The sequence below is a fragment of the Turneriella parva DSM 21527 genome, assembly GCF_000266885.1.
GTDB classification, from domain to species: Bacteria; Spirochaetota; Leptospiria; order Turneriellales; family Turneriellaceae; genus Turneriella; species Turneriella parva.
The window spans coordinates 1,656,785-1,712,271 of sequence record NC_018020.1 but is presented as its reverse complement, the minus strand read 5'-3'; the positions used below and the strand labels follow the sequence as shown (position 1 = coordinate 1,712,271).

Genomic DNA, 55,487 nt, shown 5'->3' with positions numbered 1-55,487 from the left:
TCAGCACGGGTGCCCGGTTCTATTTGCGGCTCGCCAGCCCCTTTGCAGAGAAGCCAGTGATTGCCAACACGGCCAATGCAGTGAGCGCCCTCGTCGGCAAGTCAGCGAAAAACCTGCCAGAGCCAGAGAAGTGGTTTGGCTTCTTGATGACTGTGAGCCGCGTCGCCGAAACGAACGGTTACTTTCTGAGCCCGCTGGCGATGCTCGCGCTCGAGCTGGGCGATGAGGCTTACCGGCGCCGAGATTTTACCAGGGCGCTGCAATATTTCAGCGGCGCTCTCGACATGAACCGCGCCACATTGGCGGCGCGCGACGGTTTTCTGCACGACGAGCTGCGCATCAGACAGATTGCCGCAACGTGGCGCAAAGAGAACCCGCAGGCGAAAGGCCGCACGCTGCGCACCGCGTTAATGCTGTTGGTGCCCGAAACTCGCTTAAATCTGCCGGCAAACGCTGCAGAAGCCGATCGCTTCAAGGCTGGCGACGCAGCAGCCGCGTCGTTCGTCGCGAACAAGAAGATTCTTTCGATCGCAATACCTGAGAACCAGAAAAACTTCCAGTATTTTTCTGACAGCATTCTGGCGCTAACCGGGGGCGAAGTCGAATGGAAACTGAAAACCATACCCCTCGTCGGGTCTCGCGTCACCGCTGTGGAATTCCATACTGACCCGCGCTACAACCGCTGGATAGCGCAGGCTAAGCCGCAGTTTATCGAGCCGGCGCTCAAACCTTCGGTTGTGAAGCAGGCCCTCGCCGCCGACGCCACGATTCTCATGTGGCCGGGCACGGCGAAACCCGAACAGGTGATGATTACCAACGGCGGTGTTACCGAGCATCCATGGGTTAGCGGCGACGAGTCAACTCACCGGGCGCTGTGGGTCAGCGAAGGCGACAACATGCTGCGTGACGGCGGCTCGGCCCTCTTCTACCACCACGAGTTTTTTCATTTGGTCGAATGGGGTTATTACGACCGGCCTTTTCCGAAAGAAGACCACCAGGGCCAAAACCGCAGCACCTGGCCGCGCGATTACACCGGCACTACAGAATTCGATTTTTACGAGCAGAGCTACCTCAAGCACGTGCTGCCCGTCGACAACCTCGCCCGAATGGAGTGGAAAAGCAGCAAGACCTGGCTCTACAAGAAAAAGCTCGATAAACGCTGACAGCGGCCCGCCCGAATTCAGCGATGCGAAAATATAACCGGTTATGCTGCACCAGAAACCCTCTAACACGCCACTCTGCATCTTCGTTCTTGCGATCACATTGGCGCTGCCTGCGTTCGCCGCTCGCGCAAAGAAACCGCGCATGACCACAAACAGCTGCCTCAAGACCTGGCACATTGAACGCCACACAAGCCCGTGGAGCGGCCTCACGGGCGATGCAGCCGCCGAAGAGGCGACCTTTACTGTGCGCGCAGTCAGGCAGCGCCCTGCCGACCCAAACCTCATTGCTCAACCATCGGGCATCGCTGCGAATGACTTTCTGCTTTTTCGTTCTGAAAAGACGAGAGCGGTCGTCGTCAACGCGCAGTATTTCAGCGATCTCACGCGCCAAGATGCCACTGGCAAACCGCTGCGCAACGGGGGATTCATCGGCGCAGCGACACCGGCTGCTCTTAAGCGCTGGCAGGGCGCAGAACTGCTGGGGCTGCTACTCGAGCAACAGATTATTCTTACGTATGCGCATCTCGAATCGAAGGTGTGCCTCGTTTCCGCGACAGAAGAAGGCGGTGTCTACCGGGCAGAACTCACGGGTGAGCACGTGTATTATACAAATGCGCGCAACGTATCTGGGTTCAGGTTTTTATTCGAGGCCGACAGTCAAACCGGGAAAATGCGGGTCAGGTGAGCGCTCTGCTCTGAATAATGCCCGACTCAATTAGCCATGCTACTGCTCAATACAATAGAGCGAAGCACCGCTGTTGCAAGACAGCACTGCGCCGGTATCAATCGTCGCCGGCGGCATAGAGTTCGCCTGCCCTCGCGCGCCACTCACCCCGCCGCTCGCGCTCGTCCAGTTGCTACAGTTATTTCCCTGAAACACCCAATCTTGATTGAAGCCTGTCCATACGTCTGCCGCGACGGTCGAAACCGTGGCGCTGAGCATTGTCTGAAAAATTGCGCGCTCACTCGTTGACCCGATAAACGTACCATCGGGACGCCGATACGATGCGAGCGGCCTTAAGACCCAGTTGATGTTCTCGCCGATGCCGCCCGTGCCACAGCCATTGGTCGTGCAGGCCTGCCGTTCAGCGCCTGCGCTGAGCATCGCCTTCCACCGGCCACGGCCGGGGCCACTGGGATTTGACGGGTCGTTTAAGCAGAGCTGATCGGCCCCTGCGGCCCCACCCAGAGCGCCTGAATGTTGGTTTTGCGTCACGAAAAACCGACAATTGGTGCCGCAGGTTTTGCCGGCTTCACCGCCGGGTGTTTCGAGCTGCTCAAGCAGGCCGATGTTGGTGCATGCCGAAAACTGGGCTACCATGGCGAGGGCTGTGACTTTCCGCAACATATGAGCCGGGGATATTAGGCCTTTAACCGGTCAATTTCAATCTGCCGGGGCCACGCCCTGAGGGTTTTGAATTGACTCACGCTCCGGGTCTTTCTCTTATGCGGGGTGGTAACTTTATACTGCCCCGATTATCCGCATGGCGCGCCGTTCTTTGACCTCACGATTACGGGCGTTGTGCTTTGCGAGCAGATGAAAATGGCCATGGCAACACAGGTGGCAGATGAAATTTAGCATTCTCGACTACACAATCGTCGGCGCCTACTTTGCGCTGATACTGGGTGTCGGCCTCTGGGTATCTCGCCCAAAGCCGGGCGAAGACAAAACCGCGACGGACTATTTTCTCGCAGGCAACGGCCTCAGCTGGTGGGTGATTGGCGCATCGCTGATTGCATCAAATATTTCAGCCGAACAGTTCATCGGCATGTCGGGTTCGGGCTTTGCAATTGGCATGGGCATCGCAAGCTATGAATTCATGGGAGCGATTACCCTCATTGTAGTCGCCGTGTTTTTCATGCCTATCTTTCTCAAGATGCGCATCTACACCATGCCAGAATTTCTGGCGAAACGCTACGACAACCGAGTCAAAACGACGATGGCCGTTTTCTGGTTGCTCGTGTTTGTGTTTGTGAATCTCTCGTCGATTCTCTACCTCGGTGCCCTTACCATCAAGAACGTGATGTTTAGTGGTGAGGATATAGCACTCTTCGGGCGCGCCGTCGACCCGCTGATTCTCGGCATTCTTTTGCTCGGCGCTTTCTCTGCCGCGTATTCGGTCTACGGTGGCCTCAAGTCAGTCGCCGTGACCGATGTCATTCAGGTTGTTTTCCTCATCGGTGGCGGGCTCATCACCACGTACATTGCGCTGCAGTACACGAGCGATTCTGGCAGTGCAGCCGATGGCTTTTGGAAACTTCTGCGCAAAGCCCCTGAAAAGTTCGACATGATTCTTGACAAGAGCAATCCTCAATATGCGAATCTGCCGGGCATCAGTGTCATTGTCGGTGGCATGTGGATTGCCAATCTCTACTACTGGGGTTGTAACCAGTACATTATTCAGCGCGCACTCGCGGGTAAGAGCATTCGCGAGGCACAGACGGGGCTTGCGTTCGCAGGTGTGCTGAAACTTCTGTTGCCGCTGATTGTCGTGATACCCGGCATCGTCGCGTTTGTAATCACCACAGACCCGCAGAGCAAACATTACGGAGAAATTGCAAAACCCGACGCCGCGTACCCGTGGCTCTTGCACAACTTCTTGCCGAATGGAATCAAGGGCCTCGCCTTTGCGGCGCTCATCGCGGCAATCGTGAGTTCGCTCGCGTCGATGATGAATAGCATCTCAACCATTTTCACAATGGATATCTACCACGGGCATCTGAAGACAGCGGCGACGCAAAGCCATCTCGTGAAAGTCGGTCGCTTCACGTCTGTGGTTGCACTGGTGATTTCGATACCGGTCGCGATTGCATTGCAAAACCTCGACCAGGCATTTCAGTTCATTCAAGAGTTCACCGGGTTTGTCAGCCCGGGCGCCCTTGCGATATTTTTACTCGGCTTCTTCTGGAAACGCGCCACGGCGAAAGGCGCGCTGCTCGCAGCCATTGGCACGTTCATATTTTCTGCCGCGCTCAAGGCCACTTTGCCGCAAATACCCTTTCTCGACCGTATGCTGATAGTTTTTTTACTGTGTGCGGCTGTCATTGCGGTGAGTGCAATTATAGAAAAGCGGCGTCCAGATTCACAGACCCCCATTACCGAGCCGGGAATGTTTGCGACGAGCCTTGGGTTCAAACTGAAATCCGCCTTTATCGTTTTGGCGCTCGTGGTTATTTACAGTGTCTGGTGGTGAACGTGGTCGCGAACGAAATTCTGCACACGGCATTTTCTGAAAGCTTTGGCGGCCATGGGCAGCTCTATACGGCGCCGGGCCGGGTGAACCTGATCGGCGAGCACACAGATTACAATCTGGGCTTTGTGCTCCCGGGCGCAATCAACAAAGGTATCAGCGTTGCCATTCGCCTCAATGGCAAGAACACCTACCGCGTACAGTCGCTCGATTTCAAAGAAGAAGTCACATTCGCCGCGGACGGGCAAAAGCTGCCTGTCGCGTGGGCCAACTACATTCTGGGCGTTGTTATGGAATTCCATATCCGATGTTTTGCGGTACCGGGCTTCGATGCAGTCTTCGCAGGTGATGTGCCCGTCGGCGGCGGCATGTCGTCTTCTGCGGCGCTCGAGAGCGCGTTTGCTTTCGCGATCAATGACCTTTGCCAGTTCGGCATCTCGCGCCGCGAGCTCGCCGAAATCGGCCAGGCGGCAGAGCACAAGTACGCGGGCGTTCGCTGCGGCATCATGGACCAGTTTGCCTCGCTGCATGGCGAACGCGACAAGCTGATCAGACTCGATTGCCGCTCGCTCGATTACGAACTCGTGCCCTTTCGGCTAACGGGCTACCAGGTCGTGTTGCTCGACACGCGGGTAAAACACTCGCTCGCCTCGTCAGAATATAACACGCGGCGCGCCGAGTGCGAGGCAGGGGTGAAGTCTCTAAAGGCAATTTACCCTGAAGTACAAAGCCTGCGCGATGCGGATTTACCCATGCTCGAAGCCGTCAGATCACAGCTTCAGCCGGCGACCTTTACACGCTGCCAGTACGTCATTGAAGAAAATGCGCGCGTGTTGAATGCGATTACCCAACTCAAGACGGGCGACATTGCGGCATTTGGGCAAGAGATGTTCGCGAGCCATGAAGGTCTGTCAAAGAAGTACCGCGTGAGCTGCGCCGAGCTCGACCTGCTGGTCGATATTGCCAGAAAATGCGGCGTCACCGGTGCGCGCATGATGGGCGGCGGGTTCGGCGGTTGCACGATTAATGTGGTGGCAGAGTCAGCCCTCGCTGCCTTTTTGCAAGAGGCAGAAAGAAGTTTTAATGCGGCATTCGGGCGCGCTCCGCTGGTGTACGGGGTGAAGATCTCTGACGGTGCGAGGCGGGTCTAGCCCATTACGCACTCAATCTCTGGCGTATCGCGTCCGCTGAAAGCGGCGGCGAGAAGAAATAACCCTGCGCGTGGTGGCAGCCGAGGTTTTGCAGCATGCGCGCCTGCTGTAGCGTTTCGACGCCTTCGGCGATGACCCCGATGCCGAGCGCCTGCGCGAGCTCAATCACAGCTTTGCATATGCGTTCGCTTTCTTGTTTCACGCCAAGGCCCTTGACGAATGAGCGGTCGATCTTGAGCGCAGCGGGTTGGTACTCTTGCAGATACTGCAGACTCGAATAACCCGTGCCGAAGTCGTCGAGCAAGATACCGAAGCCGCGCGCGGCGCAGTCTTGAATCCAGCCTGAGACCATTTCAGATTGAAATAAATTGCGCTCGAGCATCTCGAGTTTAATGCTCGTGGGATCTATACCGCGAGACGAGACTGTTTCGCTCAAGAAGGGCAAAAACTCTGCGCTTTCCATTTGGCGGCGCGCGAGATTGAAACTTAACGTAAGGTGATCACCGGCGGCTTCGCGAAAATGCAGATAGTCTTTCAGGCCCGCATCGATTACCCAATTGCCTATCGGCACAACGAGCGAAGTCGCTTCGGCGAGCGGCATGAACGCTGCGGGCATAATGTCGCCGCGCGTCGGGCTTTTCCAGCGTATCAGCGCCTCGAGGCCGGCGATTTTTTGTGAGCGCAGGTCGTGTATCGGCTGATAGTGCAGACGAAATTCGTCGTTGCGCATAGCACTTCTGAGCTCCGCCTCGAGCTTGATCATTTCAATCGCTTCGGCAACCTTGCGTTCGTTAAAATCGTCGCGGGTTTCGGTCGCACGTGCATAAGGGCCATAGCCGTCGCGAGACCTGTCGACCTCAGAGCGAAAATGGCGCATGACAACAAAGAGCACCATGCGCAGAATCGGGTCGGCGTCGGCAAGACGCTCTTCGACCTGTTGCTGCGTCACAACTGTGAGCAAAGCGTCGGTCTTCGCCTCGGCAGATGCCGAGCGCGGTTGGCGATCGACGAGCGCAAGTTCGCCGAACAGCGCGCCGGCGCCTAAAATATTCAGCGTGCGCCTTTCGCCCTTGAAGTCAGTGAAAATTTCGACCTGGCCTTCTTCGACGATGAACGCAATATCTTGCTTTTCGCCTTCGTTGAAGATGCGGTCGCCGGCTTTGAATACGCGTTTGCTGCGGTGTGGCATTTCTGGTAACCTGCGCTGAGCCGTACGCTTACAGGCAGGCCGTGGAAATGTAAACCCGAAACGTGGCGCCGGTAAATACCGATTTACACGGCAGGGCGCAGCGGCTATGTTCACCGATTATGTCTGAGCTGGCAACAGACCCTGTTCAGCCCCGGCGCGTGCTGGTCGTCGACGACTCTGAAGTCGAGGGTCTCTACATACAGGCCCTGCTGCAGCCCGAGTTCACCGTAATCGTTGCCAACAACCTTATAGCCTTCTGGGCGCATATGGCCGAAGAGGCCCCCGATCTTATTCTGCTCGATGTCATGATGAAAGAGATCACGGGTTTTGAGCTCGCGCAGCAGCTGAAGCGCAACCACGAATACAAGGCAATACCCATAATATTTGTAACTTCACTCGATCAGGCGGGCGACATTGAGCGCGGCTTTGAGGTTGGCGGCCACGACTATGTCAAGAAACCTTTTCTGACGCAAGAGCTGCGCGCCCGCGTGCGTTCGGCGCTCAGGCTCAAGAATCTGGAGCATGACCTGCGCATGCGCTCTGTGACTGACTATCTGACGGGAGCATATAACCGCCGTTACTTCTTCGAGGCGGTGAACAGCAATCTGAGTTACGCGCAGCGCATGCGCCGCAACCTTTGCATCGCCGTACTCGATATTGACTTCTTCAAGAAGATTAACGATGAGTACGGGCACGAAGCGGGTGACGCAGTGCTCGTGCATTTCACCAACACCATACGCGACCAGATTCGCAAATACGATATTCTTGCGCGCTTCGGCGGCGAAGAATTTGTAATTCAGTTTTTTGACTGCACGATAGCGAAGTGCGTCGACATGCTGAACCGGGTGAAAAACAAATTGATCGAAACCCCGTGCATTACAGGGGGGCGTACCATAAACTACACATTTAGTGCAGGTTTGGCGTCACTCGAAGAAATTGCCCCCAAAGAACCGATTGAGCGCCTGATCGAGCAGGCCGACAGACGCCTATACCACGCGAAAGAAACCGGCAGAAATCGCTTTGTGACTGAAGCAAAACCTGAGCCTGCGTGATACCCGAGCGCGGTATCATGAAGATCTCGTGACATGAGCAAGAGTTTACCTTTGCACCCTGTCTCAGCACTCTGAAATTCCCCCACATGCGCGACATTATTCGCCTCGCTAAGGGCTCCATTATCTTTACTGTTGTCGTCACCGGCTTTACGGGAATGCTCATGGCCCGCCGCTCTGTACCCACCCTGTGGGAGACTCTGTGGGTGCTGATATCGCTGACGCTTTCATCAGGTTCATCGGCCATTATGAACAACCTGCTCGACTATGAAATGGATAAACACATGCGCCGCACAGAGTGGCGCTCAAAGGTGATCGACCGATTCGGCAAACGCAATCTCTGGGTGCTGGCGCTTCTGATGTCAGCGCTGTCGTTTGTGCCCCTGATTCATTATGGCCGACTTTATGCCGCAGTTTTCACCGCGCTCGCGATCGCTTCGTACGCTATCTGGTACACACTTTACCTCAAGCGCCGTGGCCCGTTTGGGGCAATCGTCGGCGGCCTGCCGGGCGCGCTGCCAGTTTTGATTGGTGCATACGCAATTTCAGATCGCTTTGCGCCCGATATTTGGTTGCTGTTTGCCTTTATGATGCTGTGGCAACCCGCGCACTTCTGGGCGTTGACGCTCAAGATTCAGGGCGAATACGAAAAGGGTGGAGTTCCCGTTTTGCCGCTGGTTTACGGCAATGAATACACTCAGCTCTACATTCTCATTTATGGGCTGTCGTTGCCACCACTCGCGCTCGCAATAGGGCTCGTGGCGGGTTATGGCTGGGTCTATCTCATAGGCAGCGGCATTGCCTCAATCTATTACGTGATCCGCACTGTGCGCGGCATCTACCGGCAAGAGCAATATGGCCGCGCCTTCTTTGCGTCGATTATCTATATGCTGGTGATTATGGTTCTTTTGAATATTGATATTTTTCTGCATTTGCCCATGAATGCATTCATGGGCAAATGAATTTTGCAACGATGACAGACTGGAAAGACCAGATTCTCAGTAAGCTCAACGAGCCGCAGCAGCAGGCGGTGCAGACCGTGCGCGGGCCGCTACTCATTCTCGCCGGTGCAGGCTCGGGCAAGACGCGCACGATCATTCACCGCATGGCATACATTATTCATGTCGAAAAAGTGCCGGCGCATTATCTTGCGGCTGTCACGTTTACCAACAAAGCGGCAGCTGAAATGCGCAGCCGGCTCTTGAACACCGCAGGCCCGATCGGTTCTGAATGCACCGTGCGCACATTCCATTCGCTGGGGCTCTACCTCTTGCGTCGCAATGCGCAATACCTCGAATACCCCGAAAACTTTTCCATTTGGGACGACAGCGACCAGCAACAGGCGATCTCGGCGATTCTTGAGAAGTTTCCGGGCAAGTTCAACAAGACGCAGTACCGCTACTTCGCCAACAGTATTTCTGCCTTCAAAGACAAGCTCGTCACCCCACAGAATCTGCCCGACCACATAGACCTGGACGAATATGAATTTAATGACATCTTGCAAGAAGTCTACCAACTTTATGAAGCGCGCAAGACAGCCTCGTTCGCCGTCGACTTTGCCGACCTTATCTCGCTGCCCTGCCATCTCTTTGAAAAGTTTCCAGAACTGTTGACGCGCTGGCAGAACCGCTACCCGTTCTGGCTGATCGACGAATACCAAGACACGAACTTTGCGCAGTACAAATTCGTGCAACACGTCGCCTCACGCGACAAAAATCTGTGTGTCGTCGGTGACGACGACCAGGCAATCTATGGCTGGCGTGGCGCGGATGTCAAAAACATACTCGATTTCGGCACCGACTTCAAAGATGCCACCGTCATTAAGCTCGAAGAGAACTACCGTTCGACAAAGGTAATTCTCGACATTGCCAACGGCGTGATTGAAAATAACTACGAGCGCATGGCCAAACACCTGTTCACGAGCCGCGAAGGCGGTGAGACACCGGTGCTGTTTACAGCCGCCGACGATGTGCAAGAGGCAGCCAAGGTCGTCTCGTTGGTGCGCCAATCTCTCACCGACACGCCCGCCTCAGAAATCGCCGTACTCTACCGCACCAACTCACAGTCGCGCCTTTTAGAAGAGGCGATGCTGAACGCTAAAATCAACTACCGGGTATATGGCGGTCTTTCGTTCTTTGCCCGTAAAGAGATCAAAGACATTCTCGCATACTTCAAATTAATTGTGAACGGCAAAGATGAGGCGGCATTTGCGCGCGTTATCAACACTCCGCCGCGCGGCATCGGCGACAAATCGGTCGAGAAAATACTGACCGCACGCATTGACTCGCGCATCGGCGACTTTACTGACCTGCTCGCGCAGGGAGACCAGAACGGCCTGTCGGGCAAGGCGCGTGACGCGGCAGCGAAACTGGCAGAACAACTGAAGGCTCTGCGCAAAAAGGCCGAAGCGCGTGCCGACCTTGGGTTCTTTCTCGATGAACTTCTCGAAATGACAGGGCTCGCTAAAGTCTATGAAGAAGAAGACCGCCTGCTCGGCAGCGGGCGCATGGAATACGTCGGCGAACTTCGCAACTCACTCTTGAACTACCAAAGGCAGACGAGCCAGGCGACGCTCGGCGATTACCTGCAGCAGATATCACTGATTACCACCACCGAAGACCATGAAGCCGAGAAGGCTTCTGTGAGCCTCATGACTGTGCATAATGCGAAGGGCCTCGAATTCGAAACGGTCATCATCGCGGGTTTTGAAAAAGATTTGTTTCCGCATTTTCTGGCCGAACGCGATGGTGATATCAGTGAGGAGCGTCGTCTGTTCTATGTAGCGGTTACCCGTGCCAAATCTCGCCTCTACCTCACACAGGCCGAACGCCGCATGCGGCAGGGCTTTTATGAACAGAGCAAGACTTCGCCTTTCTTAAATGAAATTCCGCACGGATTGCTCCGCGTTGAGAAGGGTTATTCTGTTGGTGGCAGTGCGCCGAAACCGTTTAAGCAGTCTTTTATTCCGCGCGCGCCTGCAGCAGCGAAGCCGACCGCAAGCAGCTCACCAGGTTTTGGCTCGGGGATAAATCCTCAAAACAAGGGTGGCAAGTTCTCAAGTGGCGACAAGATTCTGCACAGTAATTTCGGCAAAGGCCGTGTGCTGCGCCTCGAGGGCGACGGCGACTCGCAGCGCATTCACATTCTGTTCGACGACGGCAAGACGCGCAAGTTTATTCTGAAATTTACCGATTTGAAAATAATCTGATTGAGCGGCTGCGCGGCAGGTGTCAAATCTCAAACGTGGCTTTGAGGCCGTAGTGGTCTGAAGCCCAGCTCGAAATACCTTCGCCAAGGCTCGTGAGTGGCCGGTCAAAAAAGCGGCGCAGCCCCGATGGCACTAACTGCAAGTTACGAGAAGCCGGTCTGAAAAAAATGTAGTCGAGGCGCTGCGCATTGCCCTGCTTTTCGAATAGATGTGCTAACGGATTTCCCTCGGGATGCGGATGGTACGTGGGCAGGTCAGATTCAGCGCCCAAATCGGTGAAGCCGTCGAGCGCTGAGATGAGTTGCAGGTATTCACCACCATCACGCTCAGCGGCAAGGCCCTGAATATTGAAGTCGCCGCAGACGATAAATGGCCGATCTTTAGACCCCAGCTCAGTGACCCAGGCTTTAAGCTCTGCAAGTTGCGCGGTGCGTGCGCGGCGCGAAGCGATGGAATAACCTGCCTGCAGGTGCACCGTCATGAGATCGATGGTCTGGCCATCGAATTCGAGTTGCGTGTAGAGGCCGCCCTTGCGTGCGTAGCGATCCCAACTGACGCCGCGGCTCTTGAAAGGCAAGAAGCGCGCAGGTGTTGCTTTCTTTACTGCAACCACAGTTGCGTCTTTAACCGCTCGCGTACCGACCCCGAGCCCGCTCCCGCGCAATGAAAGAAAACCGAAACGGTTATGGTCGCGCACCGCAAACGGAAAATATTTGGTGACCAGGCCATCAAAAAAACGCTGTGAATCGCGTGATAAGAGTTCTTGAACACAGAGCACGTCGCTGTCTGCGCACTCTTGAATCACCTCAGGGCTTAAGAAGCGCCGACGAAATGGCGCGCGCAGGTGCGTGATGACGTCGAGCACGCTCTGGCCCATTCCGAAGCAGTTCCATGTGGCGACGCTGAATTTCATTGCAGTAAACCGAGAGCCACAGTGGTCTTATGGGCGTATGCCGAAAAGCCTCAATTGTGCCTCTGCTCATAGTATCGCCATATATCCTCATTTTCTTTGGCGATAAGGTTCGCTTTGCCCGCCTTGAGGCGGTATTCGCCGCGGCCTGTCTTCTGAAACCAGCCATAGTGGTTATCGTATAAAATGCGCGCCGCACGCTCTGAGCAGCCGAGCGCCACGAGTTCGGTGGTCTTGAGTTTTTTGTGTTTTTTGAGGCAGACGCCGATCTGCACCGCAGCCTCAAGGTATGCAGTCTGCAGTTTTGTGCCGGTGATGCCGCCGGTATTTTGCGCAATGCGGCGACCGTTAAACTCGCGCATCACCTTGCTGCGCTGCTTCGTGGCAATCTTGCCGGCAAACGGCGCGGGCTCGGCCACGACTATGACGTTGTCACCGTCGATGACTAAGAGACCAATGTGCAGGCGTCGGCAAAGGCTCTTCATCATCTGCCAATAAGACATCTTCTGCTTTGTCTTCGGCTTAAAGATGATGGCATAGACCTGATCGGTTATCGCGAGCCGCCGCACTGCCTGGTAGAGCAGCTTGATGTTGAACGTGATCTTGAGTTCGGCGACGACGATCTCATCGCCTTTGACGGCGACGAGGTCACAGCCGCAGACTTCACCCTTCACAGTAAACCCGCGCTCTTCAAAATAGCGCGCAGCAATGGGATAGAGGTCTGATTCGAATGCGTTTCTGGGCTTGGCTTTTTTGGCCCGAGGAGACATAAAACCGGATTCTGTAAAATCTCTGCGGCGTAAACTGAGGAAAGCACAGCACTGCGATTTTGCTTGCCAAAACGGAATTCGATGCACAGTTTAGCAGCATGAACGTCGACTGGCTTCAGTGCTCTGTGGTTGTCTCTGAACCCGGCGTTCTGAGCGGAGCATACCACTTTAAAGGCACGCGCGTACCTATCGAGGCTCTGTTTGCAAATCTGGCTGATGGCTCAACCATAGATGAATTCTTGACTTGGTTTCCCGGTGTTAGCAGGCAAGATGCAGAAGCGGTTCTGCGATTTGCCGCTGAGATACTGAAAGCCCCGCAGCTCGTGTGAGAATTTTATTTGATCAGGGAGTGCCGCTGCCCTTGCGTCATTGGATTTGGAGTGCTCTTACAATAGTAAAGCATGCTATCAAGCCATGCCCACTGGGCTTCTTTATTGATACTTTATTAACAATGAATTCGAACCGCCTGCATTAGTTGCCGTGGAGTTCACAGAGCCAAAAGTAAACATCGTGTTTCCGTTCTGAGCCCCGGCCGCATAGACATGCCCTGAAGTATCTGCGGCAAGTGCCTGAAAAGACGATTCATTTGCGCCAGCATTAACCGTGGTTGCAGAAAGTACAGTCCCAGTGGGACTATACTTGAGCAAGAGCGCGTTAGTCCCCGTATGAGGCGACGAGATATTCTGATTGCCATACGTAAACGTGCCAGTGCCCCTCTGCATGCCAGCTGCGTGAATATTTCCGGCGCTGTCGATGGTGACGCCGTAAAATGCTGAATCGCTTGAACCAGCCCCGACCGAACGCGCCCAAAGAGCATTACCTGAAGAATCATACTTCACTATTAACAAGTTAGCGTTAGTAGAAACACCATTAACGCTTTGACTACCAAAAGTAAACGTACCGGTTCCATAAATTGCGCCTACGGCATACGTATTGCCTGAGCTGTCTACGGCAACTGAATTAAATTGCGATATATTTGAGCCTGCACTAACAGTTCTTGCCCATTGAGCCACACCTGAACTATTATACTTTACGATGACGCAGTTGCTACTCGTGTGCGTTCCGGTTGCACTTTGAGTACCGTACGTATACGTGCCAGCTCCAGACTGTAGGCCAACTGCATAGACATTGCTCGATGCATCTATTGCAATCCCGGAAAAATATGAAGAGCTCGCGCCCGAAGCAACTGTCTGAGCCCAAAGCGCAGCACCAGAGCTATCGTACTTGACGAGCGTCGCATTGACCCCGACGCTCGCACCGGAGATACTCTGGCCACTGTAAGTGAACGCCCCCGTGCCTGTTTGACGACCCGCGGCGTAGATATTTGCTGAGCTATCAGTGGCGACAGAATGAAATCGCGCAACATTTGAACCAGCGCTTACCGTCCTAACCCAAAGCGCATTACCATTCGTATCATACTTAACCAACAACGGGTTAAATGACGTATGCGTAGCAGCAGCATTAATACTACCGTAAGTAAAGGTACCCGTATTTCGCTGGCTGCCAGCTGCGTATATATTTCCACTGCTATCGACTGTCACGCTCTCGAAAACCGAATCACTTGATCCCGCACTGACAGTGCGGGCCCATTGCGCAATGCCTGCAGCGCTGTATTTCACCAATGCAATATTATTTGTACCAGCTGTAACCGCCGTGCTCTGTGCGCCATATGTATACGTGCCGGTACCGGCCTGAAACCCACTTACGTAAATATTGCCACTGCTATCGACTGCCACCGAATCGAAACGAGAATTCGCTGCTCCGGCACTTACAGTTTGCGCCCAACTAGCGGTGGCTGAGACATTCGTTTGCGAACCAGAAGTTGCTTGAGAAACATTCCCTTCAGATTCAGAGGTTTTGCAGGCGCTAAGAGAAACAAAAGCAGCAAGAGCCATACTAAAACAAAGAATGTCGCGCTTTTTCTGAGTTGTGAACCGCAATACGTGCATTTCGCATACAGATACTGGCAAGACAAACCGGCAAGCCATTTTATGAACAGATATTGATGTTCGCTGATTAGCTGTCGGAATCCAGCCGCTTATAGCTGGAACCGTGACGGGAGAATCTCGTATAGATGTTCAGGACTTCACCGCATCGAATACCCTTGCCTTACGCGAAAAATCCGCAAGCTGTGCATATTAGTGATGCTCTGTCTACCCAATCATATGTCGAAAATCTACCAGCCTCAGAGCCTGCGGGAAAATCGAATAGCTGATTGCATTTGTGAACGATTCAAAGTCACCGCCAATCTGCAAGGGCGTTGATTTTTCATAAGTGATCTTGACTTTTTTGACAAGATAGTCGATTACACCTGTGCCGCGGTAGCTGCCGTTCCAGAATTGCTGCATTTGCGTGACCAGAGTCATCGGCTTGGCGCGCAGAATTCTGAGATTCATATATCCCTCTTTCATGCGTGCGAACGGAAACGCACGGATATTGTAGCCATAATAAGGTTCGGTCGCGACACCGACGATGGTCGACGGGCCTTCGTAGAGCAGCGTCTTCTCGGCAGCGACTGCCTCGTCGATACCGCGCGCATGCTTCACCAGAAATGCCTGGTCGGCGAGCTCTGCCTCAATGCGCACCTCGCCACGGTCGGGCTTCAAGAGCGATTCGGGCACAGTTTTGCCAAGCCCCGAGCAGAAATAGCCCATGAGCCCTGAAAAGTTTTTACGCGCCGCAGGCGACGGCAACGAGTTCATAAAGAGGCGATAGTCGCTGATGACGCGCGCGTCGAAACCGCTGCCTGCAAAATGGAACACGCGGTCGTTACTCTCGATCAGGTTCATTTCGAGAGTGCTGAGCGCCTTAGAATGCGAGGCGCGTTCGAGCAGTTTTGTGCCACCGCGCGAGCCGACGAAGGTTGAAATGCCATTGCCGGTGCCGAGCTTCAGAATGCCGAATTGCGGCAGCTCAAATTTATCGCCTTTGCCGGCGGCTTCAACCTCGAGGTTGCGCATACGCACGTAGTCGCGCGCCAGATTCAGCAGATGAATAAAGCTACCATCGCCACCACCCGAAAAAACCACCTGGTAGCGGTTGTCGATGATCTCTTTGACGCAGGCGTGCGCCTCTTCGGGGGTTTGGCTCAAGAACAGATTCGCGCTCGGCACGATTTTAGCGAGGTTGCGCCTGACTTTTTCCGTAACTAAGCGGGCATTGGCGTTCAGCAGAACGGCGATCGGCGTTGCAGCAGGTGATAGACTCGTCACGATTGCCGCCTGAATCTGTTTAGTGACAAGAGTGTCAATTTATTATGTCTTACGTGTCCGAGTGCACCTTCGGTGCACTCGGACACGTAAGTATTTTTGTTGACGATTCGTTCAGTTTTGCGTCAGAATCGATTATGGTAAACACAAGTTCATTAACAACCAACGCACCCAAGATTACCGTGCGCCGCATTCAATTCGGCCACGAGAACACATTGCAGCGCCACTGGTTTCGCAACAACCCCTTCATGACGCATTTCATGAACTCGCTGCACTCGGTTTTTCCGGCGGGCGAGCGCTATTTTATTCGCAGCGTCAAATGGTTCGATAAACAAATTCAAGACCCTGAGCTGAAAGAGCGCGTGAAAGCCTTCATCGGCCAAGAGGTTCAGCACGGCATGCAGCACGAAAAATTTCTGAAAACCCTCGACGCAATGGGTCTCGACGGTACCGCTTTCGAAGACTGGTATGCCAAGAATGCATACGCGAACGATGAAAAACCCAGCCACGAATCGGTCTGGTTTGGCCTGCTCGAAAAGGTCGTCGGCAAAGACAAGCAGCAGCGCATCGGCCTCGCGATCACCGCGGCGCTCGAACACTACACCGCTTCGATCGCCGAAACCGTGCTCAAGCACCGCGACATTTCTGCCGGCATGCCGCAAGACATGCAGCAGATGTTTCTCTGGCACGCCGCCGAAGAAATTGAACATAAATCGGTCGCGTTCGATGTATTCAAAGACGTCGCAGGCGGGAGCTACGACGAACGCATGATCGGCTTCGTATTTGGGTCGGCCTACCTGCTCTATTACATCGGCCTCGGCTGGGGTCATTACCTGCTCGCCGACAAAGAAATGAACAAAGTTTCGCTGCCACAGGCAATTGCCGAATCAGCCCCGACCTACTTCAAGCTCGTGGTCGAGACAGCTAAAAGCGTTCTGCCATACGTTTTGCCCAATTTTCACCCCGACGACTCTGACAACGATTTACTGGCAAAAGAGTTTTTTGCCGAATCAAATCTCTATATCGAAGCAAAGTCAGCCTGATTTTACTGCCCATGGCCGCACATAGGCGCGGCGATTGGTATGTACAGTATTCATCGCAGTTTTGCCGATAATTGTATGGCAGTGACAGCCCCGGTACGCAGCAAAGGCAGATTCACGATTGGCTGCGACATCATCGAAGCCGACAAGCTCAGCAACCGGCTGGTGGCACTCTTGCCCAAAACCCTCGATTTACGCGCAGCGAATGCGGTGCGGCTCGGCCTCAGGGAACTCTTGATCAATGCCGTCGAACATGGCTGCCTCGAAGTCGGTTTCGAGCTAAAGTCGAAAATTGCCGAAAGCGACGATTATCTGCAGTTTCTGCTCGAACGGCAAAAGCTGCCCGAATACCGCCTGCGCACGGTTCAGGTCGAATACGAAATTCGCCCGCAGCGCATAGTCTTTCGCATCACCGATGGCGGCAAAGGTTTTGACCACAAACACCGCACGCATAAGGCACGCGAAGATGACGCGCTGGCGCACCTCGCGCACGGCCGGGGCATCAAGATGAGCCTGCGCATCTTTGATCGCGTGCGCTACAATACAGCCGGCAACAGCGTCACTGTGCTGAAGAAACTGGCGTAATCAACCAATCGGCCCGGGCGAGAAACGCAGCAAAATCTTGCACCGTGGCAGGCTTTGACAGCTTGTCGATAATACCCACTTGCCGCAGCCGTGCGTCAGGCACAAGCGTCACGTCGGCGGTAAAACAAACGAGTCTGAGCGAAGGCCGAACTTTCAGAAGTTTTTCTGCCAGCGCAAAACCATCGATATCGGGTAGGTGCATGTCTAGCAAGACGAACGCGTAGTCGCGGCGCGAGGCACAGTCGAGTGCCGCCTGGCCGTCTGCAGCGGTGTCGGTGGTCGCTCCGAATTTTTCGAGCGTAATGCGCGAAATTGTTTGGTTCACGGAGTCGTCTTCGACGATTAACACATGCTGGTGGGCAAGAACATCTCTGCTCGCGATCTCTTCTGTTTCAGTACCATTTTGCGGCGGCAAGAGGCGCGATAGCACATAAACAAGCTGTTCCCGGCGCACCGGTTTCGTCAGCGTATGGTGAAATACATTCTCCGTTTCGGCGCTGCGGGTCACGGCAATAGAAGACAGCAATATGCGGATTGTTTTCGGCGAGATAGTCTTGAGCGCTTCGGCCACCTCTAACCCATTCATACCCGGCATGTTGAGATCGAGAATGGCTGCATCGAATTGGTTTTTCTGAGCCAGCTCTGGTGCCGCCTTAGGGTTTTCGCAAGGTACAACGGTAATTTGCAGCGATTCGAGCATACGCTGCACGATTTCAAGGTTCACCGGCAGGTTGTCGACGAGCAGAAATTTGCGGCCGGCAAAAAAGCCAGTGCCCACGAATTCGCCCTCCGTGCGCTGCTCAGACACGAGGTCGAATTTTGCCGGTATCGCGAATGAAAACACGCTGCCTTTACCGATCGTGCTCTGCACGTCGATAGTACCCCCGAGAAGTTCCGTCAGTTTTTTTGCAATCGATAGGCCGAGCCCGGTACCACCGAAGCGGCGTGAAATGGAACCATCTGCCTGCGAAAAAGGTTTAAACAACCTTTCGAGCTGCTGCGCGCTCATGCCGATACCGCTGTCTTCAACTGCGATACGCAGCATCTCTGCTGCTGCCTGGGGTTCAACAAGCGATACGCGCATTGTGACACCACCCTTATCGGTGAACTTAAGCGCATTCGAAACCAAATTCATGACGATCTGGCGCAGCTTGGTCTGGTCGCTGATCATAAGCCTCGGAATCTTCGGGTCAATCGAAAGAATCAGTTCGACATCTTTTTCTTTTGCGCGTGCTGAGAACAGATCGTAAACTTCGCTCAGGGTCTGGTAAAGGTCAAACGTTGTGTCGCTGCGCTCCATAGCGTCGGCTTGCAATTTCGAAAAGTCCAGCACGTTGCCGATCACGTTCATGAGCATGGCGCCGCTGCGCTCGATTATACCGAGATACCGTTGCTGCTCATCGTTGAGGTTCGATTCTTTAAGTATGCTCACCATACCGATCATGCCGTTGAGCGGAGTGCGAATTTCATGGCTCATCACGGCCAAGAAATCCGATTTAGCACGATTCGCCGATTCTGCGAGAGCCCTCGCTTCGACGAGCTGCGCCTCGATCGCTTTGAGCGCCGTGATATCCTGCAGGGTTATGTGTGCACCCACGCGCTTACCCGATTCGTCTCTGAGAACCACGGTATTGGCCATAACATTCTTTAGCCCCGCCGCCGCGCTGTGCAACTTTAGTTCGGTGCCTTCGATATGGCCCTTTGCCTCAAGTGCTGTTTGCACATCGGCGGCGACATGTCTGCTCGTCTCATCGAGAGCCTCATAAAAAGCGCGCTGGCCCTGAATTTCAGCATGCTGCCGCCCCAGCAGTTTTGCCGCCGCATCATTCGCGTCGACGACCCTGCCCTCGTTATCCACGACCAGCTCGGCGATGGGTGAGTATTGGTAGAGGGCACTGTAGCGGTCACTCAGCGCCTTGTATTCGTAAGAAAGTTTGCGAAATTCCATCAGGCGCATCGCCTGGCGCGCGAGCGTCTTGAAACCTTCGCGCTGCAGCTCTGTCAGCCGACCCGGCTTAAAGTCCACCACACAAAATGTGCCGATGTTGTACCCGTCGGCCGTCGTGAGGGGAATTCCCGCATAGTGGCGCACGCCAGGCTCAGCAGTTACATTGGGATTATCTTCGGTGCGCGAATCAAGGCGCGAATCTTCTATTTCGAGCAGGTCGTTCTGCAAAATTGTATGCTGGCAGATCGTCTGCTCGCGTGGCGTCTCAGGCCTTGCCATGCCGACAGCAGACTTGAACCACTGCCTTTTTCCATCGATCAGAGTGATAAGAGAAACCGGGGTGCCGCAAAGTCTTGAGGCAAAGCGCGCCAATTCATCAAAGGCCTCTTCAGCGAGGGTGTCGAGCAGGTGGTATGATTTAACTTTTTCTAATCGCTCCGCTTCGTTCGCTGGCAGCGGAGCAACAGGCATGGCGAGTGCGAGTATTCACGGCTTGCAGCAATCCGTCAAACCGTTTTTCGCGCACGCGAAAACTACATCGCGGTCAAGCCCCCGTCGACAACAATAATCTGCCCGGTAATGTAAGCCGCACCGTCTGATGCGAGCATGATCGCAGGCGCTGCAATGTCTTCGGGTGTGCCGAGGCGCTTCAGCGGAATAAATTCAAGCATCTTCGCCATCACCGATTCGCGTTTTTTCAGCATGTCGGTCATGTCGGTGTCGATAAAGCCCGGGCAGATCGCGTTGACACGAAAGCCCGAGTTCGCCCATTCAATTGCGAGCGCCTTCGTCATCGAGATCACCGCACCCTTCGTGCCCGAGTAAACCGAAGCGAGCGAAGTGCCGACGATGCCGAGCACGCTCGAGATATTGATTATACAGCCACCGCCTTTTGCGGCCACTTGCCCTGAGCCTGTCGAAGGGCCCGACTTACGCTGCATTTTATAATAACTCTGGCAGCAGGTGAAGACCGCCTTGAAGTTGGTATCGATAATCTTCGCAATTTCTTCATCGCCGAGCGCAGAGGCAGGTGTATTCGATGCGACGCCGGCGTTGTTGATCAGGCAGTCGAGCCGGCCGTGTTTGTCTTTGATATCCTGCATAATCTCAGCCATGCGCGGCTGGTCGGCAACATCGGCTTCTTTGAGGATTATCTTCTTTTCTGCGGCCCAAGCCGTTTCGGATAACGGTCGCCCTGAGCCTGTCGAAGGGCGGCCTGTACCGTAAACGATCCATCCGGCATCGGCAAATGCAATCGCCACACCCTTACCGATACCGCGCGTTGCGCCGGTGATGAGTACTGTTTTTTGCGTCATGATTCTCTCTACTTCTTCAGAATATCTGGTTTCGGCTTGCCATGCATATTGGGACTAATGGGCACAATGTCTTGACCACCCACCTTGCACGCATCGGCGTACATTTCTGTTTCAAATTTTGTCGTGACGCAGGGCTGTGAAGCGTGCGTTGAGGCGACGAGCACCAAAGCCAAAAATGCAACGAAGACTCTCATGCGAGACCGTGGGTACGCAACGCCTGATGCGTCAATCGGGTTTTCCTGAAACACCGGGCGACGGGCGACGGCGAGCAATCTACACCAGCGTGCGCTCGCTGAGCGACAGGTGCGGCACGATATTGAACCCAGCGACCTGCCAATCGCCCTTCTCATAAATGAGGTGGTGAATCGAAGTATTTGCAATACGTCGCATGAGGCCGAGGGTACGCGCGAGATCAAGCCCGAGTACCTGCCCGACCAGCAATGAAATCGGCCCACCCGATGTGACGGCGAGAAACTTGCAGCTATGGAATTCCCGAGCTGCTTCCAAATCGTCATTTTTCGGCGCAATGTAGTCGCTATGTATTTCCAGAGCTGCAAGCACCCGCTTCTGAAACGCAGGAAAACTCTCGGCTTCGTTGAAGTTTTCACCGGCCGCGACCCAGGCCTTGAGAATATGGCCGGTCAGCTGCTTGAAAATATCGCCCTTATTCGCGGCATCCATTTGCCTGGCATGATTCCACTGCTTAAACAGTTCGGCGAATTCAGGGTGTCCATGCCGCATTTTTGCGGCAATGATACCCCAAACCTTGAGATCAAACTCCGCATAACTGCTATGGATTTCCATAGCAGGCATAACTGCGCCACTTTTCGCAAGTTCAGCACAAATCGCCTCAAGCGTCTGGCGCTGGCGGTTTAAGCCACCGTGAAAGAGCCTGTCGAACCTATATCCGTCTGCGGCAAGCCACTCCCCCACACGCCGCGCCTGTTCATGGCCCGTCGGCGTCAGCTGGTCATAGTTATCGCCGGCGCTGTCTGCCTGGCCATGGCGGATCAGCGTTAACTCAACCATGAATTACGCACTCCGCCATGGCGCGCCATCCGTGGCTCAGGCAGCGCATGGGCCTCACTTACCCGCAATTGCCCCCAGCAGTTTTTCAGGCGCATCGACATAGACGCGCAGGTGTTCGATGTTCGTCGCACTGGCAGTCGGTTCGGGAACGAATTTGACATAAGGCTTTTTGCCGTCGATCTCAGCGGTCGCCGCCGATCGCTTCACCAGATAGTTCACGTAACCCAATGAGTACTGGCCGCCGGTCATTTTGTCGAGCTCGGTCTGCACATTCGCGGCCGCCTCGAGCCAGATGGTATGCGTGATCATGTAGCGCTTACCGAACATTACCTTCTGCCCGATGACAATGCGCCGGTTCGTGACGATAAGTTCGGCGCGCCGCAGGCGCGCAAACGACATCACCTGTGCACGGCCGAGTCTTGTCACCATGTGAAAATCGGCGCCTGCCTCGCGGTGCAAAACCTCTTCGCCCGGCTCAGCAGTAAATGCGTCAAGGTACTGCGCCTTGACGCCCTTGATTTTGTTGATTGTGATTGCGCCGAGAATGATAGCGGAGATTGCGCAGAGAAAGATTAGAATTTCATTCATGTTAATAACCTCTTGTTTAACTCAGTTTATCGGTCACACCCGCGAAAGCGGGTGTCTATTCTCATGTACAGAAGTATAGATTCCCGCTCTTGGCCTGAGCGACGTCGAAGGGTTCGCGGGAATGACCCTGAGATTTGCAATTCCATTTCTATTCAGTTCCATATCTGGGATTCGCAATCTGCAAATTGTGCTTCAACACCTCTTTCACGGTCATCCACTCGGCGCTGCCAACGCTTACCCTGCTCTTGCGAATCGCCTTTGCCGCCGCAAGCGCCAACTGCTGCGACTTCTGCCACAGCGCTCTGTCGGCTAACTCATGAGGATTAATTTTTTCGCCGAGCAATTGCGCGAGTGCTGCCGCATCTTGCTCAAGCAAAGTTCTGCCGTTTTTTAACTCGCGCGAGACAACACCGAGCATGTTCCATGAGACAAGGGTCTTATAGGCGACGGCGTCGTTGTCTTTAACTGTGGGCAGAACTTCTTTGATTAGAAAATCCTGTATTGCATCGAGAAGGTCTGTATGTTCGGGTCTGTACTGCATGAGGTTTCCTTGTGCCTAATCGTGCACGCCGCCTTCAATCAGACGCATTGCCTCGAGCTCCATTTCAGCCACGCGGCGACCGATCGAGGCGAATTCAATACCTTTGTCTTTGCCTGAGAGGTGGCGTTCGCCCTGTTGTGCCGCACCGATTGCCCAGCGTATGTTGCCCATGACTTCCCAATAGCGCACCTTTACCGGGTCAATTTTCGTCTGCGAAGCCGCCTCGTAGTGCGGGTAGAAATCTTCGGCAGAAGAAAATCCCCCTACTTCATTCTTGACTTTGCCGAAGCGCCAATCGCGCATGCGAATGTAGCCGATGTCTTCATGGCGGTCGCTCCAATGCGCGAACTCCCAGTCGAGTATACCCGTCAGGTTGCCACCACCTGCGACATCGACCATAAAATTGCCGCTGCGAAAGTCGCTGTGCGCGAGTACGAGGGTGTCAGTGACCGGCGCATTCGCTTCGGCCCAGTTGAGGCAGAGCTCGATGCCAGGGTAACCGCCGGGCAATTCGTCGAGCAGGCGACGGCAGTCGCCAACGGCGGTGAGGGCGACATCGCTGGTGCCCGGCCGCAGCTTGCGGTCAAGAAACGGCAGAACATCCGGAGAGTAATCGACACTGTGAATTTTCGCAAGGTTGGTTGCTATATCCGCTGCGAGGCGCTTGAAATCGATCTTCTTGCTCTTGAGAATGTCGCGCGGATTGGCGGTGCCATCGATCTTCTGCATCAAATAGAATGGATGGCCAACGATAGTGTTGTCTTCACTGAGCCACTTCACGGGCGGCGTCAGCACGCCCGCGGCGACAGCGCGCTCAATCACCTGGTATTCTTGCGCGCGCGAGAGGCTGCCCAAGAGCGCGCCGCCTTTATCGGTACGCAAGACGAGCGTCTCTTCTTGCTCAGAAGATTTTAGCCGCGCGAGGTAGTTATCCTGGCAGGCGCCGCCTGAGAGCTGGCGAAATTCGGCGATTTCAACAGTGCCGCCATTTTTTTCTGCGAGATAAGTTTTTAACTTATCGTTGAGCTGCATGTGGCCAGTCTGTTGCCTCAGCTCAGTTTGTCGCGCGGTTAAGGTTTAGTTGTGCAGGGGCGTCGCGGCATAAGCTGAGGCGATGCGTTTCTTAATAACCAGCGGCAGCGAGGGCCGCGCCGATTTTTCGAGCACCTCGTCGGCACCAAGCGCCAGAAGTTTTTCAGTTTCTTCAGTGTTGATTGCGTGAGAGACTACGATAAATGGTATTCGCTCGTCGCGCTGCCGAATAATCTGCAGCGCAGGCTCGGCGCCAAAACCGGGCATACGGAAATCACTGACAATTGCATGCCAGGTTTCGTGCAGCGCTTCGTTTAACGCATCTGCAGAATCGACCAGTTTGTACTCGGCATCGAGACCGCTCTCGCTGCAGGCAAACTGCAAGAGCAACGCATCGTCAGGCGAATCGTCGATGAACAATATACGCATTTGGGTAGGTGTTGTAAGATCGGTCATAAAATCTCTCTCTGGGCAAGCCCAATTTCGGGACAACCGGCCCCAACCGCGACGGTGTGGCAAGTAAGTTCTCTAGTGTACTCCTGTTTAGGCGACCGCTTCAAATAGGTAGGTCTTCATGAGCCCTTTGCCCTTTATATCGAGTTCTCCGCGTTCTTTAAAACGATGTCGGTTCTTTAGGCGCTGGTAAACCGTTTCTGTCACATGAATCTGACCGGTGACGCCGTGCGATTCCATGCGGCTGGCGGTATTGACGGTATCGCCCCAGAGATCATAGGCAAACTTTACGGTTCCGATAACTCCGGCTACCACAGGCCCAGAGTGAATGCCGATACGCAGTTCAAGGCCATCGAATTTCTTGCTGAATTTCTGCTGCATAAGTTTTTGCATCGCGATTGCAAGGTCAAATATCGCTTCGCAATGATCATGGCGTCTTTCGGGCAGACCTGCAGCAACCATATAAGCATCGCCAATCGTCTTGATTTTTTCTAACCCAAACTTGCCCGCCAATGCATCGAACTCCCGAAAAACTTCGTCGAGCATTTGTACAACCTCATCGGGGGGCAGTTTCGACGAAAGCACGGTAAAGCCCGCAATGTCTGCGAAGAGCACGCTCGACTCTTCGTAGCGTTCGGCGATCACGCGTTCACTATGTTTCAGCTGGGCGGCTATTGCAGCAGGCAAAACGTTTAGCAGCAATTTTTCAGATTTGGTCCGTTCGGCTTCAATTTCGTCGTCAGATTTTCGAATCTCGCGCGCGATGTAGAATGTCAGGCCGAACGCGAAAGTGACCATACCGAAATCAATCGTATGCCGTAGCCATTTGATGTACATCGGCGAGAACGAAATGATCGGCTCCATATAAAAGCTCATGAACTCAAGAAACAAGAATGTTACGAATGCGAGCAATACGACGATGTTGCGTAGACGCGGCATTTCGTTGCCACCGGAGAAATATGCAGCCATAATGACTGTCAGCATAAAGAGGGGAATATTGCTTGCCGACCCGCCAAGCACAGTGTATACAGCGACTCCGGTTATCGGCGTCAGCAAGAACACGAGGTAAGAAAACACATATTGCCTCTTGCTATTCAACGGAATTGTAGAAAACTGAATGAACATCTGGCCGATCAACAGGTAAAAAATCAGTTCGGCCTCATGCCAAAACAAGATTTGCAGAGGCATATTGCCAATGAGCAGCCCACCGACAACAAACGCCAGCCTGTTGCGCAAGCGAATACCTTTAGCTTCGCGCCAAGGTGTTTCGGGCGTCACACCCGCATTCGACATTTTTTCAAACCAGCGTTGCATGCTAGGGTAGGTGGCGGGTCACCGTGCCGATGTAAAGTCGTTAAGCCTCACCGAAACCACGTAGCGCTCGGTTGCCTGGCCTTTGCCTCGTATTGTACGCAGCACCTCGGCAGATTCGATAATCACATTCTTGCCCATATAAGGCGCGCAGTCGATATCCATTGTGTATGGAATGCGCAGCGGCTTACCATCAAGCGTGTAGCCCTTACTTTTCTCACCCGTAGCGCGGGACAAGATACCGGTGGCTTCGCGCACGCGACCAATTTCGAAGCGCTCACCGAAGTTTTGCCAGTAAATAAAAATCATGAGTACAGTCAGGCCAGTCAACAACTCAAAACGCGGAACAAACCAATTTGAACTTTCGGCTGTCACCCACGCTATGAAACTACGCGTCTGGTATATTTCCAATGCGCTCCACAAGAAGACGATAACCCAGAGGGGTGCAATAATGTAGAACGGTAATCGCGAAAACGAAATTTCGGGCTGCAGACATGCGATTAGCCTTTTCTTTTCGTCGGGGGTTATTGAACGTTCCATACTTTAGTTATTTACAGAGAAACTCGCGCCAGCGAGTTTCTCTGTAAATAACTAAAGCCAACAGCCAAATTGTACAATTATCGCCGTGGCGTTCACCTGCAGGTTTTGTGTCAGGTCGAGGTTGAGCGTGGCGCCGCCGAGGTTGATGCCCAGACCAAGGCTCAGCTGGTTCGAAATCAGCACCGGACGAAAATTCGCGGCATTGCGTACTTCGATGTTCGCCGTGTCATTCACCTTGAACTCATTGGCACCCGATGCTGCCGAGGCGGTCACGAGCATCGTGCCGTTGGCCTTGTTGGTAAGCGACGAGTTGCCAAGGTGCAACGACGCAAGCACGCCAAGCCTTGCGGTGAATACCGAAAGAAACGGTTTCACAAAAATCAGGCCGCTGGTGAATGAATAGACATTCCAGTTCAGACGAAAATCATCGGTATACGTGAAATCGGCCTTCGCGGTACCCTGAGAACCGTCGCCCGTGGGGTCGAAACTGATATCTTTGGCTGTGCCGCTGAACGCTGCCGCGAGCGAACCATGCATGTAAGCGAGATCAAGCGGGGTGATGATACCGGGGTTGTACCACTCGGTACCTGGCGCCTTGACCTGCCGCGTCAGCGTCGCACCGAGGTTGTACGGTTGAATCGAGAGCCGCGTCGCCCTGACGTTAAAACTCATTTCAGGTAGGTAAAATGCACGCAGCTGCATCGCCGTTTTTTCGTCGATTCTAAATCCCCCCACGACATTCACCGCATAGAGCGGAAAAGAGCTCAGCCGTTCGTCGCCCTTTCCCTTGCTGGGCACAATCAGCCCCACCGAAGGTTCGAGCTGAAAGCGCGGCACCTCGGCCTGCTGTCGCTGCACGCCAATTGTCGACGAAAACGCAGCGGCGTTCACGATACCCGGCCCTGCCAGCGAGGCGATGCCATAGAAGAGTTCGTCGAGTGTGCTATCGAGCTTCGAGACGAGCTGCGCATTGGCACCCGAAAGATTCACGGTGCTCGAAGTAATCGTAATCTCTGCGCCGAGCGGCAGCACAAGACCAATGGCGCAGAGCGCCATGAGGATTTTCACCATACACGAACCCCGGCGTAAAAATTGAGAGCGACCCGCTGTTCGGTACGCGGAAACTCGAGTGCCTGAATATCAATACCTAAGCCCAAGAGCAGGGCATCATCGAGAAATTTCTGGTCGATGCCGAATCTGAGATAAACCGCGTACGACTTATCGATTTTTCGCAAATCGCCCTGCGCGGCTGTATAGATTGCGCCCGCTTCGGCAAATGTATATTCACCGCGCGGCGTTATGATGCTGCTCGTCACCGGCACCATGACACCCAGACCCAGCGCCCAGTGAATGCCCCAAAGTTCATAAATCTGGCGTGCATCGAGGCGTAGCTGCGAGTGCGAAGCGTTCGTGAGTTTCACTCTCTCGCCGGCGACTGCGGGCGACGGCGTTTCGATCGCGGTCGGAAAAGCAATCGTCTGTGCGCGCAGCGTAACGAGACTTTCGCGTTCGTTCATGAAGCGCCACGGCAGGGTCGCGACAAGGCCCAGCTCGGCGCCGCGGTTGTCTGCCAGCAGTGAGTCTTTGCCCGCTGCGACTGATGCGAACCCGGTAGTAACCGCCATCTGCCATGGCAGTAGCGTTTCGGTGTTCGGTTGAGCGCTCAGCGCAAGAGAGAAGAGCAAAAGAAATCCGCCGAAGCCGGCGCATGCGCGCATAGAGTGAAAGCCGAATACTTGGCCAAGGCGGCAACGTTTTTTAGACGCTGAATCTGATTCTGCTTTGTCGGTGCTGCAAGCGATTGACTACAAGAACTTGCCGAACTCAGCCTGCAGCCGCGCGAGCGGCATGACGCCCGACGTGCGATGCACCACCTGCCCGTTCTTGAACATGATGAGCGTCGGTATGCCCGAAATCTGGTAGCGACCGGCGATGCCCGGCTGCGCTTCTGTGTCTACCTTGATGAGGCGAATGCGATCACCCCATGCCGCTTTCAAGTCTTTCAGAATCGGCGCGAGCATATGGCAGGGCCCGCACCAGTCGGCATAGAAGTCGACGAGCACGGGCACTTCGCTCTGCTGAATCAATTCGTCGAATTTGGTAACTTGCGAAGCCGTCATATACCCAGTATAGTATATAACCCCGGGAGTGGCCACTTATTCGTTGTTACGCGGGCCGCCGGTAAGTTTTGTTTCCCTGAGAATAACAGTTTTCGCGACAAGATCGTTCAGGGCCAAATGTTTATCGTTCAGGTACGCATACACGGGATTCGCGACGACGACCGCGCCAAAGTTGAAAACGACAAATTTACCGGTCCATGATTGAAACGCGAACTCGGGTAAAAGGCTGAACAGAAGAGGTGGTACCACAAAAATGCACTCTCGCAGCAAGCGCTGACGATAGGTCGCTGGCTCACCCGAAATATCGAAAAGTTTTACCTGTGCAAAACGCATACCTATTGTCTGCGATCGCAAAACCATCGGAATCAGAATAACACCCAGCCAAAACATATGATTGATAATGGGCGCAAAATAGATAAACGACTCGAGGCTGATTTCCAGGTTCTCTAGCACATAGGTGCCCAGTTTTGTCATTAACCAGATGAGAACCGTATCGATGATCGCGGCGCCGATACGGGGCGCGATGGTTTCATACTTTTTTTGTTCGAGATACTTCGCGAAACCATCGGCGTCGCTTTGTCGTTTCTTCTCAATGTGTGCGGCGATCAATACATGGCGACTGGGATTCTGAGATTTATTGAAATTCTCATAGATGTCGAATAGCTCTGCGAAAGTCTTTTCACTGAGGTATTTCTTGTATTCAGCGTCTGTCATCGTTTACCTTCTCAAGAACACATACGCGGCGCCGGCTTCTGCGGCACTATCATTGTCGCCCGCCGCACTCGGCAGGTTTCCCGCATGCAAGAGCCCCGTAGCATTGCTGTCTTCGTACCATGCTCCGGCAACGATCGTGCTACCGCTTATCGCCAGCGCTGATGCGAAACGATCGTTTGCGTCGGGGTTGGGTGCTTTGAGGTACGCATTCTGGCTCCACGTGCCAGATTCTCTCGTGAATACGTAAGCAGCGCCCGCCGATGCATTGGCATCGCTGTCACCTGCGGGCGTCGGCAGAGCGGTCGCTTGCGAAATTGTCTCTTGGTTGCTGTCTTCGAAGTGCGCCCCGACGACGATGGTATCACCCGAGATCGCGATGGCATAACCAAATTCATCGTTCGCCTCGGCGTTCGGTGCTTTGAGGTATGCCTGCTGCGACCAGGTTGTGCCGGTACGAAAGAACACATACGCGGCACCCGCTGCGGTCGCCAGATTATTTGCGGTTGCTGTTGAAGGCAACGTTGCCGAATTGATCACTGCAGTGTTATTGCCGTCTTCTAAATGCGCGCCGACCACAATTGTGTCACCCGAGATCGCCACGGGATACCCGAAAAGATCACTCGCACCGACGTTGGTCGATTTCAAATAAGCCTGTTGCGACCAGACCCCGCCCGAACGCACGAACACATGCGCTGCACCCGCGCCATTGGCAGCATCGCTATCGCTCGCCGCCGTCGGCAGGCTGCCAGCATTGAGTACACCCGGCAATCCCCCGTCTTCGCCTTTTGCGCCGACAACTACGGTGTCGCCCGAGATCGCGACGACTTCGCCAAAACTGTCTGCGCCTTCGGCGTTGCACGCCTTGAGGTATGCCTGTTGTGACCACACCGCCGCCGAGCGCGTGAACACGTACGCGGCGCCGGCCGCGCTCGCCGCATCATTGTCGCCCGCAGCAGTCGGTAGGCTACCCGCATGCGAGACGGTGCCCTGGTTGCTGTCTTCGCCCGGTGCTCCCACGATAACCATATCGCCGTCGATGGCCACCGAAGCGCCGAAGTTGTCAGACGCCTCTGCGTTCGACGCCTTCAGATATGCTTCGACAGACCATGTCGTTCCCGACCTCACGAACACATACGCTGCACCTGCAAGGGCAGCAGAGTCATCGTCAGTTGCGGCGGTGGGCAATGAGCCTGCGTGCAATATTGAGGATTGATTGCTGTTCTCATTATGTGCGCCGACGACGATCGTATTTCCCGAAATGGCGACCGAGCTACCGAATGCGTGTGCACTTTCGGCATTGGGCGCTTTGAGATATGCCTGCGGCTCCCATATTTCGCCCAAACGCACATAGACGTAAACGGCACCCGAGGCTGCAGCGAGATTATTTTCACTGCCGGGCGTGGGCATTGACGGCGCATGCAAGACAGAACTCACATTGCTACTCTCGACCGGGCTGCCGATCACCAGGGTGTCGCCGTCGATTGCGACAGCGCCGCCGAAATAGTCTCCCCCCTGTGAATTCGTTGCCTTAGCATATGCCTGTTGCATCCAGATAGGTACGTGTGGCGCGGGCTCGGCAACGACAGCTATTTCGAATACCAGAGCATCACTGCCATTGCAGGCTATGGCAGTGATGGCGATGAGGGCCAACAAAATACGAAATGAGCAGAGCATGCGCGTTCAGCACAAGCTATTCGATGCTCTGTTTTGTAAATTGAGTTTAACAAGGTGCGCAGCTATGCTTGTTCATCGCCGATCTCTCGCAGGCTCCGGAAAAACTTCCGCATAAGCGAAAAGCCTCGTCATTTGCGTCCGCAAATGACTGCTAAAGCGCGTCGTCGCTTGCAAGCCAGCGACTTTGCTGCTTTTCGCCTTCGCGGTTCCGGACGCCTGCTAACAGGTTCCTTTTTCAGGAACCTGTTAGCGCTTTAAGCTCCGAATAGGGCCTGTGCACCCGCAAGATAGAGCGGCAGACCAATTGTAATGTTGAAGGGAAATGTAATCACCAGCGCCGCCGTCAGATAATAGGCCGGGCTCGCTTCGGGCAATGCAATGCGTATCGCCGTCGGTGCGGCGATATACGAGGCACTCGCGGCAAGAGAGGCAAACACCATAGCACCGCCGAGCGACAGCCCTGCCCACTTCGCGAGCGGCAGCGCAAAGGCTGCGCAGCAGACGGGAAACAGAATAGCGAAGATAACCAAAAACAGCCCGGCATGGCGCAGGTCATTGAGGCGCTTGCCGGTGGTGATGCCCACTGCGAGCAGAAAGAGTATCAACACGCCGCGAAACGGAACATCAAAGAGCGGTGCATACTGCTCAAAACCCTTCTTACCTGAAACTGCACCGATGATCAGACCACCCAGAAGCAAGACTGTCCCTTTACCGGCAAACAGGTCGTGCAGCACTGTGCGAAAAGTCACGCGAGAACCTGCCTGTGTTTTTACCAAGAACAACGCGATCAGAATCGCGGGAATCTCCATGATTGCCAATAGACCGGGCATATAACCTTCGTATGCAATCTTCTGCAGATCAAGAAATGCCTGCGCCTCACCGAAAGTGACCGCCGAGACAGAACCATAGTGCGCGGCGATTGCTGCGGCGTTTATCGCAGAGAACTTACCGAATTTTCTGAGCAGCCAGAAAGCAATTATGGGTATCGCAATGCAAAGGCCCACCGCGGCCAGAGCCGGCGCCCAAAGGTCAGCGAATGTCGTTTGGCTGAGCTTATACCCGCCCTTCAGCCCAATCGCAAAAAGCAGATAGATCGTGAGCCCTGCGTACATGCCGTCAGAAAACTTCAGGTCACTGCGAATCGCGGTGGCGACGATGCCCAGAAAGAAGGCAAGAATCATCGGGGTCTGCAGGTTCTGCAGCAGCGCCGCTAGAACATCCACAAAAAACCCCGTAAAATGCTGTATATTACATGAATCATACTTCATGTAATATACAGCATTATGAGGCTGCGGCGAAAATATTTGGCTTTCAAGGGCTCATACTGATAGCTCGCGCCTTCAGCTTTTGCGGGCTCTTAGGGCACGACTGCGCGATCGTCGCTCGTGACAAAGGTCTCTGCACCCGAAACGTAGCACGCCACCACACGGCAGCTGCCATCAGCCTCAATCGTGAGCCGCACGTGGTGGCGCAGCTCGCGGCCTTCGTGTTTAAAAATGCGCGGCCAGCGTGCGGCGTTGATATAGGTGACGCCGCCTTTAGCTGTATGCCACTGTTTCGGTTTTTTACCGTGCTTCGTCGGGTAGTGCATATGCCCCGCGATGACGGCGAGCGGCGGCTTGCCGATCGACTGCGCATACGTGACTGCAGCGGCGAGGTCGTGATCACCGAAGTCGGTTTCTTGCGGCAGAAAATCCGCACCCCACATATCGGTCGAAAGTTGGCCTAAACCATGTGGGCCGTGGTGCGCGAGAATCACATAAGGCCGATCTATTTCGTCGATAAGACTCTTCAGCCGCGCGAGGCTTTCACCGAGAGTCGAAACGCCATGCTTTTTTGCGACGAACGGGCGAAAATTTACAGGCAGATTTAATGGGTCTGCTGCGCTTGCGGCATTCGCGTCACCCATCGAGAACGGCCGCGCCGCAACGAGACCAAGCCCACCGGGCAGCTGGTGATTCGAATACCCGCAAAGCTGCACCCGCTTCAACCCCGCCTGAAGCTTTTGCATACGCTCAAACTGAGAGGCTGCCCCGTTTTCGATCAGCAGCTCGCTGTGCATCAGCTCGCCGAGAAGCTGGCGAATGCCGGTCGTGTCATGATTGCCCGGTATGAGAAAAGCGGGTTTCGTCAGCTGCTCGATAATCGGCAGCAGGCGAAACATGCTGTCGGGGTTTTTCGAGGCGAGATCGCCGACGAACAAGAGCGCGTCGTAATCTGATGTATTAAAGAAGGCAACGTCAGTTTCGTCGAACTGCATGTGCATGTCGCCGATGATTGCAAAATTTGGCATTTGTTGATCAGGCTCCTGTCAAAATTGTGAGTCGTAACCCTGCGAAAACCCTGTTCAGCGTTGGCGTGTGTGGCACCCGCGAACGCCAACTTACCGTTCAGCGCAACGTTTTATCATTGCGTTGCGTTCTCTGAGAAAATCAGTGAGGTAGCGTGTCACTACAACGGTCTCGGCAATTCTGCCCAGCACACCGAGCGGCGCCGAGTAATCGAAATTGTCCGTCATACGCGTGCCTGTCGGGGTTCGTTCGAATAGGTGCTCATGCTTCATGTGGTGAAATATCCCCCTTTGCATTTCGTCGACGAAACGGTGTGGCCGGTCAAATTCGGTAATCTTCACGGTGAGCGTCTGCCAGATGCCAAAGTGTTTTGCGCGCCACGTAACCACGTCGCCCAATTCGAAGAGGCCCGTCGAGCGACCCGCAACGACCTGCTCGCCGGTCTTGTGCGTCGAGTCGAGATGCAGTTCGACGCTGCGCGATAGGTCAAAAACAATTTCGGGTGGTGCTGAAATCTCGGTCACCAGACGAATCAGCGGCATCGCGCTATTTCTCGAACCCGGCCCGCCAGTAAGCGATACCGCGGTATCTATTTGTGGCGGCGAGCGCATCGAACTCTTTGTAGAGTGATTCGGTCGGGTAGTATGCAGGCCCCTGCGGAGTGTCTTTCTTGAGGCAGCCATCTGTTTCAACCGCCTGCGCCGCGATGCTGTCAAATTGCGACTTGCTGAGCGCAACGGTCTTCTGGCCGAAGCGATAGCCATAGAGCGGCGCGCCCAACCAGACTTTTTCAACCGGTAACGCGCCGAGTGCGTCAATATTCGCCGCCACCCAACCAATGTCGCTCACGCAGCCCGGCGGTGTGCCCGGCCGGTGGTGATCGTAAAGCATCACGACAAGACTATCGCTCTCAGCGGCGAGTTCAGGCAGCTTGTGAAAAGCCGCCCAGGCGTCGGGCATACCCACGGGCGCGAACACTGCTACCGAAAGTTTGAAACCCGGTCCGAGCTTGCTGTGCAATAGGTGGATATATTCGACATATGCATCTGCATACGCAGGTGAGACATATTCAAAATCGAGCTGCAAACCTGCGACCTGTCCGTGGCGCAGTACAAATGCGACGAGACCGGCTATACTCTGGCTGCGCGTCTTGGTGTCTGAAAGTATCTTGGCACCTGCGCTGGCATCTGTGAGGGCAACCAGTAAATGGTGCTTTACGGTGAGGTGTTTCTGCGGCGGTGTCGTTTTCTTGCGACCCGTTTGAAACTTTCGCGGCGGTGTGCTGTAATGCTCCATGGCGGCGAGCGCGGGACCAGTGTTTAGCAAACGACCCTGTGCGTCGAGCCGGGCGCCTGTCCAGACGATATCGCTGACAGCATGATTTTGCGGGCGCCAGTCGTAACCCGCAGGCACGGTCTCAGGCACAACGTAGAGCATGCGCTGCGTGTGCGCGGGCCTGCGCATGCATTGCAGCGCAAAGGCAGAGGTCAGGGCAAGAAGAAACAGGCGCAATTAAACTCCCCTGTACCTCGGTGGTCGCTTTTCGAAAAACGACTGCATCGCTTCTTTAAAATCTTGAGTCTGGTTGAGATGAAATTGCTGCTCGAGTTCGAAGAGCTGCGACTGCCTGAGATTCTCAGCTGAAGCGAAGTCTGCAATACGTTTGTTCAGCGAGACAGCCTTGGGCGGCAGCGCCATAATCTTCTTGAGCAGGATATCCACCTCTGCTGAAAGTTTTTCGTCTGGCGCGACCTGCGTCAGAAAACCCATCTGCTGCATTTCGGCTGCAGAGAATTTTTCGCCGAGCATCGCCATACGTTTGGTATTTGCTGTACCCATGATACGCGTCACCCGGCCCAGGCCCATGATGACACCAATGCTACGCTGCACCTCGGGTAAAGAATAGACTGCACGAGCGCTGCTGAGGCGAAAATCGGCGCAGGCTGCGAGAATTACTCCGGCCCCGATACAGAAACCCCTGATCTCGGCGACGATCGGCTGCTGAATTGCTTCGAATGCATCGATGCAACGCTGGCCGGCGCGGAGGTGTTCTGCATATGCCTCGAACGGTTGGCCTGCCATCTGCTGAATCACGGCGACATCCATACCGACAGAGAAATGTTTGCCCTCGCTTCTCAACACGACGGCGTGAATACTGGCATCGGCCTGTATCGCCTCGCTAATGAACTTCAGCTCGGCGAGACAATCAAGGTTGATGTTGTTGCCTGTACCGGGCCTGTTCAGCGTAACGGTGGCAACCCGGTCTGCGATGCGAAATTGCCAGTGCGCGAAGGGCATCGACTAAAGCAGCTTTTCGATGTCTGCTGCGATGTCTTTCGGTTCGGTATTGGGGGCGTAACGTTTCACCGGGTTGCCGCTCTTGTCGACCAGAAACTTGGTGAAGTTCCATTTAATGGCTTCGATGCCGAGAATACCCGGTTTCTCTGATGTCAGGTACTTGAAGAGTGGGTGCGCGTTCTTTCCGTTCACATCAATCTTGCCAAACATTGGAAACTTCACGCCATAGTTCAGCTGGCAGAATTCTTGAATCTGGTCTTCGGTTCCTGGTTCTTGCGCACCGAACTGGTTGCAGGGAAACCCAAGAATCACGAGGCCACGGTCTTTATAGGTTTCATAGAGAGTCTCAAGCCCCGCAAACTGCGGTGTAAAACCACACTTGCTCGCTGTGTTGACTATCAGCACAACTTTGCCCTGATAGTCGGCGAGGCTCGTTTCTTTGCCGGCGATGTTTGCCGCTTGAAAATCATAGATTGTATTTGCCATTTAAGTGTATCCTCTTTAAAAGAGCGGGTAATCGCCACTGCCATGCCCCGCTGTTCGTTGGTATGGTAAGATACTAAATAATTGCCGATAAGGCATAGTAAAAATGGTCTCTGAGTCACTTTACACCGTCAATCTGCACCGCTTTGTAACCGATGTCTTCTGATGTGAACTATGCACGCGCCGACGAGCTTGCGACCCTCGTTGAAGAGCGCTTCATGCAATTGATTGAACAGGGTGCCTTTGCCGACCTTGAACCAAAGTTGCTCGAGCTTGCGAAGACCGGCAGCGAAGACCAGGCGGTGACTCTCTCATTGCAGTTTCGGCTGTCAGATTCAGAACGCGAACGCGAGGTGATCGTCGCCGAAACGAGCCGGGCCTTTCTCAGCGACGGCGACACCTATGACTTCAACAATAACGAGTCGACTCTGCGCTACCTCTGCGACGGAGAGATTAAAGTTTTTCAGCGCAACAGCTGCCCGCATTGCTGGGGCGACTGGCCCGACAAGGTGAAAGAGTCTGTCTGCCCCGATTGTGGTTATGAACTGGGTAATCAGGTCAAGATTCTCATCGACGATAATGCGTGCCCGCACTGCCTCGAAGGCAGAGTATCAAGGCAAGAACCGCGCTGCGATGCGTGCGGCGAGCAGGTTGAAGAAAAGTTTGTGAGCTGGGGGTAAAGGTTTCCCTACGGGAAACCGTCAGCCCCGGCAACAGCATGGTAGAGCGAGTTCCAGAATTTCTCTTTCACGTCTGTGCCGTTCGGCAGCATCTGCGTTAAAAGTATGATCGTGAGCCTTTGCTCGGGGTCGACGCGGTAAAACGTACCGTACGCGCCTGTCCAGCCGAATGACCCGACTGATTCTTTTCCGTTTATGCCTGCGCGCTCGGTTGTTTCAAAGCCGTAGCCAAAACCGAACCCCCGGCCGGCGGCTGAAACGCCGATCTGCGAAGTCGTCATAAGCTTAACACTTTCTTCTTTTAGAATCTTTAGCCCATTTACGGTGCCGCCGAGGCGAATCATCTCAAGAAATTTTGCATAGTCTGCTGCGGTCGACAAGAGCCCGGCGCCGCCAGAATAGCATTTCTTCGGCCCGTCGCTGTAGCTGCCGAGCATGCCGAGGCGTTCGGCCTTTCCCTCTTTCGTGCCATAGACTGTCGCCAGCCGATCGCGATCCATCGCGGGTATAAAGAAGTGGGTGTCGTTCATTGCAAGCGGCCCGGAGATGCGCTTGCGAATGAATGCATCGAGGCTCTGCTTCGATGCCCGTTCAATGACACACCCGAGAATATCGGTGCTGTAACCATAGGTGAAGCCTTCACCCGGCTGCTTCACGAAAGGCAGGTCGGCGAGTCTTTCGGCTATGTCGCAGATCGGCGCGTCGAGACCCGTGAGGTTCCACGGCGAACCGAGCGCGGGGCCGAGTCCATCGGCTCGATAGATCTCCGCAATTTCGCCCTGCGTGCCATATGAAATACCCGATGTGTGCGTGAGCAACTGGTGTATCGTCACGGGCCGAATCGCAGGCTCGGCCGCCCAGGCATTCGTTTCTGCCGAACGCACCATGACGCGCGCCCCGGCAAACTGGGGTATATACTTGCTCACCGGGTCGTGCAGCCCAATCTTCTTTTCTTCAACGAGCAGCAAAACCGCCGCCGAAGTCACCGCCTTCGTGAAAGATGCGATACGAAAGAGCGTGTGGTTCAGCATCGGCTTCTGCTCTTCGCGGTCGCGCCAGCCTGTCGCTCGCTCGTAGAAAGGTTTACCGTCGCGCAGCACGAGTGCCACGACGCCTGCGAGCTGGCCTGTGCTGACATATTTATCGAGCATGCGGTCGATGCGCGCCAGGCGCCGCTCCAATCGATTCGCGCAGCTGAGAGTCGCGAAATTGCATGAGCCAATGACCGCGAATGCCGAGACGAGCGCCAGCACCACGAAGTGCCTGAGCTGTTTCATGGCCGTGCACCCGCCTCGGTCTTCAACGCAGCCATACGTCTGAAGAGTTCTTTTTCGAGATAAGGAGTGAGAGTGTTCACGAAAGTTTCGGTCAAGTGATGCTGGTCGCGGTACACCACGACGTTGCCGATCACCGGCGGGCATTCGTCTTTGGTGCAAAAGTACTGGGTGAGGTTGATGGTCGCGACACCTTGCATGCCATCGGCCGCGAGCATCATGGTATCGGTCATGCTGTCGAGTGTCAGCTCGCGCGGGCGAAAGCACTTCTTGATATCTTTACGGTAATAATACAGGCAGGGTGGCACATCCATCCATTTGCCTTTGTGGTATTTCATCAGCGGATTGTCTTTTATCGCGATGATCTTTGTGCCGTTCGCGATGAACTTATTGAAGACTTCGCGAAAGCCCTTCACCTGGCGCTCAACCGGCGGCAATTGCCCGTAAACTCCCGTGAGGCCGCCCGAGGTGACGACGAATGCGGGCTTTTCTTGCAGCACCCACTTCGTCATGTTCGATCGCCACCAGTCGCAGTCACTGCGAATCGCACCATCGCGCCACAGCGGAAAATCACCGATGGGGCACGCGACCTTGACGATCACCAAAAGCCGCCAGTCGTGTTTCTTTGCCAGTGCCTCGAGCGCGGGCGCGTAGTGCATCGCGTGCGAGTCGCCGACGAGTGCGATGGTCAATTTGCCGTTCGGATTGCCATATTCGCATAGCTTGCCCTTCACCTGGCACATGAGGTATTTATACTTCATGTCGACGTAGGCTGCAACAGGGTCTGGCTTCAGTGGCACACCCGCAGGTACCGGCGCAGGCCGCACCGGGTCGAATGCCGCAGCACCGGGATAATTCGGGTCGCCGATCACCGCCTCGAAATCTTGCGTCGCTACCTTTTCAACCTGCTGGCGCTGGTACACATTCAAGAAGGCGCCGGCGCCTGCCGTGGTCAGAATGAGAAAGACCGAGAGCAAGAACGCCTTGCGCAGAAACGCGCCGCGCGATGCGGATTGCAAAAGTTCTGCAATGCGGCCCCGCCTAAACGGGTCTTCGATCAGGTACTTGCACAAGACCGCAAACAGCAGACTGCCACCGATGACGATCGCTGCGCTCAGCTGTGAGGCCTCTTCGCCGAATGGCCGGGTGAACACGACGAGCGGCCAATGCCACAGGTAGATCGAATAAGACAGGTCACCTACCCACTGCAGGGGCCTCAGCGCGAGCAGGCGGTGCGGCGAATAGGGCGCATTGTGGCAGGTAATGAGCAGCACGGTGCCGAGCGTCGGTAGCAGCGCCGCATAGCCGGGAAAACGCATCGCCTCGTTGATGGCCAAAACGGAGATAGCTATGGCGCCCAGCCCTAACCAGCCAAAGATGCTGCGCAGCCATCGGGGTAGAATCTGCCGGTGCGAAATCAGTGCGAGCAAGGCGCCGAGCGCCAGCTCCCATGCGCGGGTGGTGGTTTTGAAATAGGGCGAACCCGATTCGGGGTCGGGAACTACTGAAAGCGCCAGCGAAGCAGCGGTAATCACGAGAACCAGTAGCGTGCCATAGAACCGTATGCCGCGCCGCCCCCGCGCGGCGATCACCCCACAGACTGCAATGAGAGGCGGCCAGAAAATATAGAATTGCTCTTCGATTGAGAGTGACCAGAAATGCTGAACCGGTGTGGCCAATTGCCCCTGGGCCCAATAGTCGACCGACTGCAAGACCAGCGCCCAGTTTTCAAAGTAGACTGCCGCTGCCAGCACCTGCAGTCCGGTCGAAATCCACATGGGTTTGGGCAGAAAAATGAGCGTGCCCACGACAACAGCGATGAGCACCACTGACGCTGCGGGCAAAAGGCGCAAAAAGCGACGGGCCCAGAAACGGGGTAAATCCACCTTACCGGTTGCTTCATGCTCAGCGATCAGCAACGATGTAATCAGAAAACCTGAAATCACGAAGAAAACATCGACGCCGACAAAGCCGCCGCGAAATGTCTGCGGCCAGACGTGAAAAATGAGCACCGCGATAACTGCGATCGCACGCAGGCCCTGAAGGTCGGGTCGGTAGGTTAGGGTATGTGCGCTCATCTTTGGTTCGCCAAGCGAACCAAAGACGAGCACACGTTTCAACCTGTGAACTATTTTGCTGTGAGAACCAAGATTGTGATATTCAATACCGCCAGAAGCGCGACGATCGGCGTCCACAACAGGCGCTCGGGTTTGCTGCGTGATATGGCATTCATGAAAGTGCCCAGAACTGCATAACCCGCGATGACCCAGCCGGCGATTCTAAATAAGCTTTCAAACCCGGTGATTTGGATAAGGCCTGCCTGCGCGAGGTTGACTGCCGCGAAGAAGGTGACCAACACGCATGAGAAGATGCTGGCGGTGCGCAAGTGTCGTGGCAGCACACCTTTGTTTTGCCCGCCGAATGCATATTCACCCCACGGCTTGCCGGTAGCGAGAAAAATCTGAAAGACGGCCACACCGAGGTGTATCGCAGCAGAAAGCAGCGCGCAAATCAAGATCATGTCCCACCCGCCAGCAGCATCGAAGAAAATATAACCACGTCAAGGCATGCATGAATCGACCACGCCCAGAAAATGCCGCCGGTCTCTTGCATCGACTTCGCGAGCAGCCAGCCCAGAAAGCCCGCCATCAGTACGCCGATGAATCCCCCCGGTGCACCAAAATAGTGAGCGCACCCGAAGATAACGCCTGAAATGAGAGGTGCATGCTTCTTGAGCGCATGGTTCTCGAAAGCTGACACGATGCTATGCCTGAAGATGAGCTCTTCGACAAGCGAATTCGAGAGAGCGAGAGCGAAGGCCACGGGCAAAACAGCAAACAATTGTTGTGCCGAAACCTTAGCGACGGGTATCTGCTGCGAAATGACTGCCGCTGTGACCAGCGTGAGCATGAGCGCGAACTGCCAGCCCTGACGCGCCCAGTTTTCGCCTTCTTTAATTATCAGGCAGCGCACCGGCGCCATTTCGCCTGCAAGCCTGTTCAACCGCAGATAAGTCTTCGCGCTGGCGGGGTACAGCAACAGGGTAACTGCCGCGACGACAAGTGCGGTCACCCACGCATAAAGCTGGTAATGAGCCAACCTCTGCTTCGCACCCGAAACAGCCGAGAGGCTGAAGATATGGGGTATCGCCAGAAGCGTACCTGCCGCGCCGATTACCAATAGCACTGTAGCGAGAGGTGATCGAACAAACCGCATGCACCAGACTATATCTATTAGATATAGTGGCAAGCGATACCTGGGTGGCATATGCGGGCGAGTATGCTCAGTTTTCGTGTTGCTTGCCGGTGTGTCTACGGTTACTTTTTGACCCGATGAATAAGAGAAGATCGATCGCACTGGCAATCGGCTTAATGGCCTTTTTCGCGGTAGCCTGCGGTGGCAGACCCGTCGCCGTTGACCCGCGCCTCAAGGCAAAACTCGCGCTGCGACTCGCCGACGGCTCGCCCATCTCTCAAGATGGCAGCGACGAATACAATCCGCATCTCTTGAAACTGCCGAATAACTATCTGGCGCTGGTTTTCGGGTCAAACCGCAGCTGCGCCGCATCGTGTACCGACCACAACCTGTTCGTTGCCTCGTCGCTCACGCCTTTCAACGGCGAGACATTGCCATTTTTTTCAACCCCGGTACCGGTGACGCTCGCGAGCACCGCATGGCTGAACCAGGCTGCGCCCATTAACTTCACGGCCAAGGTTTCGGGCAGCAGCGTCGTTGTTTATGCTAACGTAGACGGTGCCGGCGGCGCAATACAACATGTCGAGGTACAGGCAAACGGTGAACACGGCACCACGGCGCTCGATATCAACAACACCATACACCAGTTCTCAACCGTCATCGGCATTGGCGCCAACGGCGACCGGCTCATTGTGCTCGATTCGGCTTACGAGGCGTATGAGATCAACCCGACGATTTCAAGCCAGGGAAACCGTGTTCAGCCACTTGATTATGCAGAGTCAGCGGTGGGCGTGAGACAAGAAAACTCGGGCGTGCAGAACGGGTATTTTGGCGCATTCATGGGTGCAAGCGTCGCAACCACAGATACGCAGTTCATCGCCCCGCTCATCACGCTCGATATTGGTCTCGCTGAATCGGGACTTGCAATCTGGACTATGAATACTTTTTTTCAAGACAACCCGATAAATGACATCGTTCTCTTTACAGCGTTCGATGGCATCAGCGAAGACATGTATGTGCTCACATCACACACCGCCGGTGATCTGTGGGACACCACTGGCTTTTTCAGCTTTGAAGCATTCTTGCCTGACATACCCGAGGGCGATGTTTATCTCGAATATGAAAATAGCCTTGCGAATTCAGGTACAAACGCCTGGACAGCAACGAACACCGGCGTCACTTTCAGCGGTGGAGCGCACGTAGCCGGCAACTATTCGGGCAATTTCAATGGCTCGGGCTATTTCAGCTTTGGTACGCAAGACGTTACAGGTACTTTTACGATTGCGTCATGGGTTAAGCCCAGTGGCAGTTCGTCAACCTACACGATTGCATCGAATTCTGGCTCAGCTTCAAACGCAGCCGGGTTTCGCTTCTATATCGTTCAGCCCGACCTCAAAATTGTTTTCGAAACCGGTGATGGTACCAATGGCTCGAGCGCTGAAGCGGCGCTTCTTCCCGGCCCGGGCGACCTCTTCGCTCCAGGCGAATGGCATCATGTCGCGGTGCAGGTCGACCGTACGAATGGCTACGCATTGATTTTCTTAGATGGCGCGGTAGTCGGCAGCGGCCCCGTCGACCCCAACTTCACAACATCTGCAGCATTGCGTTTCGGTAGCACGACCGATGGGTTAAACCTATTCACCGGCGAGCTTGATGAAACCTATTATTTCTCACGCATGCTTGACCCACTTGAGGTGATGGTGCTCTCAATGATCGACCGCTACCAGGCGCCGCCGTGATTGGCTGACATTGCGGATTTCACTGCACCCCTTTCAACCTTTGATCATAAAACGGGTACTCGTGAAACAGATCGTCTGTTTCAGCGCCGAAAAGTATTCTCGCGGTGAGCATCAGCATTTCCCGGTGGCAACGTTCACCTAGCTCGCACTGGCAGACGAGGTAAACATCGCGCTGTCGGCTCATCACCGCCAGCTCGCCGAGGCGTACCCGTGCCGCAGCACCGAGCGTGAAACGCCTTTCGTACCCACACTGCCTGAAGGCCGCTGCGTGCCCCAGGGTTTTCTCGAAGGCCTTAAAATCTTTGAAGAGTTCCCGATCGGGTGCAAGGTCGGCGCGGTACTCGTCTCTGAGATCTGCACTGAGGCCGCGCGGGTGAAAACACATGGCGACGACAACGTAGGCATTCTCCCGGGTGATATTGCCTTTGCGCAGATCACTGACCGAGGCCTGTCGTATCGCCATGTGCTTGTTGAATAACTCGATGATTAACCCAGGTCGGGGCTATTTCATCGAATTGAGCCCGAACATATTGCCTTCGGTATCGGTGCAGAGGCTGACCCAGCCAAAATCTCCGATCGAAAACTTTGGCCTTACCACTTTGCCGCCTGCTTTTGCCACGCGCGCTTCTTCGGTGGCGCAATCATCGACACTGAAGTACACCATCGTGCCACCAACGCCGGGCGCCGAGTGCGCCGACTTAACCAGCGCACCTGCGGCGCCATAAGAAGTCATGTTGCCGGGAAAACTCATCATCTGCGTCTCTCCGGTTGGGTCGCCCATCTTCTCCAGTTTCAGACCCAGTACTTTCTCGTAAAAAGTTGCTGCCCGCTTCATGTCTTTGACATAGATGTCGAACCAGCCAATTGCATTCGTTTTTGCCATAAAAGCTCCTTTACATTGTTTTCTGTAAGGCTCAATGTAGCCTCTGGGCCCTGGCACGAATTGTATAAATCAGACATCGAAGTTTCTGAAGAACTCGGCAGGTGTGTAGCCGGTGATCTTGCGAAACGAATGGATAAAATGCGACTGGTCGGCGTAGAAAGAGCGGTAATGATTTCTGAACGACTGCTGCAGCCGCAGTATCTTCAAAAAGTCGTGTGGAGAAAAACCCGTGCTGCGCCTGAGACTTCTCTGCAGCTGGCGTGGCGACAGGTTTGCAGAAGCTGCCATGTCGGCGACCGTCTCTATACTTTCCAGGTCGGCGAGTATGTTTGCGGTTACCGGGTCAGCTGCGACGAGCTTTTGCCCGACCAGCCACATTACGAGCTCAGCAAAGATTTTCGGCCTTTCGTCAGGTCTGGCGGCGGCAAGTTTCTTGCCTGTCGCGATGAGTGGCAATTTACCGGTATAGGGGGTGTCGACAAAGCCAGTCGCAATCTCGCCTCGATCGCCCTGCCAGACCCCGGGCAAGAACTGGATGCCTGCATAGTGAAAGGTTTTCCCGAGGTTGAGCGCTACGTAGGTCGTCTGGCGCGCCGTCACGGCCGCTATGCGCGTATCGAACAGATTAAAGAGAATATTGACGCAGGCATCGGGTAGCACATGCAGGGAGAAGTCTTCTGTCAGCACTGTTTCGGTTCTGAGTTCCCAAAACGAGTGCACGAGACCGACCAGATCAGCGGGCGGTGCGGCCTCTGTATACTGCACAGCCTGCACCGATTTTTTCACTCCGTCTTTGACGGGGTTGTACATGCGACTTTTCTGGCTACACAGGGCAGGCAGTCGAGCAGAGATTGGTGCGCCCCCATTTGAACTGACGGCGTGTTTCGGAGGCGAATCAGAGCTGCATGTACACACCCGCGGCTTTTGCTCTCAATGACATGGATCTCATCAAACAGTTGGTGCGCGATTACGGCTTTGCCACTCTGGTGGCGCAGCGGGGCGATGACTTTGAAGCGACGCATGTTCCGCTGTTGTGGCGCGACAGTGTACTGATTGGCCACCTCGCGCGGGCCAATGACTTCTTCACCGAGGGGCAGAGGGTGCTCGCGGTTTTCCAGGGGCCGCACGCGTACATCTCGCCCGCATGGTACGAAGAGCTGCCCGCGGTTCCGACCTGGAACTACATTGCGATCCATGTTCACGGTCGGCTGTTTGCCGAGAGCGACTCGGCGGCCGCCGCGCAGCTCGAGGCGATGGTGAAGCAGTACGAGGGAAAATCCTCAGCTTACGATTACCTCGCCCTGCCCGAAGACTATCGCAGCAAAATGCAGAAAGGAATTCGTGCGTTTCGTATCGAGATCGAGCGTGTCGAGGCCAAGGCGAAACTGTCGCAGAATCACTCGCCCGACCGCGTGCAGCGGGTGATTGCGCAGCTGGAAAAGAGCGCTGACACAACCGCGCAGCAGCTGGCACAGTATATGCGCCGGTGGGCGAGGCCGGATTAACCGGCCCATACCCTGCTAGAAGCGGTAGCCGACCGAGACGTTGGCAAACAGCGAAAAATCGTGCGCCCGGTGCACTTGGCCGTCGGCAAAACGGTATTCGCCGTTGTCGAGGGTTGAGGCGACGTTCGGCCAAAAGCGTACCGACGGGGTCACGACAAAGTGTTCGTTACCGAACGGGTACCAGTAATAGTAAGCTCCCAGGCCGACGCTCCATGTTGTGTACGCAAACGACACGTCACCCCGCGTCACCTCGTAACGATGCGCCTTGACCTCGGCCCGCAGGTTGAAGTTCTCGGTGAAGCGGTAGCCGATACCACCGCCCGTCGAGAACGGCAGAAAGATATCGAGCTTTTGTTCGCGCTCGGCCGGTGTCATAGTGAAAGACCGGTTGGGCAAAAGGTCGAGCAGAAAACCGTGCGAATACTCGAACACCCAGTTGCGGGTCAGGTAGTTCAGCTCGACATTGCCGCCATGCAGTATGATTGGCTGGTTAAGGCCAAAGAGCAAAATCCAGTCGGTTCGGTCGGCTTTTGTTTCTGCGGCCGGCAGTTCTGCCGCGTACACAAGGCCTGAAGCCAAAAGCAGAGAGCAAATCAGTTTTTTCATAGTTTCCTCCGGAGATTCATTTGACCCATATTTAGCCAAAAAATGGAGTACAATCGACCTTCCCGATTGGCTTAGACCTTTTTTTGTGGAAATACTGTTCCTGTTCGCAGTTGGCCAGTTTCTCACGATTGCAGTGTTACTGCTGCGCCGGCGCTTCGAACCCGGTGTCGTACACCTGATCGCGCTGCTAGTGGTCTACGCGGCCACGGTGCTCGTGGGTTTTCTATACTCCAGCCAGCTGATCTTTCGCTATCCGGCATTTGCGAGACTGGGTTTTCCCCTGATGGCGCTGCTTGGCCCGCTGGTTTTTTTACTGATGGCAGACCTGACGCGTGAACGGGCGCTCGGGTTGCTCAGCCGGATTTTCCTCTTTATTGTACCAGCGGCCGAGTTGGCATACCTTGTACCATTTTTCTTGAGCCCGAACGAGGTGAAGATCAGGTATCTGACCGAAGATTTGCAGCAGCTGCATCTCGATTGTCTTGTGTTGCTCTACACGAGCCTCGCGTACAATCTCGGCCTGTTTCTCTGGGGCTGGACGCGGCTCTTGCGCCGGTTACCCGAAGGCACTGCCATGTTTCTCAGGCTCGGTGCTTATTCGGTGCCGGCTCTGTCGCTGCTGGTGGCGCTCATCTCAGCGTTCGATCGCAACCTGCTCAATTCAGGTCTTTTCTCTGGTTTCATGGCACTCGTGGCGCTCATTTTCAGCTACTTGGTCTTATTTCGCCTGGTTGACCCGGCACGGGTGCGCGCGAGCATCGCCGAGGGTGAAAAGTACCAGAAGTCGGCGCTCGGCGATGATGCATTGGCCCGCCTGGGTGCAAAAATCGAGGCCGCCTATGACGACCAAAATATACACCAAGAACTGGATTTTTCCCTCGCGAGGCTGGCACAGGCCCTGGGAGAACCTGCGCAGTCGCTTTCGCAGGTTTTCACCCGGCACTTCAACGCATCATTCTACGAATACACGACGCGCAAACGCTTGCAGAAGTTCGAACAGCTGCTGGTCAAGAACCCTGACGAGACTATACTGTCACTTGCCTACCAGGCAGGTTTTGGCTCGAAGGCAACATTCAACGCCGCTTTCAAAAACAAACACGGCATATCTCCGTCAGCGTACCTGAAGCGCTTACGGCAGAGCCAATCCTCAGGCTAAACAAACCCGGTTGCGGCCGGCCCGTTTGGCTTCGTAGAGGGCCTGTGAATGCACACCGCTTCACCTTGACCCCTCGACTACGCTCGGGGCAAGCCCCTAACAAATGAACCTCGCCATCTCTGACCGCCTGAAGCCGATGCTCGCGCGAATTGAGGAGTTCGTAACCAACGAACTCATTCCGCTTGAGCCGCAGTTCTTCTCGAAGCCGTTCGAGGAGCTCGTGCCGCTGCTGAATGAAAAGCGTAACCAGGTCAAGGCACTCGGTCTCTGGGGGCCACAAATCCCCACCGAGCTCGGTGGTGTGGGATTAACCCTCGTTGAGCACGGTTACGTTTCAGAAGCGCTCGGCAGAAGCCCGCTTGGGCACTACGTCTTTGGCTGCCAGGCGCCCGACGCGGGCAATATCGAAATTCTGCACATGTTCGGTACGAAGGAGCAGCAGCAAGAATGGCTCGAGCCCTTAGCACAGGGAAAGATCCGCAGTTGTTTTGCGATGACCGAAGTCGACACGGCCGGCTCTAACCCGACGCTGCTCGAAGCGCGTGCGGTGAAAGATGGCGATCATTATGTATTGAATGGCCGTAAATGGTACACGACTGCGGCCGACGGCGCCGCGTTCGCGATCGCGATGATGGTCACGAACTCCGAAGCACACCCGGCTATGCGCGCAAGCATGTTCATCGTGCCTTTGAGCACACCGGGTTTTGGCATCGTGCGCAATATTCCCATCATGGGTCATGCGGGTTCTGACTATAACAGCCACAGCGAGGTCGTGTTCGAGAACTGCCGCATACCCAAAGAAAATCTGCTCGGTCGCGAGGGGGCCGGATTCAAAATTGCGCAAGAGCGGTTAGGGCCAGGGCGTATTCACCACTGCATGCGCTGGCTAGGTATCAGCGCCCGTGCATTTGAAATGTTATGCCAGCGCGCGAATAAAAGAAAAATCCACACCGATGGGGGCACGCTCGCCGACAGCGAGATCACGCAGCTCTACGTCGCTGAACTTGCGGCCGAACTGCACGGCGCGAGACTCATGACGCTTTCGGCCGCCTGGGCTATTGAAAACCTGGGAATGTCAAAGGCGCGGGACGAAGTGGCGATGATTAAATTCGTCGTCGCGAACACAATGAACCGAATTATTGACCGCGCGTTACAGATTCACGGCGGGCTCGGCATGGCAGACGACACGATTCTCGCCTATTTTTTCAGGCATGAACGCGCCGCGCGTATCTACGATGGCGCTGACGAAGTGCATAAGGCAAGTCTCGGCAAGCGGCTACTGCGCGATTACAAGCGAGAGAGGTAAAAATGACGATGATCAAATGGTTAACGGTGGTGATTTTATGTGCGGCGCTCGCCGCAGGTGCGGCAATGGCTGCGGTATTTGTGGCAATTGACCGCAGTCTCGGCAGCACTGAATACTTGAGCAACTTCATTCAAGGCCAGAAGTTTGGCGAGATCGCCCAGGCTGCAGAAAATTCGGCAAAAGCAGATGGCGCACCCTCACAGCTCGCCGTCATCAGCAAACTCGGCTATTCGGTTCTTGAACCAGAATTCAAAAAGCAATCCCGGTCGATGCTCGACCAGCTGTTCGCATACCTCAAAGGCGATCAAGAAAAACCCTCGCTGACGATGAGTCTCAGCGACTTCAAACAAGACCCGGGAGTTTTGAAATCTGCCGTCGATGGCCTGATGCAGAATGAAACAATGAAAAAACTTCCGCGCTCATTCGTCGAGCCGGCGGCAAAAATGCTAGTAGAAAAGGTGCCTGAAAAGCTCAACCTGACATCGCTGCTCACCTCGCGTGAAAGTGATCTGGCACAGGTCAAGAAAACCGTAGGCAAGTTTTACCAGAGTTATAACGCAGTGCTGCTCATTCTGATTGCGGTGCTCATTCTCACATTTATAGTCCTGCGCAGCGTGCGGCAGACACTCATCGCAGTGGGCATAACGCTGCTCATCACCGGCCTGCTGCTTTTCTTGCCGTGGCTGGCATCAGGCTCTATCGCGCAGAGCATCGTTTCGGGCTACAAGGGCGTCGCCGCTGAGAGCGTACAATCGATCGGCGCTGCGTTCATCAAAAGTTTCTTCGCTGTTTTTGTCGTTTCGCCGCTGGTGCTGACGCTCGCGGGGGCCGCGGCTTATGTTACGGGAAAGTTTGTGATGAAGAAGGCGGGGAAAACCTGAGCCGGCAGGGTTTTACCCCGCCATCGCCTCTTGCCAGCGACTTCTTACCGGTGGGTAACCGGCGTGCAGCGGAATCTCGACGCGCGCAATTGTACCGTCATCGTCCGTTGAAATTGTGAGCAGTCGGGGGTCGAGTTCGGCTGAGCGCATCGTGATGATGCAGAGCGCAAGGCCTGCACCGGCCCCCTCGGTTTCATCCATGTGCTCGAGCAAGAACTCTGCCATGTCGGTGCACTCGAGGCCCCGCTGCAATTTTTCTCGTACACGCTTTTCTTCGTACGGTGCCATGCGGGTGTTGTTGCGTATTTCAATGATCACACGGTCTTTGTCGAAGTCGAAAGATGTCTCAACGAGCAGCTGGGCTTCCCGCGCTTTGCGGCCATAGTCGACGAAGATGTTCTCATCGATGACGTCCCGAAATCCGACCATGCCGCGCTCATAGTGCTCAGGGTCGTCATGCCGCAGATTATTCTCGGCGAAAAAGATCTTTTTGAAATTCGCTTTCGCCGCGTTCATCACCAGCTCTTTGACGATGATCTCGACGGCAGGGGCGAGATCGATGCGGTTAAAACGATCCATCACCTTTCTGATAAACCCGCGCATAAAGTCTTCGGTCGAATGGATGACGCCATAGGCCTTGATAACGAGCTTTCGTTCGCTTTCAATTATCTGCTCGGCCGCCCTGTGTATCGCCTCAGGTAGTGTTTTTGTGTCTGTCGGCATAAGTTCCCAGTTGGACACGCATAAAATGACCGCGTATTCGGCACGCAGTGCCGAACGGCGAATCGGAAACAGGCCATTTATGGCCGTTTAGCGTGGGGTTTGTCTTCAAACCACAGCGTTTCCGATTCGCTGGCGGACTTTTTATGGGTGTCCTAGTCTATAAACTATATGGTATACGTTAGTTCACCGAGGCCAAAAAAGTGAGCGCCAGTTGAGGATTTCCATAGCTAATGAATCAACGGGCACAAAAAAAGGGCCCCGCGGGGCCCTTTTTGAGAATTACCCGGTTTGCCGGGGAAATTCTTTGAAAAACGCTTACTTTTTCTTTTCGTTTTTCTTCGCTTCTGCCTGTGCTTTTTGGCAAGCAGCGCGCTCTTTGCCTTTCAGACCTTTGCAATCTGTTGGTGTTGCAGGGGGTGTCGATGGGTCTGAATCTTGCGCCATAACTGGCATAGAGAGTGCGATAAGGGTCACGACTGAGAGAATCGAAATTGCTTTTTTCATGTTGTCCTCTAATATCTGTTTATTTGATTCTTGCGAACCGGGGGATATGACGCTCCGCTAACGTGGCGCGGCCATCAATTTTTTCGCCGGGGCTTTTGATAGGCACTTCTGCCGACAATGAGCCACCAGTCTTGAGCCCAGTCGTTCTGCGAAAGCGTTCGATTGTCAACGCATACTTCATTGGAGTTTAGGCATCCATGAAGATCGAAGGCAGCACATTTCTCGTCACCGGCGGAAGTTCGGGACTCGGTCGCGCGACGGTTGAAAGACTCATGTCACTCGGCGGCAATGTTGTTATAGCTGATCTGAGTAAGCCCGAAGGGCTTACTCAGATCAGCTATGATTTTTTGAAGACCAGCGTCACAAACCCCGACGAAGTGCAGGCAGCGGTCGATCTTGCATTCAGCCGCTTTGGTGGCCTGCAGGGTGTTATCAACTGCGCGGGTGTCGGCAATGTTGTGAAGACTGTATCAAAGAAGAAATTCGGGGCACTGGAAGCTGCCCGGCAAATTATCGAGATCAACCTCATGGGCACGTACAATGTCATCAGCATTGCCTCGACGCCGATGAGCAAACAAGAACCGAACGCTGAGGGCGAGCGCGGTGTCTTCATTAATACAGCATCGGTCGCGGCATATGACGGCAAAGTGGGGCAGGCACCTTATTCGGCATCGAAAGGCGGGGTTGCGAGCATGACGCTGCCACTCGCGCGCGAGATGGCGCAATACGGTTTTCGCGTGATGGCGATCGCACCTGGCGCGTTTGAGACACCGATGGTTGCGCGCCTGCCGGGCAAGGCTTCTGAAGAGCTCGTCGAAACGATTCCTTTCCCAAATCGTATGGGCAGGCCACCTGAATTCGCGCACCTTGTGCAGCACATTATCGAGAACACTTACCTGAACGGCGAGGTGATTCGTCTCGACGGCGCGATCAGAATGACGTAATGGCGAAAAAACAAGAAGAATCTAAATCCGCACGCTGGCTTGTGGCTGCCATGCTGCTGGTATCAGGTCTGCCTGCGTTTTGGTTCACAAAGTTTTTTATTCGTGACAGCTGCCAGCTCTACCGCGCGCAGAGCTGGCCCGAAATCCCCGCAACCGTAAAGGTTTCGGTGAGCGATACTCTTCCCGAAAACGAGGGCGAGGGACACGGCCCATCGGCGCTCTACGAACGCATTGAATACACATTTCGCTTCGACGAAAAGGAATATGTCTCGCGGCGTGTTGGCCCGTTCGAGCGTTTCAACTCGGGAAAACATACCGAGAAGTATCCCGAGGGCAAAACTGTCGTGGCGTGGGTGAATCCTGAAAATCCATACGAATCGGTGCTCGAGCGCGAACGCCGTTTTGGGTTTTACGCGGTGCTGACTCTGACGCTGCTTTTCGACGCGTGGTTCGTGTTCGCGCTGTTGACGGCATGGGTACATGAGCGCTATCTCAAAGCATTTCTGGGGCACTTTCTCACCCTACTGCCAGCAGGCATCGGTGTGGCGGCGATTGTGGCCGATGAGGTGGAGCGCACACGAGACTGGTATTTCGTCGTCTGCGGCTTTCTTGGCGCAATTACAACAATGGGTCTTTCGGTGACATTCAGCGTTTGGTTCAAACGTGCGGCCATCGTCGGGCTGATCGGCTTTGTGGTCGGGGTTGTCTGCATAATCGCTGGCGTTGTCATGCGGCAATAAAAGAGCGTCGGCAGATGAAGAACGTCTTATTCGCTGCGCTCGCCTTTTCGGCTGCAGTTTCGGCCGCATTCGCAAAGAACCATGGCGGAGTGAACCTGAATGCACAGTGTGCCCGGCAGGCGCCGGGCTCACGCGCGGTTATCGTCGACGAGGCGAACAAAGTCACCAAACAGAACAGTGCGCCGAATCGCGCTTATAACTGGCGCTGCCAGCTCAGAGACGGCTCGCTGCAATCGCTGAACCTGAACGCCGCCTGCGCGGCGCAGCATGGTGTGACTGCAAAGGCAGAAGTGTTCGACAAGAACGATGCCTATTCATGGAAATGTATTTCACCATACCCGGCGCCCCCGACTATTGCAGCTGGTACTTTAATCGACTACAAGAATTATAAAGGCCAGACCGAGAAGCTCTATGCTTATCCCGGTAGCCGTTCTGTGGTACTGCTGCCCAGTACACTTTCGCCAGCCGATGCGCCTCAGGTAATTCGCCTCATCGACGGCTGCTCGGCTGTCTTTGCCGACATGTCGGTGCGGGGCTGGCCACGCCATACGCTGCCGCAGTTTCCCGGCAAGTCGAGTGTCGCTGTCGTCAAGGCAACCTGTGGTGCCGGCTGTGGCGCGGGTGGCAGGGCCGAAATACAGATTAACGAGTTTAGCGAAGCACAGAAACGCATGGGTGCAGTGACAAATGTTCTCACGTGGCAGGTAGGTTATTATGAATTGGGGCGCGGCGGTTCAAACCACAAGAACCCCGGGTTTGCTTTTTTTCCCGCACTGGACCCGAGCGCGGGGCATGACGTGGTCGCCTCGGCGTTTCCCGAATTTGCGATGAGTGTCTGTGTCGATCGCCTCGGCGTAACGCCGGCTGCTTACGAGCAGAGCCACAAGACGGTGGGTTATCCCCATGGGCCGGGAGTCGTTGAGTTTGGCCGGCGCTTTCGCGCAAGCAAATTCACCTTCACCGAGGCGTATGAAAAAGACCGCAATGGCTTTTATCGAGGCTGGGCGCTCAGCAGCCTGCTATTCGACCTCTACCTGAAGTTCGGTTATGATCGCATGAAAATCTTTATGTCAAATCTCGCCGCGATAGCACAAGTATCGGGCCAGATCAGAACGCATGCGGCCGCGAGCAAGAACCTGCTCGAGGCGGCAAAGCGCACCGGCGGTGAGGCAATGGTTTCGTATCTGCGCGAGAATTGGCGTGTAAACTAGTACCGAACAGCGCGGCGGCCCTTCAGCCGATAGCGATGCTCTTCGCCAACTTCGCGCAAGAAACCGCCGAACACCCACCCGGTTTTGCCGCGATACGAGACTTTATACCATTTACCTTCGACGCCGCGGGCGATGTCGTCTGGCCCAAAACGATCAATCACCTGCACGGTAGCACCGTAAGGTATCGCCCGAATGAAATTGCTTTTGCGACCTGGCGCAACGCGCAGCGCCAGTTCACCGAGCACGGCGACCTGCATTGGGCCCGCCTCGGGCATCGCACGAGCGACCGGTTCGGGCGCTGGTGCCTCTATAACCGGTGGCGGGGGTGTTGGTTCAACCGCCTTTGGCGGTGCGGATTTACAGCTTACAGAAAAGCAGAAGCCGAAACCTATCGCAAGTAACCCAACGCACCACCATCGCATCAGCGTGAGTTGCCCGTAAAGCGCTCACGTCAATAGCTTTCGTGTGGTGTAACAATGTTGACAGCGCGACTGCAATCATGTGGTGCTCGGCCATGTCATCTGAACAGGTAGCCGCACTCAATAAAATCGTCGCGATGATCGACCAAAAGGCAGCCGAATTCAAGAACGAATATATGCGCTGGCCTGAGTCAAAGCGCTTTGCGAACCGCAAGCTCGTGCTCGACCTGATCGACGACGCAAACACTTTAGGCCACGCAGTAAAACCGGTACCCACCGATCTGCTCGAAGACCTCAAACGATTGGGCGAACAGCTGCAACGCCTGCGCTGAAGAGCATCAAATGAACTGGGCGGCGATGCGCCATCTGCCTCCTTATTACATGCACTACCCGGCGCCCGGCCAGCTCGAGATTTGGGTAAAGCCCCGTTATTGGTTCGCGCTGACCATAACGTTTATCGTGCTACCGCAGACGATACTTTACCTCTGGTCGCACAGCGCTTACACAGCCTTGGTCGAATTTATGTTATCCCCTTTCGGTGAAGATCTAGCACGAGCCAAAGCCCGTGACGCCCAGATACTCTTTCCGTTTTTTCTGGGATTGACGGCCGTATTCGTCATAGCCGCACACCAACTGTACAAACGCCACGGCCTCATAGAAGTGACGCGCCACGGTGTGCGCCTGGTCGAAAATCCTCATTTTGGGCCCAAAGGTGAAGTTTTCATACCGCATGCAGAAATTGCTGAACTGACTGACGAGGTGTTTTACGTGCGCTTCGAAGCAGCCGGGACCAGATTGATTCTGCGAAAGCCGAGCGGTGTGCAGTTTGAGCTAATCAAAATCTGGGGGCGTGATCGTGAGAACAGTAACGACTACCTCGCGCTGGCGAAAGAGATTCGCAGTGTACTCGGGGCGGTAGGCGCGTGATCAAATTCTTCGCGGGTTTTGGCCTGCTCATTGCGTTTGCTGTCGTCGTCACAGGAATCGCCACACTGCTAAACGGCCTCTTCAGCTTGGGCATTGCAATCGAAGGCACCATGGCGCCGGCAGATGCCCGTGCTGGTTTCATTTTAATTTGTATCGGATTGAGTCTGGCTCTTCTATGCGTGCCCGCATTCGAAGGCCCGCTGCAGCGGCGGCTCAGCACGCAGAAGCTGCTGTTAGTCCCTTATCTGGCGATGATATTGGCTCTCGCTGTGTTGCCGATTTTCTTTGCCTATCGGGCAGATGCCCCGCTGATGGCGGCGCAGCAGGCCTTGTCGCGTGGCGACGCTGCGTTTTTCAAGAACGGCGCAGCCTGGCAAGGGCTTACCGTCACCGAACGCGAGAGACTATTTTCGCAGAGCCTTCGTCTTAAAAATGTCACGATCGCGAAGTTGCTCGCGGCAGATTTACAGAACTTAACAGGCGAACCCGATTCACCGAATGCTTTTCTCGCAGCGTACACGGCGAATGCCGAGATTTTCGAACTTCTCATAGAGCGCGGCGCAGACCTGTCATACCGCGAGCCGCTCACCGGCACGGGCCTTATGCACCAGATTGTCTCGGGCGCAGGCAAACCCGAAGACCAGCTGCGCTGTCTTGAGATACTCAGTAAACGCCAGATGCTCGACGTGAACGCTGTGGCAGATTTTGGCACGACGCCGCTGATGATCGCGGCTGAGCGCGGCAATGCGATGATCGTGAAATTTCTCTTAACGCATGGTGCCGATGTGAATCTCAAAGATAAAGTCGCATCGACCGCGTTGCATAAAACTTGTGACAAAACGATTGTGTACCCCGACACGGCAGAGACGGCACGGCTTGTAGTCGCAAAACTATTGATTCGCGCCGGGGCCGACTCCAGAGAAAAAAACCAGCTGGGGCAAGACTGTGCGTCACTGGCGGCGAGTTCTGGCTTTATGAAGCTGGCGGCAGA

General features: G+C 54.8%; 61 protein-coding genes (2 of these 61 running past the window's edge). 23 read left to right on the top strand and 38 right to left on the bottom strand.

All coding sequences use genetic code 11. The features are described from left to right. Positions 1–1,163 carry the 3' portion of a hypothetical protein gene (locus tag TURPA_RS08355; protein WP_014802864.1) on the top strand. The gene continues 484 nt to the left of window position 1, outside the view, so only the last 1,163 of its 1,647 coding nucleotides appear in the window; its start codon lies off the left edge, out of view; it ends in the stop codon at positions 1,161–1,163. A 142-nt stretch (positions 1,164–1,305) separates the two neighbouring features. After that, positions 1,306–1,848, top strand: a complete 543-nt coding sequence (locus TURPA_RS08350; RefSeq protein ID WP_157210447.1) for a hypothetical protein — start codon at positions 1,306–1,308, stop codon at positions 1,846–1,848. Positions 1,849–1,887: 39 nt separating this feature from the next. Here TURPA_RS08350 and TURPA_RS21630 read toward each other — a convergent pair whose 3' ends face one another. Further along, positions 1,888–2,511 carry a DUF1554 domain-containing protein gene (locus TURPA_RS21630; RefSeq protein ID WP_014802862.1) on the bottom strand — a complete coding sequence of 208 codons (624 nt, stop codon included), beginning with the start codon at positions 2,509–2,511 and terminating at the stop codon, positions 1,888–1,890. 105 nt (positions 2,512–2,616) lie between these two features. On the opposite strand from TURPA_RS21630, the gene TURPA_RS24135 reads away from it, so the two are divergent. The 3 genes from TURPA_RS24135 to galK are packed head-to-tail and all read left to right on the top strand — an operon-like array spanning position 2,617 to position 5,505. Next, positions 2,617–2,742, top strand: coding sequence for a hypothetical protein (locus TURPA_RS24135; protein WP_281054964.1), 126 nt, complete (start codon positions 2,617–2,619; stop codon positions 2,740–2,742). Further along, entirely contained in the window at positions 2,732–4,357 is a 1,626-nt protein-coding gene (locus TURPA_RS08340; protein WP_014802861.1) for a sodium/sugar symporter, read from the top strand. Before TURPA_RS24135 ends, TURPA_RS08340 begins: the two co-directional genes overlap by 11 nt. 2 nt (positions 4,358–4,359) lie before the next feature. Continuing rightward, positions 4,360–5,505 carry a galactokinase gene (gene galK / locus TURPA_RS08335; RefSeq protein WP_014802860.1) on the top strand — a complete coding sequence of 382 codons (1,146 nt, stop codon included), beginning with the start codon at positions 4,360–4,362 and terminating at the stop codon, positions 5,503–5,505. A 4-nt stretch (positions 5,506–5,509) separates the two neighbouring features. Here galK and TURPA_RS08330 read toward each other — a convergent pair whose 3' ends face one another. Then, complete coding sequence (locus TURPA_RS08330) at positions 5,510–6,694, bottom strand: EAL domain-containing protein (protein WP_014802859.1); 1,185 nt, start codon at positions 6,692–6,694, stop codon at positions 5,510–5,512. A 119-nt stretch (positions 6,695–6,813) separates the two neighbouring features. On the opposite strand from TURPA_RS08330, the gene TURPA_RS08325 reads away from it, so the two are divergent. From TURPA_RS08325 to TURPA_RS08315, 3 genes are all read left to right on the top strand, one after another. After that, entirely contained in the window at positions 6,814–7,746 is a 933-nt protein-coding gene (locus TURPA_RS08325; protein ID WP_014802858.1) for a diguanylate cyclase, read from the top strand. Between the two features lie 86 nt (positions 7,747–7,832). Then, on the top strand, positions 7,833–8,705 hold the full coding sequence (cyoE, locus tag TURPA_RS08320; RefSeq protein ID WP_014802857.1) for a heme o synthase: 873 nt from the start codon (positions 7,833–7,835) through the stop codon (positions 8,703–8,705). After that, a complete protein-coding gene (locus TURPA_RS08315) occupies positions 8,702–10,951 on the top strand; it encodes an ATP-dependent helicase (RefSeq protein ID WP_014802856.1) in 2,250 nt (749 codons plus the stop codon). Before cyoE ends, TURPA_RS08315 begins: the two co-directional genes overlap by 4 nt. Positions 10,952–10,973: 22 nt before the next feature. On the opposite strand, the gene TURPA_RS08310 is transcribed toward TURPA_RS08315, so the two are convergent. Continuing rightward, complete coding sequence (locus tag TURPA_RS08310; protein WP_014802855.1) at positions 10,974–11,864, bottom strand: endonuclease/exonuclease/phosphatase family protein; 891 nt, start codon at positions 11,862–11,864, stop codon at positions 10,974–10,976. A 50-nt stretch (positions 11,865–11,914) separates the two neighbouring features. Continuing rightward, positions 11,915–12,631 carry a DUF2161 family putative PD-(D/E)XK-type phosphodiesterase gene (locus TURPA_RS08305; protein ID WP_014802854.1) on the bottom strand — a complete coding sequence of 239 codons (717 nt, stop codon included), beginning with the start codon at positions 12,629–12,631 and terminating at the stop codon, positions 11,915–11,917. 59 nt (positions 12,632–12,690) lie between these two features. Between TURPA_RS08305 and TURPA_RS08300 the strand changes: the two genes are divergently transcribed. Then, a complete protein-coding gene (locus TURPA_RS08300; RefSeq protein ID WP_014802853.1) occupies positions 12,691–12,960 on the top strand; it encodes a DUF433 domain-containing protein in 270 nt (89 codons plus the stop codon). Between the two features lie 102 nt (positions 12,961–13,062). On the opposite strand, the gene TURPA_RS08295 is transcribed toward TURPA_RS08300, so the two are convergent. Both TURPA_RS08295 and TURPA_RS08290 read right to left on the bottom strand, forming a co-directional pair. After that, positions 13,063–14,580, bottom strand: a complete 1,518-nt coding sequence (locus tag TURPA_RS08295) for an NHL repeat-containing protein (RefSeq protein WP_041948400.1) — start codon at positions 14,578–14,580, stop codon at positions 13,063–13,065. Between the two features lie 204 nt (positions 14,581–14,784). After that, entirely contained in the window at positions 14,785–15,843 is a 1,059-nt protein-coding gene (locus TURPA_RS08290; protein WP_014802851.1) for a diacylglycerol/lipid kinase family protein, read from the bottom strand. A gap of 134 nt (positions 15,844–15,977) precedes the next feature. Here TURPA_RS08290 and TURPA_RS08285 point away from each other — a divergent pair, with 134 nt between their 5' ends. Both TURPA_RS08285 and TURPA_RS08280 read left to right on the top strand, forming a co-directional pair. Further along, on the top strand, positions 15,978–16,883 hold the full coding sequence (locus TURPA_RS08285) for a metal-dependent hydrolase (protein ID WP_053332149.1): 906 nt from the start codon (positions 15,978–15,980) through the stop codon (positions 16,881–16,883). A gap of 39 nt (positions 16,884–16,922) precedes the next feature. Beyond that, the gene (locus TURPA_RS08280) at positions 16,923–17,465 is read left to right on the top strand and encodes an ATP-binding protein (RefSeq protein WP_014802849.1); all 543 of its coding nucleotides are present in this window, start codon (positions 16,923–16,925) and stop codon (positions 17,463–17,465) included. On the opposite strand, the gene TURPA_RS08275 is transcribed toward TURPA_RS08280, so the two are convergent. From TURPA_RS08275 to TURPA_RS08175, 21 genes are all read right to left on the bottom strand, one after another. Then, the gene (locus TURPA_RS08275; protein ID WP_014802848.1) at positions 17,440–19,884 is read right to left on the bottom strand and encodes a response regulator; all 2,445 of its coding nucleotides are present in this window, start codon (positions 19,882–19,884) and stop codon (positions 17,440–17,442) included. The genes TURPA_RS08280 and TURPA_RS08275 overlap by 26 nt on opposite strands. Before the next feature lie 62 nt (positions 19,885–19,946). Beyond that, positions 19,947–20,729 carry an SDR family NAD(P)-dependent oxidoreductase gene (locus TURPA_RS08270; RefSeq protein ID WP_014802847.1) on the bottom strand — a complete coding sequence of 261 codons (783 nt, stop codon included), beginning with the start codon at positions 20,727–20,729 and terminating at the stop codon, positions 19,947–19,949. Positions 20,730–20,737: 8 nt separating this feature from the next. After that, positions 20,738–20,923, bottom strand: coding sequence for a hypothetical protein (locus TURPA_RS08265; protein ID WP_014802846.1), 186 nt, complete (start codon positions 20,921–20,923; stop codon positions 20,738–20,740). 79 nt (positions 20,924–21,002) lie between these two features. Further along, complete coding sequence (locus TURPA_RS08260) at positions 21,003–21,758, bottom strand: histidine phosphatase family protein (protein ID WP_014802845.1); 756 nt, start codon at positions 21,756–21,758, stop codon at positions 21,003–21,005. Positions 21,759–21,812: 54 nt separating this feature from the next. Continuing rightward, a complete protein-coding gene (locus TURPA_RS08255) occupies positions 21,813–22,346 on the bottom strand; it encodes a tRNA guanosine transglycosylase family protein (RefSeq protein WP_014802844.1) in 534 nt (177 codons plus the stop codon). A gap of 148 nt (positions 22,347–22,494) precedes the next feature. Further along, entirely contained in the window at positions 22,495–22,887 is a 393-nt protein-coding gene (locus TURPA_RS08250; protein ID WP_014802843.1) for a DUF6285 domain-containing protein, read from the bottom strand. Positions 22,888–22,902: 15 nt separating this feature from the next. After that, entirely contained in the window at positions 22,903–23,919 is a 1,017-nt protein-coding gene (locus TURPA_RS08245; RefSeq protein ID WP_014802842.1) for a phosphotransferase family protein, read from the bottom strand. Between the two features lie 45 nt (positions 23,920–23,964). Next, positions 23,965–24,375 (bottom strand): response regulator, encoded by a 411-nt coding sequence (locus TURPA_RS08240; protein ID WP_014802841.1) that lies wholly within the window; start codon positions 24,373–24,375, stop codon positions 23,965–23,967. An 87-nt stretch (positions 24,376–24,462) separates the two neighbouring features. After that, positions 24,463–25,686 (bottom strand): adenylate/guanylate cyclase domain-containing protein, encoded by a 1,224-nt coding sequence (locus tag TURPA_RS21625; RefSeq protein WP_014802840.1) that lies wholly within the window; start codon positions 25,684–25,686, stop codon positions 24,463–24,465. An 18-nt stretch (positions 25,687–25,704) separates the two neighbouring features. Then, complete coding sequence (locus TURPA_RS08230; RefSeq protein WP_014802839.1) at positions 25,705–26,223, bottom strand: hypothetical protein; 519 nt, start codon at positions 26,221–26,223, stop codon at positions 25,705–25,707. 51 nt (positions 26,224–26,274) lie between these two features. Then, the gene (locus tag TURPA_RS08225) at positions 26,275–27,294 is read right to left on the bottom strand and encodes a hypothetical protein (RefSeq protein WP_014802838.1); all 1,020 of its coding nucleotides are present in this window, start codon (positions 27,292–27,294) and stop codon (positions 26,275–26,277) included. Then, on the bottom strand, positions 27,288–27,941 hold the full coding sequence (locus TURPA_RS08220; protein WP_014802837.1) for a hypothetical protein: 654 nt from the start codon (positions 27,939–27,941) through the stop codon (positions 27,288–27,290). Before TURPA_RS08220 ends, TURPA_RS08225 begins: the two co-directional genes overlap by 7 nt. Positions 27,942–28,028: 87 nt before the next feature. Further along, a complete protein-coding gene (gene trxA, locus TURPA_RS08215; protein ID WP_014802836.1) occupies positions 28,029–28,343 on the bottom strand; it encodes a thioredoxin in 315 nt (104 codons plus the stop codon). Positions 28,344–28,379: 36 nt separating this feature from the next. Further along, a complete protein-coding gene (locus TURPA_RS08210; RefSeq protein WP_014802835.1) occupies positions 28,380–29,057 on the bottom strand; it encodes an RDD family protein in 678 nt (225 codons plus the stop codon). Positions 29,058–29,060: 3 nt separating this feature from the next. Continuing rightward, a complete protein-coding gene (locus TURPA_RS08205) occupies positions 29,061–30,731 on the bottom strand; it encodes an FG-GAP repeat protein (protein ID WP_014802834.1) in 1,671 nt (556 codons plus the stop codon). Between the two features lie 254 nt (positions 30,732–30,985). Continuing rightward, entirely contained in the window at positions 30,986–31,999 is a 1,014-nt protein-coding gene (locus TURPA_RS08200; protein ID WP_014802833.1) for a sodium-dependent bicarbonate transport family permease, read from the bottom strand. An 89-nt stretch (positions 32,000–32,088) separates the two neighbouring features. Then, on the bottom strand, positions 32,089–33,024 hold the full coding sequence (locus TURPA_RS08195; RefSeq protein ID WP_014802832.1) for a metallophosphoesterase: 936 nt from the start codon (positions 33,022–33,024) through the stop codon (positions 32,089–32,091). A gap of 90 nt (positions 33,025–33,114) precedes the next feature. Further along, positions 33,115–33,564 (bottom strand): SRPBCC family protein, encoded by a 450-nt coding sequence (locus tag TURPA_RS08190; RefSeq protein WP_014802831.1) that lies wholly within the window; start codon positions 33,562–33,564, stop codon positions 33,115–33,117. Positions 33,565–33,568: 4 nt separating this feature from the next. Further along, positions 33,569–34,486, bottom strand: a complete 918-nt coding sequence (locus TURPA_RS08185) for a glycosyl hydrolase family 18 protein (protein ID WP_157210446.1) — start codon at positions 34,484–34,486, stop codon at positions 33,569–33,571. A gap of 48 nt (positions 34,487–34,534) precedes the next feature. Continuing rightward, on the bottom strand, positions 34,535–35,320 hold the full coding sequence (locus TURPA_RS08180; protein ID WP_014802829.1) for an enoyl-CoA hydratase/isomerase family protein: 786 nt from the start codon (positions 35,318–35,320) through the stop codon (positions 34,535–34,537). A gap of 3 nt (positions 35,321–35,323) precedes the next feature. Continuing rightward, the gene (locus TURPA_RS08175; RefSeq protein ID WP_014802828.1) at positions 35,324–35,806 is read right to left on the bottom strand and encodes a glutathione peroxidase; all 483 of its coding nucleotides are present in this window, start codon (positions 35,804–35,806) and stop codon (positions 35,324–35,326) included. Between the two features lie 152 nt (positions 35,807–35,958). On the opposite strand from TURPA_RS08175, the gene TURPA_RS08170 reads away from it, so the two are divergent. After that, positions 35,959–36,483: a hypothetical protein gene (locus tag TURPA_RS08170; RefSeq protein WP_014802827.1), complete on the top strand. Its 525-nt coding sequence runs from the start codon at positions 35,959–35,961 to the stop codon at positions 36,481–36,483. 8 nt (positions 36,484–36,491) lie between these two features. Here the strand turns inward: TURPA_RS08170 and TURPA_RS08165 are convergent, their stop codons facing one another. The 4 genes from TURPA_RS08165 to TURPA_RS08150 are packed head-to-tail and all read right to left on the bottom strand — an operon-like array spanning position 36,492 to position 40,973. Then, positions 36,492–37,760 (bottom strand): serine hydrolase domain-containing protein, encoded by a 1,269-nt coding sequence (locus tag TURPA_RS08165; RefSeq protein ID WP_014802826.1) that lies wholly within the window; start codon positions 37,758–37,760, stop codon positions 36,492–36,494. After that, entirely contained in the window at positions 37,757–39,835 is a 2,079-nt protein-coding gene (locus TURPA_RS08160) for an acyltransferase family protein (protein ID WP_157210445.1), read from the bottom strand. The genes TURPA_RS08165 and TURPA_RS08160 overlap by 4 nt, the downstream gene beginning before the upstream one ends. 50 nt (positions 39,836–39,885) lie before the next feature. After that, positions 39,886–40,278 carry a hypothetical protein gene (locus TURPA_RS08155; protein WP_014802824.1) on the bottom strand — a complete coding sequence of 131 codons (393 nt, stop codon included), beginning with the start codon at positions 40,276–40,278 and terminating at the stop codon, positions 39,886–39,888. Next, complete coding sequence (locus tag TURPA_RS08150) at positions 40,275–40,973, bottom strand: CPBP family intramembrane glutamic endopeptidase (protein WP_014802823.1); 699 nt, start codon at positions 40,971–40,973, stop codon at positions 40,275–40,277. The genes TURPA_RS08155 and TURPA_RS08150 overlap by 4 nt, the downstream gene beginning before the upstream one ends. Positions 40,974–41,089: 116 nt before the next feature. Between TURPA_RS08150 and TURPA_RS08145 the strand changes: the two genes are divergently transcribed. Then, positions 41,090–42,691, top strand: coding sequence for a LamG domain-containing protein (locus TURPA_RS08145; protein WP_014802822.1), 1,602 nt, complete (start codon positions 41,090–41,092; stop codon positions 42,689–42,691). A gap of 19 nt (positions 42,692–42,710) precedes the next feature. On the opposite strand, the gene TURPA_RS08140 is transcribed toward TURPA_RS08145, so the two are convergent. The 3 genes from TURPA_RS08140 to TURPA_RS08130 all read right to left on the bottom strand — a co-directional run bounded on the left by TURPA_RS08140 (position 42,711) and on the right by TURPA_RS08130 (position 44,384). Beyond that, positions 42,711–43,154 carry a DUF488 family protein, N3 subclade gene (locus tag TURPA_RS08140; protein WP_014802821.1) on the bottom strand — a complete coding sequence of 148 codons (444 nt, stop codon included), beginning with the start codon at positions 43,152–43,154 and terminating at the stop codon, positions 42,711–42,713. Positions 43,155–43,193: 39 nt separating this feature from the next. Continuing rightward, the gene (locus tag TURPA_RS08135; protein WP_014802820.1) at positions 43,194–43,574 is read right to left on the bottom strand and encodes a VOC family protein; all 381 of its coding nucleotides are present in this window, start codon (positions 43,572–43,574) and stop codon (positions 43,194–43,196) included. A gap of 69 nt (positions 43,575–43,643) precedes the next feature. After that, positions 43,644–44,384, bottom strand: a complete 741-nt coding sequence (locus TURPA_RS08130; RefSeq protein WP_014802819.1) for a helix-turn-helix domain-containing protein — start codon at positions 44,382–44,384, stop codon at positions 43,644–43,646. Between the two features lie 95 nt (positions 44,385–44,479). Between TURPA_RS08130 and TURPA_RS08125 the strand changes: the two genes are divergently transcribed. After that, the gene (locus TURPA_RS08125) at positions 44,480–45,079 is read left to right on the top strand and encodes an FMN-binding negative transcriptional regulator (protein ID WP_014802818.1); all 600 of its coding nucleotides are present in this window, start codon (positions 44,480–44,482) and stop codon (positions 45,077–45,079) included. A gap of 15 nt (positions 45,080–45,094) precedes the next feature. Here the strand turns inward: TURPA_RS08125 and TURPA_RS08120 are convergent, their stop codons facing one another. Beyond that, complete coding sequence (locus TURPA_RS08120) at positions 45,095–45,685, bottom strand: hypothetical protein (protein ID WP_014802817.1); 591 nt, start codon at positions 45,683–45,685, stop codon at positions 45,095–45,097. 85 nt (positions 45,686–45,770) lie between these two features. On the opposite strand from TURPA_RS08120, the gene TURPA_RS08115 reads away from it, so the two are divergent. From TURPA_RS08115 to TURPA_RS08105, 3 genes are all read left to right on the top strand, one after another. Further along, complete coding sequence (locus tag TURPA_RS08115) at positions 45,771–46,841, top strand: AraC family transcriptional regulator (RefSeq protein ID WP_014802816.1); 1,071 nt, start codon at positions 45,771–45,773, stop codon at positions 46,839–46,841. Positions 46,842–46,944: 103 nt separating this feature from the next. Continuing rightward, positions 46,945–48,147, top strand: a complete 1,203-nt coding sequence (locus TURPA_RS08110; RefSeq protein WP_014802815.1) for an acyl-CoA dehydrogenase family protein — start codon at positions 46,945–46,947, stop codon at positions 48,145–48,147. A 2-nt stretch (positions 48,148–48,149) separates the two neighbouring features. Further along, on the top strand, positions 48,150–49,028 hold the full coding sequence (locus TURPA_RS08105; RefSeq protein ID WP_014802814.1) for a hypothetical protein: 879 nt from the start codon (positions 48,150–48,152) through the stop codon (positions 49,026–49,028). Between the two features lie 12 nt (positions 49,029–49,040). On the opposite strand, the gene TURPA_RS08100 is transcribed toward TURPA_RS08105, so the two are convergent. Both TURPA_RS08100 and TURPA_RS08095 read right to left on the bottom strand, forming a co-directional pair. Beyond that, positions 49,041–49,751, bottom strand: a complete 711-nt coding sequence (locus TURPA_RS08100) for a hypothetical protein (protein WP_014802813.1) — start codon at positions 49,749–49,751, stop codon at positions 49,041–49,043. Between the two features lie 315 nt (positions 49,752–50,066). Further along, a complete protein-coding gene (locus TURPA_RS08095; protein WP_014802812.1) occupies positions 50,067–50,255 on the bottom strand; it encodes a hypothetical protein in 189 nt (62 codons plus the stop codon). A gap of 197 nt (positions 50,256–50,452) precedes the next feature. On the opposite strand from TURPA_RS08095, the gene TURPA_RS08090 reads away from it, so the two are divergent. The 3 genes from TURPA_RS08090 to TURPA_RS08080 are packed head-to-tail and all read left to right on the top strand — an operon-like array spanning position 50,453 to position 53,150. Beyond that, positions 50,453–51,199 (top strand): SDR family NAD(P)-dependent oxidoreductase, encoded by a 747-nt coding sequence (locus TURPA_RS08090; RefSeq protein ID WP_014802811.1) that lies wholly within the window; start codon positions 50,453–50,455, stop codon positions 51,197–51,199. Further along, positions 51,199–51,939 (top strand): DUF3592 domain-containing protein, encoded by a 741-nt coding sequence (locus TURPA_RS08085; protein WP_014802810.1) that lies wholly within the window; start codon positions 51,199–51,201, stop codon positions 51,937–51,939. Before TURPA_RS08090 ends, TURPA_RS08085 begins: the two co-directional genes overlap by 1 nt. Positions 51,940–51,953: 14 nt before the next feature. Further along, entirely contained in the window at positions 51,954–53,150 is a 1,197-nt protein-coding gene (locus tag TURPA_RS08080) for a hypothetical protein (RefSeq protein ID WP_014802809.1), read from the top strand. On the opposite strand, the gene TURPA_RS23385 is transcribed toward TURPA_RS08080, so the two are convergent. Then, entirely contained in the window at positions 53,147–53,407 is a 261-nt protein-coding gene (locus TURPA_RS23385) for an SH3 domain-containing protein (RefSeq protein ID WP_157210444.1), read from the bottom strand. The two genes, TURPA_RS08080 and TURPA_RS23385, sit on opposite strands and share 4 nt — an antisense overlap. 257 nt (positions 53,408–53,664) lie before the next feature. Between TURPA_RS23385 and TURPA_RS08070 the strand changes: the two genes are divergently transcribed. The 3 genes in view from TURPA_RS08070 to TURPA_RS08060 are tightly spaced (at most 10 nt apart) and all read left to right on the top strand, a layout consistent with a single transcriptional unit that may run on beyond the window. Next, on the top strand, positions 53,665–53,901 hold the full coding sequence (locus tag TURPA_RS08070) for a hypothetical protein (RefSeq protein WP_041948398.1): 237 nt from the start codon (positions 53,665–53,667) through the stop codon (positions 53,899–53,901). A 10-nt stretch (positions 53,902–53,911) separates the two neighbouring features. Continuing rightward, positions 53,912–54,496 (top strand): hypothetical protein, encoded by a 585-nt coding sequence (locus TURPA_RS08065; protein ID WP_014802806.1) that lies wholly within the window; start codon positions 53,912–53,914, stop codon positions 54,494–54,496. Beyond that, on the top strand, positions 54,493–55,487 hold the 5' portion of the coding sequence (locus tag TURPA_RS08060) for an ankyrin repeat domain-containing protein (protein WP_014802805.1). Its footprint extends 13 nt past the window's final position; 995 of the gene's 1,008 nt are visible here — the first part of the coding sequence; its start codon is at positions 54,493–54,495; its stop codon lies off the right edge, out of view. Before TURPA_RS08065 ends, TURPA_RS08060 begins: the two co-directional genes overlap by 4 nt.

Coding starts and splice junctions, on each gene's coding strand:
- TURPA_RS08350 (WP_157210447.1), top strand. CDS start 1,306: ATGACCACAAACAGCTGCCTCAAGACCTGGCACATTGAACGCCACACA.
- TURPA_RS21630 (WP_014802862.1), bottom strand. CDS start 2,511: ATGTTGCGGAAAGTCACAGCCCTCGCCATGGTAGCCCAGTTTTCGGCA.
- TURPA_RS08340 (WP_014802861.1), top strand. CDS start 2,732: ATGAAATTTAGCATTCTCGACTACACAATCGTCGGCGCCTACTTTGCG.
- TURPA_RS08330 (WP_014802859.1), bottom strand. CDS start 6,694: ATGCCACACCGCAGCAAACGCGTATTCAAAGCCGGCGACCGCATCTTC.
- TURPA_RS08325 (WP_014802858.1), top strand. CDS start 6,814: ATGTCTGAGCTGGCAACAGACCCTGTTCAGCCCCGGCGCGTGCTGGTC.
- cyoE (WP_014802857.1), top strand. CDS start 7,833: ATGCGCGACATTATTCGCCTCGCTAAGGGCTCCATTATCTTTACTGTT.
- TURPA_RS08315 (WP_014802856.1), top strand. CDS start 8,702: ATGAATTTTGCAACGATGACAGACTGGAAAGACCAGATTCTCAGTAAG.
- TURPA_RS08310 (WP_014802855.1), bottom strand. CDS start 11,864: ATGAAATTCAGCGTCGCCACATGGAACTGCTTCGGAATGGGCCAGAGC.
- TURPA_RS08305 (WP_014802854.1), bottom strand. CDS start 12,631: ATGTCTCCTCGGGCCAAAAAAGCCAAGCCCAGAAACGCATTCGAATCA.
- TURPA_RS08295 (WP_041948400.1), bottom strand. CDS start 14,580: ATGCACGTATTGCGGTTCACAACTCAGAAAAAGCGCGACATTCTTTGT.
- TURPA_RS08285 (WP_053332149.1), top strand. CDS start 15,978: ATGGTAAACACAAGTTCATTAACAACCAACGCACCCAAGATTACCGTG.
- TURPA_RS08280 (WP_014802849.1), top strand. CDS start 16,923: ATGTACAGTATTCATCGCAGTTTTGCCGATAATTGTATGGCAGTGACA.
- TURPA_RS08275 (WP_014802848.1), bottom strand. CDS start 19,884: ATGCCTGTTGCTCCGCTGCCAGCGAACGAAGCGGAGCGATTAGAAAAA.
- TURPA_RS08270 (WP_014802847.1), bottom strand. CDS start 20,729: ATGACGCAAAAAACAGTACTCATCACCGGCGCAACGCGCGGTATCGGT.
- TURPA_RS08265 (WP_014802846.1), bottom strand. CDS start 20,923: ATGAGAGTCTTCGTTGCATTTTTGGCTTTGGTGCTCGTCGCCTCAACG.
- TURPA_RS08260 (WP_014802845.1), bottom strand. CDS start 21,758: ATGGTTGAGTTAACGCTGATCCGCCATGGCCAGGCAGACAGCGCCGGC.
- TURPA_RS08255 (WP_014802844.1), bottom strand. CDS start 22,346: ATGAATGAAATTCTAATCTTTCTCTGCGCAATCTCCGCTATCATTCTC.
- TURPA_RS08250 (WP_014802843.1), bottom strand. CDS start 22,887: ATGCAGTACAGACCCGAACATACAGACCTTCTCGATGCAATACAGGAT.
- TURPA_RS08245 (WP_014802842.1), bottom strand. CDS start 23,919: ATGCAGCTCAACGATAAGTTAAAAACTTATCTCGCAGAAAAAAATGGC.
- TURPA_RS08240 (WP_014802841.1), bottom strand. CDS start 24,375: ATGACCGATCTTACAACACCTACCCAAATGCGTATATTGTTCATCGAC.
- TURPA_RS21625 (WP_014802840.1), bottom strand. CDS start 25,686: ATGCAACGCTGGTTTGAAAAAATGTCGAATGCGGGTGTGACGCCCGAA.
- TURPA_RS08230 (WP_014802839.1), bottom strand. CDS start 26,223: ATGGAACGTTCAATAACCCCCGACGAAAAGAAAAGGCTAATCGCATGT.
- TURPA_RS08225 (WP_014802838.1), bottom strand. CDS start 27,294: ATGGTGAAAATCCTCATGGCGCTCTGCGCCATTGGTCTTGTGCTGCCG.
- TURPA_RS08220 (WP_014802837.1), bottom strand. CDS start 27,941: ATGCGCGCATGCGCCGGCTTCGGCGGATTTCTTTTGCTCTTCTCTCTT.
- trxA (WP_014802836.1), bottom strand. CDS start 28,343: ATGACGGCTTCGCAAGTTACCAAATTCGACGAATTGATTCAGCAGAGC.
- TURPA_RS08210 (WP_014802835.1), bottom strand. CDS start 29,057: ATGACAGACGCTGAATACAAGAAATACCTCAGTGAAAAGACTTTCGCA.
- TURPA_RS08205 (WP_014802834.1), bottom strand. CDS start 30,731: ATGCTCTGCTCATTTCGTATTTTGTTGGCCCTCATCGCCATCACTGCC.
- TURPA_RS08200 (WP_014802833.1), bottom strand. CDS start 31,999: ATGAAGTATGATTCATGTAATATACAGCATTTTACGGGGTTTTTTGTG.
- TURPA_RS08195 (WP_014802832.1), bottom strand. CDS start 33,024: ATGCCAAATTTTGCAATCATCGGCGACATGCACATGCAGTTCGACGAA.
- TURPA_RS08190 (WP_014802831.1), bottom strand. CDS start 33,564: ATGCCGCTGATTCGTCTGGTGACCGAGATTTCAGCACCACCCGAAATT.
- TURPA_RS08185 (WP_157210446.1), bottom strand. CDS start 34,486: ATGCGCAGGCCCGCGCACACGCAGCGCATGCTCTACGTTGTGCCTGAG.
- TURPA_RS08180 (WP_014802829.1), bottom strand. CDS start 35,320: ATGCCCTTCGCGCACTGGCAATTTCGCATCGCAGACCGGGTTGCCACC.
- TURPA_RS08175 (WP_014802828.1), bottom strand. CDS start 35,806: ATGGCAAATACAATCTATGATTTTCAAGCGGCAAACATCGCCGGCAAA.
- TURPA_RS08170 (WP_014802827.1), top strand. CDS start 35,959: ATGTCTTCTGATGTGAACTATGCACGCGCCGACGAGCTTGCGACCCTC.
- TURPA_RS08165 (WP_014802826.1), bottom strand. CDS start 37,760: ATGAAACAGCTCAGGCACTTCGTGGTGCTGGCGCTCGTCTCGGCATTC.
- TURPA_RS08160 (WP_157210445.1), bottom strand. CDS start 39,835: ATGAGCGCACATACCCTAACCTACCGACCCGACCTTCAGGGCCTGCGT.
- TURPA_RS08155 (WP_014802824.1), bottom strand. CDS start 40,278: ATGATCTTGATTTGCGCGCTGCTTTCTGCTGCGATACACCTCGGTGTG.
- TURPA_RS08150 (WP_014802823.1), bottom strand. CDS start 40,973: ATGCGGTTTGTTCGATCACCTCTCGCTACAGTGCTATTGGTAATCGGC.
- TURPA_RS08145 (WP_014802822.1), top strand. CDS start 41,090: ATGAATAAGAGAAGATCGATCGCACTGGCAATCGGCTTAATGGCCTTT.
- TURPA_RS08140 (WP_014802821.1), bottom strand. CDS start 43,154: ATGGCGATACGACAGGCCTCGGTCAGTGATCTGCGCAAAGGCAATATC.
- TURPA_RS08135 (WP_014802820.1), bottom strand. CDS start 43,574: ATGGCAAAAACGAATGCAATTGGCTGGTTCGACATCTATGTCAAAGAC.
- TURPA_RS08130 (WP_014802819.1), bottom strand. CDS start 44,384: ATGTACAACCCCGTCAAAGACGGAGTGAAAAAATCGGTGCAGGCTGTG.
- TURPA_RS08125 (WP_014802818.1), top strand. CDS start 44,480: ATGTACACACCCGCGGCTTTTGCTCTCAATGACATGGATCTCATCAAA.
- TURPA_RS08120 (WP_014802817.1), bottom strand. CDS start 45,685: ATGAAAAAACTGATTTGCTCTCTGCTTTTGGCTTCAGGCCTTGTGTAC.
- TURPA_RS08110 (WP_014802815.1), top strand. CDS start 46,945: ATGAACCTCGCCATCTCTGACCGCCTGAAGCCGATGCTCGCGCGAATT.
- TURPA_RS08105 (WP_014802814.1), top strand. CDS start 48,150: ATGACGATGATCAAATGGTTAACGGTGGTGATTTTATGTGCGGCGCTC.
- TURPA_RS08100 (WP_014802813.1), bottom strand. CDS start 49,751: ATGCCGACAGACACAAAAACACTACCTGAGGCGATACACAGGGCGGCC.
- TURPA_RS08095 (WP_014802812.1), bottom strand. CDS start 50,255: ATGAAAAAAGCAATTTCGATTCTCTCAGTCGTGACCCTTATCGCACTC.
- TURPA_RS08090 (WP_014802811.1), top strand. CDS start 50,453: ATGAAGATCGAAGGCAGCACATTTCTCGTCACCGGCGGAAGTTCGGGA.
- TURPA_RS08085 (WP_014802810.1), top strand. CDS start 51,199: ATGGCGAAAAAACAAGAAGAATCTAAATCCGCACGCTGGCTTGTGGCT.
- TURPA_RS08080 (WP_014802809.1), top strand. CDS start 51,954: ATGAAGAACGTCTTATTCGCTGCGCTCGCCTTTTCGGCTGCAGTTTCG.
- TURPA_RS23385 (WP_157210444.1), bottom strand. CDS start 53,407: ATGCAGGTCGCCGTGCTCGGTGAACTGGCGCTGCGCGTTGCGCCAGGT.
- TURPA_RS08070 (WP_041948398.1), top strand. CDS start 53,665: ATGTCATCTGAACAGGTAGCCGCACTCAATAAAATCGTCGCGATGATC.
- TURPA_RS08065 (WP_014802806.1), top strand. CDS start 53,912: ATGAACTGGGCGGCGATGCGCCATCTGCCTCCTTATTACATGCACTAC.